General features: G+C 41.5%; 45 protein-coding genes (1 of these 45 only partly in view). 19 read left to right on the top strand and 26 right to left on the bottom strand.

Annotated features, from left to right (window positions below; genetic code table 11):
* Together N483_RS00665 and N483_RS00670 are read left to right on the top strand one after the other, a co-directional pair.
* Positions 1-490, top strand: partial view of a S8 family serine peptidase gene (locus N483_RS00665; protein ID WP_023398156.1) — the 3' portion only. It extends 1,319 nt beyond the left edge of the window; only the last 490 of its 1,809 coding nucleotides appear in the window; the start codon falls outside the window, past its left edge; the stop codon is at positions 488-490.
* A gap of 11 nt (positions 491-501) precedes the next feature.
* A complete protein-coding gene (locus N483_RS00670) occupies positions 502-939 on the top strand; it encodes a hypothetical protein (RefSeq protein WP_023398155.1) in 438 nt (145 codons plus the stop codon).
* Positions 940-1,005: 66 nt separating this feature from the next.
* Here the strand turns inward: N483_RS00670 and N483_RS00675 are convergent, their stop codons facing one another.
* Both N483_RS00675 and soxR read right to left on the bottom strand, forming a co-directional pair.
* Positions 1,006-2,790 carry a DUF885 domain-containing protein gene (locus N483_RS00675; protein WP_023398154.1) on the bottom strand — a complete coding sequence of 595 codons (1,785 nt, stop codon included), beginning with the start codon at positions 2,788-2,790 and terminating at the stop codon, positions 1,006-1,008.
* A gap of 16 nt (positions 2,791-2,806) precedes the next feature.
* Entirely contained in the window at positions 2,807-3,307 is a 501-nt protein-coding gene (soxR, locus tag N483_RS00680) for a redox-sensitive transcriptional activator SoxR (RefSeq protein WP_023398153.1), read from the bottom strand.
* Between the two features lie 92 nt (positions 3,308-3,399).
* On the opposite strand from soxR, the gene N483_RS00685 reads away from it, so the two are divergent.
* A complete protein-coding gene (locus tag N483_RS00685) occupies positions 3,400-3,855 on the top strand; it encodes a flavodoxin family protein (protein WP_036975187.1) in 456 nt (151 codons plus the stop codon).
* On the opposite strand, the gene N483_RS00690 is transcribed toward N483_RS00685, so the two are convergent.
* The gene (locus N483_RS00690) at positions 3,852-4,763 is read right to left on the bottom strand and encodes a helix-turn-helix domain-containing protein (RefSeq protein WP_023398151.1); all 912 of its coding nucleotides are present in this window, start codon (positions 4,761-4,763) and stop codon (positions 3,852-3,854) included. The two genes, N483_RS00685 and N483_RS00690, sit on opposite strands and share 4 nt — an antisense overlap.
* Positions 4,764-4,917: 154 nt before the next feature.
* On the opposite strand from N483_RS00690, the gene N483_RS00695 reads away from it, so the two are divergent.
* Positions 4,918-6,438, top strand: coding sequence for an aldehyde dehydrogenase family protein (locus N483_RS00695; RefSeq protein WP_023398150.1), 1,521 nt, complete (start codon positions 4,918-4,920; stop codon positions 6,436-6,438).
* On the opposite strand, the gene N483_RS00700 is transcribed toward N483_RS00695, so the two are convergent.
* Positions 6,435-7,316, bottom strand: coding sequence for a LysR family transcriptional regulator (locus tag N483_RS00700; protein ID WP_023398149.1), 882 nt, complete (start codon positions 7,314-7,316; stop codon positions 6,435-6,437). The genes N483_RS00695 and N483_RS00700 overlap by 4 nt on opposite strands.
* Positions 7,317-7,421: 105 nt before the next feature.
* Between N483_RS00700 and N483_RS00705 the strand changes: the two genes are divergently transcribed.
* The 4 genes from N483_RS00705 (at position 7,422) to N483_RS00720 (ending at position 11,111) form a co-directional block, all read left to right on the top strand.
* Positions 7,422-8,009, top strand: a complete 588-nt coding sequence (locus tag N483_RS00705) for a LysE family translocator (RefSeq protein WP_023398148.1) — start codon at positions 7,422-7,424, stop codon at positions 8,007-8,009.
* A gap of 482 nt (positions 8,010-8,491) precedes the next feature.
* Positions 8,492-9,397 (top strand): histone deacetylase, encoded by a 906-nt coding sequence (locus N483_RS00710; protein WP_023398147.1) that lies wholly within the window; start codon positions 8,492-8,494, stop codon positions 9,395-9,397.
* Positions 9,398-9,602: 205 nt separating this feature from the next.
* Positions 9,603-10,229, top strand: coding sequence for a hypothetical protein (locus N483_RS00715; RefSeq protein WP_023398146.1), 627 nt, complete (start codon positions 9,603-9,605; stop codon positions 10,227-10,229).
* A 354-nt stretch (positions 10,230-10,583) separates the two neighbouring features.
* Positions 10,584-11,111: a hypothetical protein gene (locus tag N483_RS00720; RefSeq protein ID WP_023398145.1), complete on the top strand. Its 528-nt coding sequence runs from the start codon at positions 10,584-10,586 to the stop codon at positions 11,109-11,111.
* A 360-nt stretch (positions 11,112-11,471) separates the two neighbouring features.
* On the opposite strand, the gene N483_RS00725 is transcribed toward N483_RS00720, so the two are convergent.
* From N483_RS00725 to N483_RS00735, 3 genes are all read right to left on the bottom strand, one after another.
* Entirely contained in the window at positions 11,472-12,824 is a 1,353-nt protein-coding gene (locus tag N483_RS00725; RefSeq protein ID WP_023398144.1) for a DUF1501 domain-containing protein, read from the bottom strand.
* Positions 12,825-12,835: 11 nt separating this feature from the next.
* Positions 12,836-14,947, bottom strand: coding sequence for a DUF1800 domain-containing protein (locus tag N483_RS00730; RefSeq protein WP_023398143.1), 2,112 nt, complete (start codon positions 14,945-14,947; stop codon positions 12,836-12,838).
* A 261-nt stretch (positions 14,948-15,208) separates the two neighbouring features.
* A complete protein-coding gene (locus N483_RS00735; RefSeq protein WP_269201319.1) occupies positions 15,209-16,444 on the bottom strand; it encodes a benzoate/H(+) symporter BenE family transporter in 1,236 nt (411 codons plus the stop codon).
* Between the two features lie 33 nt (positions 16,445-16,477).
* Here N483_RS00735 and N483_RS00740 point away from each other — a divergent pair, with 33 nt between their 5' ends.
* Entirely contained in the window at positions 16,478-17,017 is a 540-nt protein-coding gene (locus N483_RS00740; RefSeq protein ID WP_023398141.1) for a helix-turn-helix domain-containing protein, read from the top strand.
* A gap of 129 nt (positions 17,018-17,146) precedes the next feature.
* Here N483_RS00740 and N483_RS00745 read toward each other — a convergent pair whose 3' ends face one another.
* A complete protein-coding gene (locus tag N483_RS00745; RefSeq protein WP_023398140.1) occupies positions 17,147-18,061 on the bottom strand; it encodes a DMT family transporter in 915 nt (304 codons plus the stop codon).
* 162 nt (positions 18,062-18,223) lie between these two features.
* Here N483_RS00745 and N483_RS00750 point away from each other — a divergent pair, with 162 nt between their 5' ends.
* Both N483_RS00750 and N483_RS00755 read left to right on the top strand, forming a co-directional pair.
* Entirely contained in the window at positions 18,224-18,802 is a 579-nt protein-coding gene (locus N483_RS00750) for a hypothetical protein (protein WP_023398139.1), read from the top strand.
* Positions 18,803-18,932: 130 nt separating this feature from the next.
* On the top strand, positions 18,933-19,451 hold the full coding sequence (locus N483_RS00755) for a MerR family transcriptional regulator (RefSeq protein WP_023398138.1): 519 nt from the start codon (positions 18,933-18,935) through the stop codon (positions 19,449-19,451).
* A gap of 321 nt (positions 19,452-19,772) precedes the next feature.
* Here the strand turns inward: N483_RS00755 and N483_RS00760 are convergent, their stop codons facing one another.
* From N483_RS00760 to N483_RS00775, 4 genes are all read right to left on the bottom strand, one after another.
* Positions 19,773-20,282 (bottom strand): hypothetical protein, encoded by a 510-nt coding sequence (locus tag N483_RS00760; RefSeq protein WP_023398137.1) that lies wholly within the window; start codon positions 20,280-20,282, stop codon positions 19,773-19,775.
* A 208-nt stretch (positions 20,283-20,490) separates the two neighbouring features.
* A complete protein-coding gene (locus N483_RS00765; RefSeq protein WP_023398136.1) occupies positions 20,491-21,453 on the bottom strand; it encodes a hypothetical protein in 963 nt (320 codons plus the stop codon).
* 274 nt (positions 21,454-21,727) lie between these two features.
* A complete protein-coding gene (locus tag N483_RS00770) occupies positions 21,728-22,234 on the bottom strand; it encodes a YdcF family protein (RefSeq protein WP_023398135.1) in 507 nt (168 codons plus the stop codon).
* Positions 22,235-22,295: 61 nt separating this feature from the next.
* Positions 22,296-23,033 carry a serine aminopeptidase domain-containing protein gene (locus tag N483_RS00775; RefSeq protein ID WP_023398134.1) on the bottom strand — a complete coding sequence of 246 codons (738 nt, stop codon included), beginning with the start codon at positions 23,031-23,033 and terminating at the stop codon, positions 22,296-22,298.
* Between the two features lie 409 nt (positions 23,034-23,442).
* Between N483_RS00775 and N483_RS00780 the strand changes: the two genes are divergently transcribed.
* A complete protein-coding gene (locus tag N483_RS00780) occupies positions 23,443-25,107 on the top strand; it encodes an SUMF1/EgtB/PvdO family nonheme iron enzyme (RefSeq protein WP_023398133.1) in 1,665 nt (554 codons plus the stop codon).
* A 40-nt stretch (positions 25,108-25,147) separates the two neighbouring features.
* A complete protein-coding gene (locus tag N483_RS00785) occupies positions 25,148-25,327 on the top strand; it encodes a hypothetical protein (protein WP_023398132.1) in 180 nt (59 codons plus the stop codon).
* A gap of 281 nt (positions 25,328-25,608) precedes the next feature.
* Here N483_RS00785 and N483_RS00790 read toward each other — a convergent pair whose 3' ends face one another.
* Both N483_RS00790 and N483_RS00795 read right to left on the bottom strand, forming a co-directional pair.
* Positions 25,609-26,043, bottom strand: coding sequence for a GFA family protein (locus N483_RS00790; protein WP_023398131.1), 435 nt, complete (start codon positions 26,041-26,043; stop codon positions 25,609-25,611).
* Positions 26,044-26,093: 50 nt separating this feature from the next.
* Positions 26,094-26,582: an SRPBCC family protein gene (locus N483_RS00795; RefSeq protein ID WP_023398130.1), complete on the bottom strand. Its 489-nt coding sequence runs from the start codon at positions 26,580-26,582 to the stop codon at positions 26,094-26,096.
* A gap of 92 nt (positions 26,583-26,674) precedes the next feature.
* Here N483_RS00795 and N483_RS00800 point away from each other — a divergent pair, with 92 nt between their 5' ends.
* Positions 26,675-27,586: a LysR family transcriptional regulator gene (locus N483_RS00800; protein ID WP_052027344.1), complete on the top strand. Its 912-nt coding sequence runs from the start codon at positions 26,675-26,677 to the stop codon at positions 27,584-27,586.
* A 933-nt stretch (positions 27,587-28,519) separates the two neighbouring features.
* On the opposite strand, the gene N483_RS00805 is transcribed toward N483_RS00800, so the two are convergent.
* Positions 28,520-29,905: a S41 family peptidase gene (locus N483_RS00805; protein ID WP_023398127.1), complete on the bottom strand. Its 1,386-nt coding sequence runs from the start codon at positions 29,903-29,905 to the stop codon at positions 28,520-28,522.
* 117 nt (positions 29,906-30,022) lie between these two features.
* Here N483_RS00805 and N483_RS00810 point away from each other — a divergent pair, with 117 nt between their 5' ends.
* Complete coding sequence (locus N483_RS00810; RefSeq protein WP_023398126.1) at positions 30,023-30,904, top strand: LysR family transcriptional regulator; 882 nt, start codon at positions 30,023-30,025, stop codon at positions 30,902-30,904.
* Between the two features lie 579 nt (positions 30,905-31,483).
* On the opposite strand, the gene N483_RS00815 is transcribed toward N483_RS00810, so the two are convergent.
* Both N483_RS00815 and N483_RS00820 read right to left on the bottom strand, forming a co-directional pair.
* Positions 31,484-32,035 (bottom strand): GNAT family N-acetyltransferase, encoded by a 552-nt coding sequence (locus N483_RS00815; protein ID WP_023398125.1) that lies wholly within the window; start codon positions 32,033-32,035, stop codon positions 31,484-31,486.
* A gap of 504 nt (positions 32,036-32,539) precedes the next feature.
* A complete protein-coding gene (locus N483_RS00820; protein WP_023398123.1) occupies positions 32,540-34,408 on the bottom strand; it encodes a winged helix-turn-helix domain-containing protein in 1,869 nt (622 codons plus the stop codon).
* Positions 34,409-34,603: 195 nt separating this feature from the next.
* Between N483_RS00820 and N483_RS00825 the strand changes: the two genes are divergently transcribed.
* Positions 34,604-35,863, top strand: a complete 1,260-nt coding sequence (locus N483_RS00825; protein WP_023398122.1) for an adenylate/guanylate cyclase domain-containing protein — start codon at positions 34,604-34,606, stop codon at positions 35,861-35,863.
* 265 nt (positions 35,864-36,128) lie between these two features.
* Here the strand turns inward: N483_RS00825 and N483_RS00830 are convergent, their stop codons facing one another.
* The gene (locus tag N483_RS00830; protein WP_023398121.1) at positions 36,129-38,192 is read right to left on the bottom strand and encodes a S9 family peptidase; all 2,064 of its coding nucleotides are present in this window, start codon (positions 38,190-38,192) and stop codon (positions 36,129-36,131) included.
* A gap of 476 nt (positions 38,193-38,668) precedes the next feature.
* Positions 38,669-41,320: a TonB-dependent receptor gene (locus N483_RS00835; protein WP_023398120.1), complete on the bottom strand. Its 2,652-nt coding sequence runs from the start codon at positions 41,318-41,320 to the stop codon at positions 38,669-38,671.
* Positions 41,321-41,518: 198 nt separating this feature from the next.
* Between N483_RS00835 and N483_RS00840 the strand changes: the two genes are divergently transcribed.
* Both N483_RS00840 and N483_RS00845 read left to right on the top strand, forming a co-directional pair.
* On the top strand, positions 41,519-43,582 hold the full coding sequence (locus N483_RS00840; protein ID WP_023398119.1) for a winged helix-turn-helix domain-containing protein: 2,064 nt from the start codon (positions 41,519-41,521) through the stop codon (positions 43,580-43,582).
* 85 nt (positions 43,583-43,667) lie between these two features.
* Positions 43,668-44,252 carry a hypothetical protein gene (locus N483_RS00845; RefSeq protein ID WP_023398118.1) on the top strand — a complete coding sequence of 195 codons (585 nt, stop codon included), beginning with the start codon at positions 43,668-43,670 and terminating at the stop codon, positions 44,250-44,252.
* 144 nt (positions 44,253-44,396) lie between these two features.
* Here N483_RS00845 and N483_RS00850 read toward each other — a convergent pair whose 3' ends face one another.
* The 5 genes from N483_RS00850 to N483_RS00870 all read right to left on the bottom strand — a co-directional run bounded on the left by N483_RS00850 (position 44,397) and on the right by N483_RS00870 (position 53,061).
* On the bottom strand, positions 44,397-45,746 hold the full coding sequence (locus tag N483_RS00850; protein WP_036975176.1) for a TonB family protein: 1,350 nt from the start codon (positions 45,744-45,746) through the stop codon (positions 44,397-44,399).
* A 299-nt stretch (positions 45,747-46,045) separates the two neighbouring features.
* Positions 46,046-48,613, bottom strand: coding sequence for a TonB-dependent receptor (locus tag N483_RS00855; RefSeq protein WP_023398116.1), 2,568 nt, complete (start codon positions 48,611-48,613; stop codon positions 46,046-46,048).
* 680 nt (positions 48,614-49,293) lie between these two features.
* A complete protein-coding gene (locus N483_RS00860; protein ID WP_036975302.1) occupies positions 49,294-50,520 on the bottom strand; it encodes a threonine/serine ThrE exporter family protein in 1,227 nt (408 codons plus the stop codon).
* A 291-nt stretch (positions 50,521-50,811) separates the two neighbouring features.
* Positions 50,812-52,047, bottom strand: a complete 1,236-nt coding sequence (locus tag N483_RS00865) for a glycosyltransferase (RefSeq protein ID WP_023398114.1) — start codon at positions 52,045-52,047, stop codon at positions 50,812-50,814.
* On the bottom strand, positions 52,048-53,061 hold the full coding sequence (locus N483_RS00870; protein ID WP_023398113.1) for a LacI family DNA-binding transcriptional regulator: 1,014 nt from the start codon (positions 53,059-53,061) through the stop codon (positions 52,048-52,050).
* 375 nt (positions 53,062-53,436) lie between these two features.
* Here N483_RS00870 and N483_RS00875 point away from each other — a divergent pair, with 375 nt between their 5' ends.
* On the top strand, positions 53,437-55,761 hold the full coding sequence (locus N483_RS00875) for a prolyl oligopeptidase family serine peptidase (protein WP_155250723.1): 2,325 nt from the start codon (positions 53,437-53,439) through the stop codon (positions 55,759-55,761).
* A 37-nt stretch (positions 55,762-55,798) separates the two neighbouring features.
* Here the strand turns inward: N483_RS00875 and N483_RS00880 are convergent, their stop codons facing one another.
* Together N483_RS00880 and N483_RS00885 are read right to left on the bottom strand one after the other, a co-directional pair.
* Positions 55,799-56,650 carry an EamA family transporter gene (locus N483_RS00880; RefSeq protein ID WP_023398111.1) on the bottom strand — a complete coding sequence of 284 codons (852 nt, stop codon included), beginning with the start codon at positions 56,648-56,650 and terminating at the stop codon, positions 55,799-55,801.
* A gap of 188 nt (positions 56,651-56,838) precedes the next feature.
* A complete protein-coding gene (locus N483_RS00885; protein WP_023398110.1) occupies positions 56,839-57,624 on the bottom strand; it encodes a class I SAM-dependent methyltransferase in 786 nt (261 codons plus the stop codon).
* Positions 57,625-57,671 lie beyond the last annotated feature (47 nt).

Below are 57,671 nucleotides of genomic sequence, written 5' to 3' on the forward strand. Positions count from 1 at the left end.
GGTAAACCTCGCGCGTTTTTACGATAAAAACTTAGGTGAGTTTGTAAAAACTGACAGAGAGCTTGTCACGGCAGGAGTTGAAATTCCAGATGGCCGTTTGAGTGGTGTGCAAAGCAATTATCATTACGCGCAAGACCTAACAGTGGATGCTGTGCAGGTTCGCGTAAATATCGACCATACCAGTACTCGAGATTTAGCGATTGAGTTAATTTCTCCGTCCGGAACACGAAGTGTGATCATGACGCCAAGAACGGGTACGATATTGGGCAATGAAGGTATGCAAAATACTCAGATGTTAACGCATCACTTCTATGGTGAACAAGCCAAGGGCGAGTGGACATTACGAGTGATCGATACTGCATCTGAAGATGAAGCTTACATCTTTGATCCACGTGCCTCTGGTGAGCCAAATATCAATATGGTTCATCGCAATAATACTGAAAATGGCGTACTAAAGTCTTGGGATATTCGCTTTTTTGGACGTAAATAAGGAGAAGTATCATGAAATTTAAATTAATCCCTTTACTCGCTGTTGTTGGTAGTTTATACGCAGCACAAGCGAGCGCCCAACCTGCATATGAAGCGACGGCTGTAAGCAATTCGTCCGGTGTTAGCGTTAACGTGAATGGCAAAGATTATGTCCTAGCAGCATCAAAAAGTGACCAAGATATGGTGACTGGTGCTGCACTAATTGATGTTTCGACCGATGAGACAGTCACACTTACAGGTGAGCTGGTTGTTGAGCTTGAGTCTTTGATCAATGCCAAAGAGTTTGCCTCTGCAAACCGACTGAACCTGATTTACGTTCGAGGTAATCGCGCAATTTTCCAAGCTGCGCCCAATGCTGCGCTGTTGACGTTTAAAAGCGATGTTGAAAAATTAAGTGGCGTTGTAAACGTGCAATTAGGATTTCAAGTTGAAGGATTAGAAGCAGAGTAGGAAATTAAATAAAGCCACGTTTGTGGCTTTATTTTGATGCTGAATCCAAAGCCCCACATGGGGCTTTTATTTTTGCATAAGTTGATTAATGTACTTAACTGGTGCGCTACCGTAGCTTAAGAATTCTTCATGGAATGCTTTTAAATTAAAGTCCTTACCAAGTTTTTCTTTTTGCTGCTCACGCAAGTCATAAATCTCACGGTAACCACTGTAATAACTGGTTAACTGTACTTGACTTAATGTCGCTCTGCGCCATTTTCCTTCAGCCTCTGCACGTTCTTGGAATGCACCATTCATCAATAAATCTAGGCCTTCATCACGGCTGATCCCTTTGACCTGAATTGCATAGTCCAAAATGGTGTTACAGATAACACGCAAGTTCCATTTATAGTACATCAACCACATTTCAGGCTCGTGGTTGCCATAGCCTTCTTCTAACATCATGCGCTCAGTGTAAACCGCCCAACCTTCTATCATGGCGCCGTTTCTTAAGATAGTCTTAATCATTGATGGCGATTTGTTGGCGTAAACAAGCTGCGTGTAATGACCTGGTACAGCTTCATGGATGTTTAGAATTTGTAAGATCCAGTGGTTGTACTCTCGTAAAATTGAGCTCGCTTGCTCTTCTGTTCTCAGCTCTAGTGGCTCGACATTATAATAGGTATTTTCTTTAGCGTCGTATGGACCCGGCGCTGAAATTGACGCCATGGCAAAACCACGCATAAACTCCGGCGTTTCACGCACGACCAGTGGCTTTTCGGGATCTAAAGAGATGAGATCCTTTTCCATAACAAACTTTTCAAGTAATGGGATCTGGCGCTTAATCTCATCAACAAACTTCTCTTTTGGCACATGATTTACAGATAAGTGCTTAATGAGTTTTGCGATGGCTTGTGCATCATCTGTAGGACGCGCTGTGTTAGGGAAGTATTTTGGCCACAACTGGTTTGTTAATTTAACCATTTCTTTGGTAACACGTGCTTTATCTGCGAGTGCTTTTTCATACATGGTTTTTGCGGTGTAACCTGACTGAATATCAAAAGCAAACTTTTCTTCATATAACTCTTCACCAATTCGGAAGCTACGCGCATTGCCATTGGCAGTTAAGTCTTTTTCTAATTCGGTTAGAAAGCTAATGTAGCCGTTAATGGCTGTTTTTGCATTGACAAAGCGAGTCTTAAATAGTGCTTTTTCATCTGCTGTAAGGGCATCTGATGCATCTATTTTGTCAAGCAGGTCGTCCGTCAATACTGAGAATGCCCCTTGGTTTTGGGCAATCGCCAATTGAGTATATTCAAGGGTTGGAGTGTCGATGCTTTTTTGTGCAGCTTGATAAAATTCTGGTACATATTTTAAACGCTCTAAAACCGTTTTGTATTTTACTTCGTCTGACTTAAAGCGGCTGTTTAAGATGGTGGCAAAACCGTATGAAATATTGTAATTGGATGGGTTCCACTGCCAAGCTTTAAACTTTTCAATTTCCCAGATGTTTTTTTCAAGGCCGTTTTCAAGCAAATAATAATCTGTTTTTTGATTGTCACTCAAACTGTTTAAATCAAAGCTACGCAATTGATTTAGTTTCGTTCTTGAGAAGGCTAAATTGCTTGCGCGCGACTCGTCATTAGGTATGGTAATAATATCATCATATTTGCCGTAGCCCACATGTAAAGAAAACTCTGGGTATTGACGCCACATATCTTCAATGAATTGCTCTGAGAATGCAGTAAACTCTTGATTTTGAGTAGCTTCAGCGACAACTGGAGCGGTCGATTGAGAAGTTGAATTTGTTGTTGTACAGCCAGCTAGAGCCAAGGCAGCTGCAACAGCTATTGTGAGCGCTGTTTTTTTCATTCGCTTGTTCCTATTTTTAATTTTCCTTATCATAACAATTTTTTGCGGCTCTTGCTTGCTCTGGCTGTTCAAGCCATACAGCACCGTTACTTTCTTTTGCCACAATGTCATCAGGGTTGTACATAGGGCATGATTTCATAGATAAACAGCCACAACCTATACAGCCATCAACCATCTCTCTGACGCGCATCATATATGCGATTTTTTCATCTAGCTGTGCCTGCCAAAAGCGTGACATATTTGCCCAATCTTCTTTGGTTGGTGTCCTGCTCTGCGGCAATTGGCCTAAGGTTTCCTGAATCTCAGAAAGCGAAATGCCCATTTTTTGCCCTGCTTTAATAACGGCAATTCGGCGCAGTACATCTTTTTTATACCTGCGTTGGTTACCTGTGTTGCGCCAACTTCGGATTAACCCTTTTGTTTCATAAAAGTGCAAAGTAGATACTGCAACGTCCGCGCGTTTAGCCACCTGTCCAACACTTAATCGTGGCTCATCTCTGGGTGTAGAGTCCGACATCTTAGCCCCTTTTTAAAAGTTCAAATTAATGCTTTACCTAAACATAGGTTGAGGTTTTAGCCTAGCAGCAAATCAAATAAAGGAGAACAACATTGAACACAATTATCGTATATTCGAGCGCAAAAAAAATGGGCAACACGGGCGTAGCTGTGGAGGCAATGGCTAAAGAATACAACGCACAAACGCTATTTCTGGATGATTATGTTATCAATGATTATAGCTATGAGCACAAAAATAAAGATGATGATTTTAGAGCCTTATTTAGACATGTTCTCCAATTTGAACATGTGGTTTTTGCCTCGCCAGTATATTGGTATGCAGTCACACCCAGAATGAAGGCATTTATTGATAGGATCACTGAGTTTATGGATGACGAAGTACTTAAGCCAGAATTACGTGAGTTGAGAAGTAAACAGTTTTCAATACTGTCTACATCAATACACGAAACTGCACCGCTCGCATTTACGGATATGTTGAGAAAAACCTTTGAGTATTTGGGTATGCAGCTGCGAGGAATGCATCATCAGCAGTTCCCCTACGAAGACTAATTCGATTGTTGCTGTAAAAACAGCATTTGATACTGCTTAGGCGTTTTATTGAATGCTTTTTTAAAGCTTCGGCTCAATTGACTGGGGTGGCTAAATCCTAAGGCGAAGGCGACGGATGTTACGCTTTCACCCCGTTCCAATAAGGTGCGTGCGGACATCAGCTTTTGACCATGGAGCCAGTTTTGGGGAGTAGTACCAATGCGTTTTTTAAATTGATCAAAAAACTTACTGCGGCTCATGCAAGCGATTTTGCACAGTTTATCGATGTCGAGTTGTTCGGATAAGTTGTGTTTCATGTAGTCTATGGCTGCATGGATACCGGTTTTGAAATTGCACTGCGCCACTTGCTGAAAAAGGAGGTCTCGGCTCTGTTGCTGCAATAGGCGAGCGACCAGTTCATTCAAAGCCAAATCAATGTAGAAGTCACGTTGTGGGGCATTTTCACAAAATAGATGGGTTAAGCGGTTCAGTAGTTGCTGTGTTTGTGCATTATGCTCATTGTGCACCAGTTCTGGATGATAATTGTATAGTAGTTCTGGGCTATCGTTATGTTGATTCAATTGTTCTGCAACCGCAGCGATTTTATCCCTGCTGATGTCTATTGCTAAACAGGTTGTTGGACGGTCAATACAGGCTGTCGGGAAATCAATATAGACTGCTTGTTCTGGTGCCAGTACAAAGCTTTCATTGGGTAAAAATGCTTGGTGATAATCACAACTGTTGACGTGCATGACCTTTTTGCCGGTCAACATGCCACAAAAAAGTACATTGTTGGAGTAAAGCCGGATATGCTGTGCGTTCTCATATGTATCATAAATGCTAAGTTCAACATCATTGCTTGCAAAGTGTACGCGATTCTCAACCAGTGACGTGATTTTTTGCCTTTTTTTATTCAGTTGATCAAGCATTCTTTATTCCCTGTTTGGACTCCTACGCAAACATTTTATACGCAGAGTTAAGTTTTTAATCCGCCTTTTGATTAATGTCAACCAAATAACAATAAGTTTACCGCCAACAGTGCGCGTGAAATAAAACGACAATTTCAAGTTTGAAGAGGCATTTATGATTTATGCAAACCCAAATACATCAGATGCAATAGTGAATTTTAAGCCAGTGTATGACAACTTTATTGGTGGCAATTGGAGTAAACCAGTTGATGGGGTGTATTTTGACAATATTAGCCCTGTTAATGGCAAGGTCTTTTGCCAAGTCGCTAGATCTGGCGCGAAAGATATTGCGCTGGCACTCGATGCTGCGCACAGCGCCAAGGAAGCTTGGGGCTCAACATCAGTGACAAACCGCAGCAACATTTTGCTGAAAATAGCAGACAGAATTGAAGAAAACTTAGAATATTTAGCAGTGGCAGAAACGTGGGACAACGGTAAAGCGATTCGCGAAACCCTTGCCGCAGATGTGCCTTTAGCTGCTGATCACTTTCGCTATTTTGCTGGATGTATTCGGGCGCAAGAGGGGAGTATTGGCGAAATAGATGAACACACGGTCGCATATCATTTTCATGAGCCACTGGGTGTCGTTGGACAGATCATTCCGTGGAATTTCCCTCTGCTGATGGCTGCGTGGAAGCTTGCACCTGCACTTGCGGCGGGCAACTGTGTTGTACTTAAGCCGGCAGAGCAAACACCGGTTTCTATATTATTATTGATGGAGCTAATCGAAGATTTAATTCCGGCGGGTGTAGTTAATATAGTCAACGGGTTTGGTAAAGAAGCCGGTGAAGCACTGGCAACCAGTGATCGCATCGCAAAAATTGCGTTTACTGGCTCAACACCTGTGGGTTCACACATTTTGAAATGTGCAGCGGATAATATTATTCCATCCACTGTGGAGCTTGGCGGAAAGTCACCAAACATTTACTTTAGTGACGTCATGGAAAAAGACGATGAATTTTTAAGCAAGTGTGTTGAAGGTGCGGTGCTGGCCTATTTTAACCAAGGTGAAGTATGCACCTGTCCATCACGATTATTCGTTCAAGAAGATATCTATGATGAGTTTATAGCCAAAGTGATTGAGCGAACAAAGCAAATTAAACGCGGAAATCCTTTGGATACCGAGACCATGGTGGGCGCGCAGGCCTCACAGGCTCAATTTGATAAGATTTTAAGCTACATTGATATTGGTAAAAAGGAAGGTGCGGAAGTCCTACTCGGCGGAGAAGTTGAGCAGCTGAATTCGGAATATGAACAAGGTTATTATATTCAGCCAACCTTATTGAAAGGGCACAATCAAATGCGTGTTTTCCAAGAGGAGATATTTGGTCCAGTGATCTCATTGTGCACGTTTAAAGACGAAGCCGAAGCATTAGCGATGGCAAATAGCAGTGAGTTTGGTTTAGGTGCTGGGGTTTGGACACGCAACATGAATCGTGCGTATCAATTTGGCCGAAAAATAGAAGCGGGCCGCGTATGGACAAACTGTTATCACATGTATCCTGCCCATGCCGCTTTTGGTGGTTATAAGCGCTCAGGTATAGGGCGAGAAACACATAAAAAGGCGTTGGATCATTACCAACAAACTAAAAACCTACTAGTCAGCTATAGCGAAAGTCCACTTGGGTTCTTTTAAGTTATAGCCTTTGCAAGATGCGCGACCAGAGCCATGGTCGCGCTCTTTTTTGCAACATTGTTTGGCCAAATAGCATATACCGGTATCGGGGATACATGCCAATCGGGCAGCAACTCACTTAATTCTCCTTGCGCCAAGGCTGACTCGACCAGATAATCTGGGGGAGTTGCAATACCTAACCCATCTTTACACAGTTGCGTCATCCCCTCGACCGTATTAACGGATACTTGGAATTTAAATAGAACATCTTGGTGGCCCAATTGGTGATGGGTGAGTGTTCGTTTATTTGGCAGGCTGGCCAATTTTATCCAAGGCAGCCGTTCAAGGTCTTTTGGTTCATTGATTTGCATATCTGGCTTTATAAACCTAGGGGCGCAAGTCAATTTTCGATTAATGTGTCCAAGGCGCTTACTTTTGAGTTCGCTGCTGGGCAAGCTCCCCACCCGTATTGCGATATCAATGCCTTTCTCGATCAAGTTTTCGTATATATCACTGTAGTTAATGTGCACTTCAAGTGCGCTGTGTCGCTGACAAAAATCAGCCAGGGCACGGGTATACTGCGAGCGCACCAGTGCGGTTGGCAGGCTCACTGTTAAACGTCCACAGAGCGCGTTTGTTTGTGCGCTGATAGCTGATAAACCCTGTTCAACACTTTGCATCATATTGGTACTTACCGCCAATAATTGCTCTCCTTGCTCGGTTAAAGAAAGTTTTCGAGTTGAGCGATACAGTAAGGGCGTATCCAGCTTTTTTTCAAGCATGGTGACGTGGTAACTGACGACCGAAGGAGACAGGTTGAGTGCTCGCGCTGCGCCTCTAAATGAGCCCTGTTCCACAACAGTAGAGAAGATAGCGATGCTTTTTAAATCATCAATCATATTGAGTAAGTTTTTAGAACACTGATTTCTATTTATACCATCTAATAAAAGTTATAACAGGTATGTACACTCAAATTTTACATAAGAATGGAGTGTATTGTGTTGATGATCATGGCGATGGGCTTGTATGCGTTTTCTATGTCAATAACGCCTGGACCGGTTAATTTAATCATTTTTTCTGGGGGGCTAAATCGTGGCGTCAATGCCACATTGCCCTTTATTTTTGGCGCGACAATGGGATTTAGCGTTTTATTAGTTGCAACTGGCCTCGGGCTTGGCTGGGTGGTACAGCAACATACTTGGTTAGTCACTCTTTGTACGCTGATAGGCTGTGCTTTTATGTTGTATATTGCGTATGGGCTTTTTCAGGCTGATGGGCAAATAGGCGCGGCTAAAGGATCACAAGCAGGGCTCGGCGCTGGTTTTGCATTAATGTGGTTGAACCCCAAGGCATGGCTTGGTGCAATAGCTGGCAACAGTCTATTTATAGAACCTAATCAAACTGCCAAGTTATTTGTGTTTGTGACGGTATACGCTTTGGTGTGTTTTATCTGTTTAACGCTTTGGGCAGTGTTTGGCAAACAGGTTTCTAAGCACTTAGCTAACGCGCAAAGTTTACCTTGGCTCAATAAAATTGCCGCAGGGGTATTGGTTGGTATGTGCGTTTTAGTGTTGCTTGAATTGGTGAATTGAGATTGGCGCGTTTATTTTTATCTCAACTGGATGGTTATTGATGTTTATGCAGCTACATTGCGTAGTGAATAATCGAGATTGCAAAGGGTTACTAACATACCTTCAAGCAACTGATGTCCATAGGCCCAGTTGAACAGAAGTTTTTTCACAGTGAAGCACGCTACACAGCAGGATATCTAGTTGCGCCTAGAGTTTAACGCTCTAAGGCCCTTGTTAAGGCTATGGCTTGAACTTTTGCAAAGTACAAATACCAAATAAGATGAGGTTGATTGCATGATTAAGGGCCCCTGAAGTACTGAGATTCGAAGATTGATTTTGTGTTGTTGTGGCTCAGATTGGTCATCCTGCTTTTTGCCAATTTTATCGTTTACTTCATTTGTTCACTGCCAGATACTTCTTTTAATTAGCACATTTGGAAAAGTAGCTGCTGAGCCTAGGAGTTGTATGCAACAATATAGCTATGTCAGATATTGTTGTTGCTTATGTATAATCCTAATTTACCGCTAGTTTACCATCCAAACTATTCGTTTAGCTTTGATCCGAAACACCGCTTTGTTGTCAGTAAGTTTGCAAGATTAAAACAGTACTTGGAACAGCAAGGGGTCATTCAGACCAACCTACAACAAGGGCCGGTAGGGCATTACTCCGATTTAGAGCTCGTTCATTGCGAGCAATATGTACGTGATCTATATCACAACCAATTGTGCCCAAAAGCGATGAGAAGGATAGGGATCCCGTGGTCAAAAGAGCTGATGGCGCGAACTTTTACTGCCCCATTAGGAACTTATTTAACTGCAACGCTGGCACTAAAAAATGGTATTGCATGCCATTTGGCAGGTGGCACACACCATGCCCATTACGATTTTGGTTCAGGTTATTGCATGGTAAATGATCTTGCCTACACAGCACAGCGCCTAATAGACGAGCAGCAAGTGCACAACGTGTTAATTTTTGACTGTGATGTGCATCAAGGAGACGGAACAGCGGCGATGTTGGCACACAACCCATATGTGTTTACCTGTTCAATTCACTGCGACAAGAACTTTCCCTTTAGAAAGCAACAAAGTGATTTGGATATAGGGCTAGATCCAAATGTCAGCGACCGTGAATACTTGTCTATCGTTCAAGCAACAATAACTGACTTAATTGAACAGTTAAACCCCGACTTGGTGCTCTATGATGCGGGTGTGGATGTTTGGCAAGAGGATACATTAGGCAAGCTCGATATTAGTTGGCAAGGGCTTGAACAACGAGACCATATCGTTTTGACCACGTGTCAGCGCAAAGGTGTACCTGTTGCGACTGTGATCGGTGGTGGTTACGACAAAGATCACGAACGTTTGGCAAAGCGGCATGCCATCGTTATTGAGCAAGCAGCCAAAATTTAACCCAATTTGTTAAGCAAACCTGCATCTTACAAAGCACCACTTTGACTAATAAAATCAATATCTTGAAGCAAGATTTTACTATGTGAAATTTTGTTTTACCGAGTATTTACGATGTTTTTGTGGTCTCTTGGCCATGTTTTTTCCAGTATCAAGATGAGTCCGAGGTTGGGACAGTGTTTTTACCGAGACAATAAAGGAATAGATTATGGAAAAGCATTTATTGATGATGGGGTTCATGAGCGCGATTGTACTTGTTTCTGTGCAGGTTCATAGTCGTGAATTTGTGCAATGCGGTGGCAGTGGTCACCATGATAGTGGTCGCCACGAAGGTGGTCGCCACGAAGGTGGTCGCCAAGTAGAAAAGCAAGAGTGCAGTTGGACCGACTCACAGAGCAACAGACAAATCCCCCAATTTTCCGTTAAATTTGAGCATGATGGTACGTCTAGTACCGAAACTGTCTTTATCTGTCGAGACTTAGGACATGTTTTGGGGCGTTTAGTAAACGGTATATGTTATACGTCATGGTATGGTCGAGAGTTTGCAAATAAACGCTTTCAGGTTCTGACAATGGCGTCTCAAAACTACCGCTGGGAAGTGGCAACAGAGCGTATCGATCTCTACGGCGCGACCGAACAAACTGATAAATACTTAGTAAAAGGGTCGTATGAAAGTGGTTTCAATACTTATGTATGTGGTGTGACTGATGGTCATGGCGTACTCAGGGCGGGGAAATTACTGAATGGATATTGCTGGTATGGGGCTGGTGGTCGTGAGCGGAGTTACCCGCTTGCTAGCGGCCGTGTCCATGTGCTTTTTTATACCGAGAGTTGAGCAGGCCGATAAAAATTTTGAGCCGCAATGTACAGCCTTGGCTCTGCTAGATTGAATCACCCCCTTCAGTGCCAGCTTGTAGACTGGACTGGAATTTACAATGCCATATATAGATTAGGTAGTAAGTATCAGTTCCACCATCACTGCATGCAATTGTGTAGTCGTTACCAGCCTATGATTGGTAAACTTTCAATTCAGGCATACTTGGTTCGGAATTTGCCTAGATATTAAGGGGAGCACCGCTTTTGTACTGGTTGCCGGCATCACGATATAGACAAGTAGCAAAAGATTGCCATACACGGCAAATAGATTGATATATCTGCTAGGTATGTATGGACACAAGAGGGAATTTTTATGTATGTAAACAGCTATGTAGAAACGAGCTATGTAAACAGTGCGACTAACGGGGCAGAGGTTGCAGCAGAGCAAGCATCAAAACCGCAAATGCGAAGTCGTCAATCTACCCCAAGTATTGATAATCGAGAGCAATACGTTAAATATATAAATTCTGCCAGTGAGGAAAAGCTGGCTGGGTCAATTGATGCAATTAAACAATATGGGCCGCCAATTGCAATGTTTAGAATGAGTGATATTGAACAAGCGGCTAATTCAGGAGAAATGCATGATCGTATCGGCAGAGCGATAGCGCATTTTGATAAGGAAGCACAGAAATACCACAAACAGGAACTCGCAATCATCAATGATGGAGCCAAAACAGGGAAGTCTTCTAAGGAGATCTTAATGGAGATTGTCGAATTACGGGATCAACAATCAGAGCTTTTCAAGATGGGAACAAATTGGGGAAGTAAAGGGCTTGCCCATCCTGAAAACTATGACAAGCTGGTTGCTGCAACGCCTAGCTACGTTAATTACTATGCATAATAGCTTCAATGTTGTTCAGTTTAACGTCCAAATGAACAGCGCAACAATCAAGGTTTACTGGCAAGTAACTGTAACAGTTTACCCAAACACAGTTGGTTGTGCTTGTACTGCGAACTAAAAATAAGTACTGCAAAGATGTTGTTGATGACACATTGGTATCTGTTAAGTTTGCGCCTACTGACGTAAATGCTTCAATGCCGCCTTTCGACTTTAGAAGGTAATGGCTGGCTAAGCTTAAAAAATATTACGTCATCAATATTAAAAGTTTCTTCATTTGTTAATGCTGTAGTAGACGCCAAACCAATGGTCAGAGAAAGCAAACAAAGTTCCGCGTTAATATTTTAATAGTGGATAGCACCTTTATCTAAACAATTGCAGTGCCGAGGCGTCAAAGTTAGTTAAATTCGGAAATATGTCAGAAACTTCGATATCACTGAGTCCGAACCATTTGGCAATCGGTGCAAAGTACTGCTCATTAGAGAATTGTGGGATTAGCCGTCCTCCGCCTACATCAATTGCGCTTTCTAATTGCTGAGACAGCATTGTACCGTGCAGCTCCTTACCATTAACTGCCGCTCCCATTAACAGTTGGTTGCCAGCCCATCCATGATCTGTGCCGTCGCCATTGGATGTAAGCGTACGACCGAAATCTGACATGGTGAACGTTGTTACGCTCTCTTGCAGTGACAACTCTGCCAACGCGCTATGAAACTCGGACAACGCGGTTGCCAAAGTTGCAAAAAGGGCAGGTTGACGAATTAATTGGTCATCGTGGGTATCAAATCCGCCTAGAGAAACAAAAAATATTTGCCTCTTATTGCCCGTGTGGTTGCTGATACTCAGCGATTTAGCTACCGCTGCAAGCTGCTCTGATAAGGGGTTATCGCTAAATTGTGTGTTCAGAGTTGGCGCTTGTTCAAGGAGTGCATTCATGTTTTGGACATTGGAAATTGAACTAGAGAGCCTGCTTGCATACGCATCTTGGATTGGGTTAGTAGTAGTACTGAGCAATCTGTCGACAATACTTTTAACGTGGTCCACTTGGGGCTGATAGCCCTTTAAAGCATTAATTTTTGTAATGCCATTTTTGTTTAATGCATAGGGAGTTGTATTGGCACCAACTTGCCACGGATTGGCACCTGCAAGAGAAATATTGCTGGTAAAGCTCGCGTGCTGGTTTAAGCGCTCTAGAATTCGAGCGCCCCAACCTGTATTCAAAGAAACCTTTTCTTGACCATGCATCCAAGTGGCTTGTTGGTCATTGTGTGAGAATAAATGGCCGGGTAAGGGCACTGCTTTGTTTTTGTAATCAGCGAGTGAGGTCGGAGTGATAAGCGTGCCTACTCCGCCAACAAATCCCAATTGACCGGCATTAAATATTGGTTCTAATGCGCTCATACTCGGGTGTAGACCAACACCCCCCGAAAATTGCGTGGTGGTGTTTAATGTGATCGGCTCGGTGACCACTAAATTTTGTCGACTTAGTTCATAATCTACACGTTCAGAACCCGAGGTGGGAACGAGCATATTTAGTGAGTCACTACCGCCGTGCAAGAATATGCATACTAAAGCCTTATAGTCATTGATAGTACTTGAGGAGGCAGAACTGGCGAGTGCTTGCAATTGTAAACTGGTGAGTGCTGCAATGGAGGCTCCGCCTTTTAAACACAGTGACAAAAAAGCTCTTCTCGATTGCTCATTACTATATGGCATAGCGGCAACTCCTAGTTTTGATAATTGAAGTCAGGTGACAGTGATACCATGTAGAGTAGCTGAGCTACTCGATGAACAGCGTCTTTACGGGCAAAGTAGCTATCTAAATCAACCAGAGCAGAGCGTGTACTGTCTGACATGCTGCCTGCAAAATAAACAAGGTTGTAGTAGTCCAGTAATGCTTGTAGACCGTTGTTTGACAACATGGTGATGTCCGATTGCCCATACATATAAATGGTTTTGGGATTTAATGTGTTCTTTCGTTCTGCCATTCGCCATACAAGGTCGCCATAGTGGCCATTGGTCGTCGCAATCATGTTGGAATCAGTGGCTATCTGTAGCTCTGGTGCCACCAAGCCAAGCCCTTGTAACTCATTGGGTACATGATCTGGCCTGAAGAAATTAAATACGGAAGGCGAAAGTAGCGGGCCCTGGCCGTAGGTCGTTGATAAATTCCACGTGTAGTATCGATTTAATTCTGAGCGGGCGTTGAGGACGCGCCATAAATGCACTTTTGTGAGTATCGGCTCTTTTATTTTCCCGCTATGTACAAGCACTGAAGAGTATTTGCGTGCTTCGTCATCAAGTAAAATAGCCTTAATTACAGCAGCTAGGTCGCCTCTAATACCTTGTCCGTTATCATTGAATACCGATGCGACGCGCTCAACATAAGCAGGGGTAGGGTTGGACTTTACCAGCCTTTGTATCAATTGCTTGCTAATAAATGGCGCAACGTTTTGGTGTGAGAATAAGTTGTCTAATGCTTGCTGCATCGACTCTTCAGGCCCGGTGCCTGCCGGTATGATGTCGCCATTGAGCAATGCTTTTTCTTCCATTGAGTGGTAATCAGAAAAAGCGTGCATTGGTAAAGTATAATTTCGACTAGGTCTATCCCAGCGTGCTGAATATGCAAATGTCCAGCCCGTAAACACCTTTGCAAATCCTGCAATCTCTTGTTGTGAGTATGTTGGTATGGTGTTGTTATCATTCAGCTTCGCTGTTCCATCTAAATTCAGCTCATTTAGTCCGATTGTGAATAGTTGCATAACCTCGCGAGCGTAGTTCTCATCAGGTCTTATATTTCGCTCTGCATCCGCTTTTTCATTTCCGAGGTGGCTGAGGTATACGCCCATGACAGGAGATAAGGTTACCGACTCAAGCAGAGCTCTAAAATTGCCAAAAGCATGTTTTAAGAGGGTGTCATAATAGGCAACCATACCCTCAGGTTCACCTTTGAGTGACGTATTGGCATCTGAGACAACGAAAATCTCACTCAGCGCAAATGCTACCCGCTGCCTAAGCTGATCAGGCGCGCTTAAACTTGCCTTCCACCAGGCGTCAATGCGATTTATATGACTTGGATTTTCGCGGTCAGGATAATTTTCCAAAAAAGGCGTGTGGTAGGTGGGCTCAAGGAGTATTTGTTGGTCAAGCCACTCTTCTTCGCTTAACCCCGTCGCTGCTTGTATTTCTGTCAGTGTGGCACCAAGGGTCGCCTGCTGTAGTAAAGCTGAAGCTTGAAGCTCTGTCATTGCATTGACGGATTCAATGTCGGTTTCTACATATGTGCTCAAGCCAGCGTTATTGGTAACAGTTAATGAAAAAGTAAACAGATCTTTTTCGACTGAATGCGTGGTTGGTAAAATAACAGTCAAATTTTGAGAGTCGGTACCTATTAATGTGGCTTCGGGTCCGGCTACTTGCATCCAAGCGTAGGTTAAATTCTCTGTTGGGCTAGTCACAACACTATTAATAATGATTTCATTGCCTTTGCGCAGCACAGCACCGGGGGGCTTCAGGTCAACAATTGGTGCAGTACCAATGTTATCGGCAGCGCCTTCATTTTCTTCGTTGTTACCTTCAGATGAAGATTCATTACCGTCCGCATTACTTTGATGATCACTTTGCTCATTTGTATTGTCGGCTTGTGAACCCGAAGAGACATTGTCTTGCGTATTTGTATCACTGCTGCTTTCGGTACGGTCGCCGCTTGGAGAGGCTGCATTGGCATTTGAAGAGTTAGAGCTATCGGGCGCTGCGTTACTATTAGAGTTGGATTCGCCGCCTCCACCGCAGGCGGATAATAGCACGATGGCAGCAACAGAAAGGAAGCGCATCTTCATATCAAATTCCTCACAAAAGTCTCATCCTTTTATAGCATGGAGGAATATTTTTACAATGTTTTTTTATTAAATTAAAGTTTCTTTTTTAATGAAAAAGGATTGCATTTGCATTTATCTCAATGATTCAAAAAGAAAACCCAAAAGTGACTCAGGCAGGTTAATTATTGAGTCGTACAAGGTTATCTACATGGCACTGCTATTGCTGATTAACGTTTTATCCAATTTGAGTAGAAAGGGCTCACTTGAGGTTTTCATACCGTATTAAACTTTTTCAGACTCATTTGTTTTCAGTGTGAGCGAATATATCCAGCCAACAAAGAGCCCCAGTAGTGTTGAATTCAAGTTTAAAAAGCTCACGTCAGACAAGGTGACTAAAAAGGTGAGTAATGCAGGTTCCCGATACTGCTTAGATTGAAAGGCTGTTTGTAAACACATAAGTAAGGTGCCAAGTAAGGCAAATCCGGCAAGCATATGCGTAATTTCAGTGGGGAATGATAAAAAGATTGATACAACGGAAGTAGCTAGTACGCCAGCGCATAGATAAAAAACACCAGCCCACAGCACTGCTTTGTATCGTACATTTTTGTCTTTATCTATTTCCTCGTTCATACAAATAGCAGCAGAGATAGCCGCTAGATTTAAGCTAAATCCGCCAATGGGCGCAAAAAGCATATTGACTGCACCTGTACCAAATAAAATAGGTTTAACTGGAGATTGATAATCATAAGCTTTCATCATTGCGATCCCCGGCAGGTTTTGGGAGAGCATGGTAACTATATATAAGGGGATTGATATGTTTAATATAATCGAGAGATCTATATTTGGCGTGACCCAACTGGGGTGAGCAAAGGAGAAGGTAGTTGCAGAAAGTACGTTGTTATCAGAATGAAATACAATAACTAAGCCAATGATTAGTAAAACCAACATTGTGTATCTTGGGAGCAATCGCTGGCTGGCAATATAGGCCGAAAACATAAGTAAAAATAGCGCTGGAGTTGTTGTTACAGGTTCAAAAGCGCGAATGCAAAAGGGCAATAAAATAGCGCCTAACATCGCCGTTGCTAGTGGGGCTGGGATCCGCTGTAGTGCTTTTGACAATGGCGAGATAAGCCCAGTTAAAAATATGCATAAGCCAGTGAAGACAAAAGCGCCAATAAGGTATTGCAGCTCATAATTCGGCGCCGCGCTGACCAAAATGGCTGCACCGGGTGTAGACCAAGCGGTGAGAATGGGAGTTTTGTAGTACCATGAGTAGCCGATCGAGGTGGCTCCCATAGCGATCCCTAATGCCAGCAACCAACTTTCAATTTGGCTGGGTGATGCACCGGAAGCTGAGGCTGCCTGTAAAATGATCACAATTGAACTGGTATAACCGACCAATACGGCAGTGAAGCCAGCAACGATATGGTTTAGCGTAGAAGATTTTTGGTACATTCTCGCTCCATGAAGTAGAGTAAAATTAACGTGCGCTATAGCGCACGTTAGGTAATGTAGCACTGTGCGCTATAACGCACAATAGGGGTTTAGTTAATGAAAGAGTCGATGTTTAAGTCCGAGATCGCTAACCATTTGAAAGCAGAAAGAAAAAGAAAAAAGTTGAGCTTGGATGCCACCGCAAAATTAACTGGCGTCTCTAAAGCTATGTTAGGGCAAATAGAACGTGAAGAATCCAGTCCTACAATTGCGACGCTGTGGAAAATCGCCAGTGGACTAAATACTTCTTTTTCGGCATTTTTTGCAAATGAACCAGCTTTACAGTCAGGAGAGCGAGTATTTCCCGAAGACGCGCGAATGAAGGTAAACACGATATTTCCGTTTCAACAAGATACCAGTATAGAGGTGTTCGAAATTACTTTGCTCGATCATCACCAGCAAATGTCCAGTCCTCATGACATCGGGATTGTTGAGCATGTTCATGTAATTCGTGGCAAAATGAAAGTCTATTTTGATCAGCAGTGGCATGTGTTAGAAGCGGGCGAGCGTATACGCTTTTATAGCGATCAACCTCATGGCTATGAAGCGATATCAGAAACAGTCGTGTTTCATAACATCGTAAGTTATCCAAAATGAAGGTCTCATTTATATACTCTGAGACTCTACTCAATTTCAGATCTGACTGTCTTACGATAAGCGAGCTTGGCATCTTTTCAAAAATGTTGGCTTGCAAGCTCACTAAGATATTGAAGTGACGGAGTGGCGTTAGTTAGTTTTTCTTAGCAAGCTGAAGCAAATGCTAAATATCAACAAGACACACCCTGCTAAACCTGTAAAATTAGGTATTTCTTGAAATAAAAAGTAGCCAAACAGCAGCGAGTATAAAATATTGCTGTATTGGACATTGGCAATGACATTTGCATCGCCATATTTAAAAGCCGTTACTCCAATCCACTGTGCGAGTGAAGAAATTACACCAACGGTGACCAGCAAAGTAGCTTGCTCAAAAGTGGGTGTTACCCAATTTTTAACCGCAGGAATTATCGTAATAATCGCGATAAATACAGCTTGGTATACCAGTAAGTTGGTGCTGGACTCAACTTTGATAATCTTTTTGATACAAATTGAAGTGGTCGCAGCTCCTAACGCCCCAAATAACCCAAGTGCAAAATAGATACCTTTCGAACCATTGAAACTAGGTTGGATTATTAACATCACACCGATAAAACCGATAATGACAGTCGCCCAGCGATTTACCGTGATCTTCTCAGATAAGAATATGGGTGACAGCAAAGCGACAAACAACACACTTGTGAAACTAATCGCGATTGCACTTGCTAAAGGTAGTTCTCTAAGCGTGATAAAACTCAGATAGAGTGCGAAAAATGCCCCGATTATTCTTATTACGTGTAATTGGACATGCTTGGGTTTTCGCAGGGTATTCACATTGCGAAATATAGTGGGCAGGAGCAACATGATAAAAACGAGCTGCCGAAAAAGTAAAATTTCAAATTCACTTATCGATGTGCTCAAAGTACGCACTATGGTACTCACATATACAAATAGCCCACAAGATATGAGCGCTAACATCACGCCCTTAAAGTAGCCGGGCATTGTTTTCGTAAACAATTTTAACTGTTCGATGTTTTTATACGCTGCTTGTTTATACGCGTTCGACATAATCAACTCCTCTTAAAACATGACTAGCCTTGGCTATAAACCTTTAGTCAGGTCAAATTTGATGTTTTGAAAAAAGCGCTTGAAGGCAGTTGACCTGACCATAGCTTCATACCCTAGCTTGCAACTGGCGTCATTATTCAAATAAATAAAGAGGAACCAAACGTGAAAAAACATCTGTTTTCAACCGCAATGTGTTTAACAAGTTTATTGCTGGTTAATAGTGCACTGGCTAAGGATTACAGTGAAAAGCATAATGCGGATCAAGAATTTGAGTTTGTAAAAAAAGATGCTGTCACTATCGACAGGAGCAGTTCTTTTCGCTTAAACATGCCACCGAGTAAAGCATTGCCTTTATTTACAGCGCCCGGTGAAATTCTTTGGGCGCCGGGTTGGAAACCCAACATACTTAGCGGGGATGGCTTCGAAAAAGGCACTGTTTGGTTAACCAAACATGCAAACAATACGACTTATTGGCATGTTTCCGAATATGATACATCTAGCAATGTGGCGCTGTACACTATGGTTACACCGGGAGTTAGTATGGGGACTGTGGGTGTGGTGGTGTCCAATAGTGGTGACAATGGCTCTTTAGTTTCAGTGACGTATAATTTAACAGGTCTATCTGAGGCGGGTAATAAAAAACTACTCAAGCTGTACAGTAAAAAACATTATCCAAAAATGATTGCTCAATGGAAAGACTGGATTGAGGCCAATATCGATAAAATTCACCGCCATTATTAAGCGGATGGCAGGGACAAGGCACGAGACTCGTGCAGTCACGGCCTTGTCCCCAAATACAGCTTATTCAATCGGCATGATGTGATTGAGATGAGAAGTTTTTTACTTGGATTCGAGACTGCATGGGGTACATATGTATACGGTTAATCAACTGGGAAAAATGTATGACTTGTCACGGAGCACTTTGTTGTACTACGACAAGATAGGGCTGTTGAAGCCATCTGCAAGGTCGGAGGCCAATTATCGGCTGTATTCGAACAATGATCTTAAGAAAATGGAAAAAATTGCCACCTATAGAGAGGCGGGCCTGTCCCTAGAATCTATTGCTGACATTTTGAATTCTGATGATACCAATTCGACCACGATCCTTGAGCAACGATTGCACAATTTAAACAGTGAAATAAGTGAGTTGAGAAAGCAGCAACAGCTCGTTGTTGAGCTGCTGGGTAAAGACTCATTGGTCAGAACCACAAAAATTATGAACAAAGAACAGTGGGTAAATATACTGAGGTCGTCAGGGATGGATGAAGATGATATGCACCGCTGGCACAGAGAGTTTGAGCGCGATTTACCAGAAGTTCATCAGGATTTTCTAGAGTCATTGGGTTGCAGTCCTGAAGAAGTAAGTAGTATACGAAAATGGTCTCAGTAGCACGGCTACGAGAATGCAAAAGGTAATCACGGGCAACCAGAATGTGCAGTTAAACTTCTTAGTAAATACACAGTAGTCTGTACTTCCAAAACGCATAGCCTTTGCAATATCAAATGAGTCGCTAGCAATAAAATGCTTGAAATGGGATGGTGTACAAATTGTGTGGACACTGCTTGGTAAGAGAATATTTTTTGTAATTATTATTTTCTTACCAAGCAGCTCACACTTTAAAACCAAGTAACGGGCAAGTACTTGGTTTTATCATTACTGCCCGAGTAGGCGGACAGAATTGATGGGAGAAACTACTTCAACAGTGGGTTTTTACCATTTAAACAGTTTACATTTCTGAATTCGTTTACCGCCATAGTTAGCAACTAGATATGGGCCAACTTGTGCTTCACGAATGGTGTCAAATGTATAACTGATGATTTCAACGTCCAATGAGCCATCACTGTGCAATTCGTATTCAGCATTCAGTTTGGTAGACCCTATTTCAAATAAACTGACAAACTTATTTTCAAACAGGTATTGGTCGATAACAATGCCGTTGTTTTCATCAACAGCAAAATGCCCCTTGGCTTCATCCAATGTAACCAATGTATAATTGCGTGGGCGTGCATTGGCACCTTCACCGTAGGTTACTATCCAGTCTGCGCGATTGTCGACTGGGCTACCAACTTCAAGTGACATAGGAAACTCATACAAAGATCCTTTTCCTGGAGCAATTAATTCACATTGACCCTTAAAAAAGCCTTGCCATTGAGTTGGTGCAGCTTGGGCTGTGAGCGAAAGAGCCGAAAGGCTCATGCATAAAGCAAATACTTTTTTCATTTTTCCTTCCTTTTTGATGCCATTTTTGTGTGTGCTAATTTAAAAAACGTGGATTTTTTCAATAAATAACACAAGTACGAATTTTTTTATTAAATGGAAGAAAATTGACAGAATTGTCTACCGCTCATCAGAAAGAGGGTGTCGCAATTAAAGTGTTGTGGTTATGAAAAAGCCATACTCAGATCTGTTAAGTATGGCAAAGTCTTGATTAGTCTTGTTGTTTGAGCGCTTGCTCCTTCACAACTTTAAGCGATTGCTCTTCTGTTATGCTGTAGCTAAGCTCTTCTAGCCCATAGCCAGATTGTTCAGGCGAGTTATCCAAATTCGCGTTGCGTTGGTAATAGTAAATAGCCTCTTGGTCTGATTGCACAGCAGGATCAGTTACATTCAGCGTAAACGCACCAAAGTTATTGTTCTCATTGGTTTCATTTACTTTTCGCTCGACATCAGCCATTAACACGATGCGGTATGATCCCTTAGCTAAGTTGAGATTTCGCATTGGTAATAACACTTCATGCTGTGAACCAACATCATTAAGCACTTGAACGGCGCCAAAGTAAGCCAGTGCATTGTTATTCGCATCCGCTAAGAAAACGCCTACTTTTGGCAATACTGGCGAGTTCGGGCATCCGTCATTCTTGACTACAAATGTGACTTTAAGATTACCTGCATAACCGGTAGATATGTTTGCAGGAGTCATGGAGCCTGAATGGAATAGCCAGTCCGGTTTACCAACAGTACCAAATGACGCCGTGTTGTGGCTCACAGATACTGAGTTATTGAACCTTGCGACAACTTGAAAATCGGTCGGCAAGCACAAGCTGCTCAGATAGGCTTTGGTGGTAGGGTCGATATTAAATGGACTGACTTTAAAGGTATTTTGCGTGTTTATGGGCCTACAGCCATTGCTAGCACAGTTTAAATTAGGGGCTTCTCTACCAACGTAATAGCCTGTTGCACCACCGTCTTTAGTTAAGAAAAATTCTACTTGGCCACCGGGGTTAAATATCTGAGAACCAAATAAATAGTAGTTAATATTAAAGTTTGCCGAACCGGGGTTTGGGATCACCGTATTGCTGTCAAAACCGACATTGCCAATTGTGATATTTGCCAAGACAGATGCACTGAAAAGTGACGAGGTAAGTACTGCTAGACGTAATTTATTAGACATAATTTCCCTCCATTGTTGAAATGTCTAAAATTTGCACAGATAAATTGGCGATAAAGGTTATGTTAAAAGTATGTTTATTTAAAGTTTTATTTGTGTATTTTTGACTTGGCGCAAATAATTTAGTTTTTTCATATCAAATATTAAATCCATACAAATTAAGTGTTTTGTAGTTAGTATCTAATTACTAACAAAGATTGGTTTGATACTTGCGTGAAAGCCGGATTTACCGAAAGATAAATTTTTTAATATTTATGTCATAGTTGGAATTAAAGCTCTAATTAAAACAGGGGCTAGCCTTCAAAGTTTGGCTGTCTCGCTGCCTAGCAAACACTTCATGTTGCTGCAGTCGCAGCAGCTCCTTTTGGCTTGCAGGGCTGTTCGCTGGCAAATACGTTTTATCTATTGAAGGCATTACGAAATCGAAAATAAGTTTGACACGGGGTATGTGAAAATCGGAGCTAATTATTATGATTTTTGTGGCCTTGTGCATTGATAGCAGTGGATAAGTCAACGTTGCATCTTCAATAGTAAAACGACTGTGTGCATCCTCTAGGAATTGATTTTGCGCTACTCCATGGCGGATTAAATACTGGCGATTATATTTCGCATGTGAGGCTTTGGTTTGGTTGAAATTTTTACCAAAGCCTCCCGTACATATGATTTTACTAGTCTGATCAGAGTCCAATACATCGAGCGCGAGTTGACAACGTGCAATTGAAAGTGGGGATAATTGCCCATATTGGTCATTTTTATGCCCTAATACAATAATCACGCTGCTCATCAAATACCTCTTTTGTTATAAAAAACCTACGAATGCGCGCTTGGCAACCGATTAGTTAGATTTAAGGTGTTAGTTGCTGTGTAAACCAATGGCTCAGTGTGTATGCTAGGTTTTTATCCTGTTCTAACAGTGGATAACCGTGCCCTTTTCCTTTATATACTAAAAATCGACTATTGGCGTTTTTGGACTCAGTGAATAAAGTTTGTGCACTGGTGTAAGTCGTACCATCTTCTTCCGCTGCGATGATCACTGTTGGTTTATTTGATAAATCATCTACATATTTTTGAATATTACTATAGCTTTGTGCCGAAGAGAAAAAGCCGATCGCAGACACTGGGTTGTTCTGTGCCAGTGTAATGGCTTGAGAACCTCCGCAACTTGCTCCTATGACGCCTATTTTTCCATTTTCTCCGACTTTATTTCTAAGAAACTCGTAGGCTATTTCTACATCTTGAGGCCAGTGTCGAGTCATGTTTTTCCACGCTGAGGCTCTTTCTTGTTTCTTCATTTTGGCAATTTCGCTGACGTCAAATGCTGAGCTTTTACTCTCGCCATAGCCTCTAAAATCGATACTCAATGCGTGGCTACCTTGCTCTGAAAGTAGTTTTCCAATCTGGTTGTACATAGAGCGATTGAAATTACACTGGTGCAACATCAGTACTGCTGTGTTATTCGACTTTTCGGCACTAAAGTAGCTTGCCTTAAGCATAAAGCCATCGTTAGCTGGTAGATCGATATGAGAGTCGGCAACGCTGTTGAATGCCAAAAATAAGGCTGCAAGCTGTATTGTTGTTTTCATCACGGTTCCTTTGCTTTTTTGTTTAAAATGGCATCAATTTTTCCAACTACCAACTATCTTGCGGTGAACAAACAAGATGGTTAGACACATGTCTTGTAGAGCCGTAAAAAGTATGAGGTCAACGTCGTAAATCGCACTGCACTCAACTTGGCATCGTCAGGTTGAATATAGTTGCTTAAATAAAGAAGCCAGACCTACAAAATTAAAACCTGTTTGCAAAAAAATGACACTAATCACGCTGCTACCAAGCATCATGTTTCAATGATAAAAAATCGATTAAATTTATCTATCTATAATTATCAATGGTATAGCTCTATCAAAAGTCTATTTTAGCAATTAATAGATAAGCTTTAAGACCTATTAGCCCCACCTAGCACATATTCAAGTGGCAAATTAATTAGGAGCTATTATGAGATTACACCCTGTATTTATGAGCGCATTTTCTGTGCTGTCAGTTGCCACAATGTTTCCTGCTCAAAGCGGTCAAACTAAGTATATTGAGCCGCCAATGGCGAGCATTCCAAAAGGCACATTTGTGATGGGAAGTGAGCAGGGACGGGAGGATGAAAAACCGACTCGCAAAGTATCAGTGCCTGCTTTTCAAATGGCAAAATATGAAGTCACAGTTGCAGAGTATAGGAAGTTCATCGAAGCAACAGGATATGAATATACCCAAGGGTGTGCACACCGAATTGGTCGTCGTTGGTTCGGCAGCGGAGAGCGCGATGGTACTTGGGATGACAATATATACGTGTTAAGTGAATTTCACCCTGTGGTGTGTGTTTCGCGCAAGGATGCTGTGAATTATGCCAAATGGTTGTCAAAAGTGTCAGGTAAACACTATCGCTTGCCTACCGAAGCCGAGTGGGAATACGCCGCACGTGCAGGCACAACAACAAAATACTACTTTGGTGATGAGGGCAAAAGCCAAAACGCTTGCCGGTATTCTAATGTAGCAGATTTACATGCGTATTCGCTGACAGAGAAATTGTATAATGCTTCATATGGTGGCGGTTATACCGTTAATGATTGCAATGACAATGAGGTTCTCATTTCAACCGTTGGTTTATATGAACCAAACCGCTTTGGTGTATATGATATGATAGGCAATGTGGTTGAGCGCGTTGCTGATTGTTACAAAGACTCCTATCAAGGTGCACCTACCGATGGCAGTGCAGTAAAAGAAAATGGCTGTGAAGTGTATGTCGGACGTGGTGGAAGTTGGCATTGGGCTGCACATACCTCGAGTCAACGCATGTCCATGAATGAAGACTTCTTTGCGGCACTTGAAGGGTTTAGGCTAGTTAGAGACACAAAAGGAAAAGATATCCCAGCCAGTCAAGGGACGCCATGGTTTGTTAAAAAATTGAGTGCAGCTCAGCAAAAAGTAAAAGCCAAACATGTTCGTGAAAACCCTAAATACCCCACTAAACCAAAAAATTTAAAGGTTTCGAGTCATGACAATGGCAATAATAAAGTGACCTGGCAATCAGCTGGTAAAGGCCAAGTTACTGGCTATCAAGTATATCGACAAGATCCTTTGAAAAACGTCAGTACGCTACTGGCTAAAAACCACAAAACAGCGCACTTTATCGATAAAAAACCGTTGCAACACAATGCCAGATACCATGTCATTGCACTCAATGGTGATGCTAAAAGTTTGCCAAGTGCCAGTGCTGACAGTGGTTCAAAAACAGCCCATGTGATCCCATCACGTATTCAAGGTGAAGCATTTAACTTTGCGCCCGGTGTGGATGTGATCAACTCCGGTTTTGAACCAGAGTCTGACAAGATCATTAGCTCTATCGGCAAGAGTAAAGCGAGTTATTTCCTTGCAGCAAAAGAAGCTGGAAAGTACAAAATGGATATTCGTTTGTTCCACTCAGGTGCTGACCAACGTTACTGGATTAAAGTGAATGGCAATGTGATTACAACCCCTGCATTGTCTGGAGAGCGCGGTTGGAAAACAATACAAGGTATTGAGGTAAACTTAAGTAAAGGACGTCACACATTAACAGTGCAAGGAGAAGCCTCTTTATTCGCAGTAAACTGGTTTGATATTCAAAAAATGTAATACTGACCGGATGCAACATATTGACTGGGTAGGACTCGATATGGCTCTCAAACTATTGGGGTTGGGAGCCGAGCTGCAAGACGAAACCGATGTTATGACCTGCCGTCACTACATGCAAAACAGAGCTCGCACCCGATACCAGTGTGTTAACCGAGAAAAGTTCTCAAAATTGAGGTGGATTAACCCTTGTGAGCAGAACAAGAAAAAATCTAGCAGATAGCTATGAACGAAAAACGGACTTTAACATTTGATTATCAATGCCGTTTTTAATTACAAAGCAAGCGAATGTCCCCATCCTCAGAAAAAGAGCAAATCGCTCATTTTTGATTATGGGGAAATTCTAACGTGAAATGAAAGCCAGAAGTATTTATATTTCGATGGTTTAGGTGATAACCTTCTAAAAATCAAAGTGCTCAATTGACGTACTATCTAGGAAAAATCTTACTTAGCTTGTTTTTTCTTAAATCTTCTCGTTTTGTTTATGTAACTTAAATGAGCTATTTACTCTTGTTTAAGCACGACTTTTTTGTTGGGGTTTTCTGCAAAGACGTTAACACCTTCTGGAAATTGAAACCAAGGCAATGCTTTACTTCCCCATGCATGTAAAGGAGGCGTGATCCAGTTCGGGTCATCAAAACTACCGCCGGCAACCGCGATGCCGTTAGGCATAGCTTGGGCCGTCCACATTATTGTTGTCCCGCATTTTGTACAGAAGCGGTGAGTCACACTTCTTTCGCTATCTGCTATTCGCGTATATTCTTTGTATTCACCTTGTAATTTAAGGTTTTCTTTTGGAAAAAAGCAGCCCATACCAAAGGCAGAACCTGTACGTTTTTTGCAGGCAGTACAGTGGCAAATAGCTAAACCCATTGGGTCCCCTGAGACTTCATAATTAAATTCACCACAAGCGCACGATCCAGTTTTTACGGTAGTCATATATATCTCGTTTTTAGTTATTTACTTTAGATTAATGATGAAGTTATGGTTTATACAGGCTGCATAACGCCCGCTGATTCACAATGGGCTTTAAATGCCTTGTTCAAGTCTTTAAAGCTCTTGGTTAAACCAAGCTTAAGTAACGGATAAAGTAAGTAACCATGAGCTTTAAGTGTCGGCTTAGCTTGGAAAGAAAGTAACGTGCGATCAGTTGATACAGCGGTGAGGGTAAAGGTTACATCGTTACTGCGTACCGGAAATAGTTTTGGCGCATTTTTCACTTCCACTTTCATTGAGAGCGTGCCGTTGGCGCTGTCATAGTTTGTAATTATTTCCTCTGCTTTTAGGCCATTAGGTTTATCGCTTAATTCACAAACTCGACCAGCACAACTTGCACCTTCCAATTGGGTATGTGCTTTCAGTGCGTAAGATTTTTTAACAGCTGGAAACCATAATTGAATGCTCGTGAAATCCTCTGCCAGCAGCTTCCATACGGAGTCTTTATCTAAGTTTATTTCGATAGCGGTAGCTATATTCATGTTTTTGTCCCAAGTTCAAAGTTTCAATTTATTGACATGAAATGATTTTAAATGGACACTCAGCATTCCGATATAGCAAAAAAGAGACCTTTGTGGTGCATAAAAGTTCCATAGACTGGCAGGATGTTCAGTTTTTTGTTCATGTTGCAAGAGCAGGCAGTGCAAGAGCAACGGCTGAAGCACTGGGTGTTAGTCATACCACAGTTAAGCGTCGTATAGATAATTTGGAAAAACAGCTTGGTACGCGTTTATTTGAACGAAAGGTGACAGGCTTTAAGCTTACCAATGAAGGGAAAACAATGATGAGCCATGCCACCCAAGCTGAAGATGCCATTTTAAGTGCTGAGCGCCAGCTACAGGGCAAAGATCACGAATTAAGTGGTGAGATCCACTTAACTTTGCCAGATGTGTTAGCTCATGAGCTGCTTATGCCACATTTGCATCAGTTTACTGAGCAATATCCAGCGATAGATATTGAAGTACTTATTTCCAGCCAAGTACTTAACATCTCTTCAAGAGAATCAGATATTGCGGTGCGGATATTGGGATTTGGTAAACAACCACCAGAACCTTTGATTGGCAGGAAGTTAGCGACGATTAGTAGCTGCTTTTATGTCAGTGAAAACTACCTTGAAAATAGAGACTTAGAAGCAAAAGACACGGATGCCTGCTTTTTAGGGTGGGGTGAAACAGATACTAACCCAGAGTGGATAAAAATATCTCCATATCCCAATATAAAAAGGCGTTATAACTTTAATACCGCGGCGTTACAAGCCCAAGCACTAAAAGCAGGGTTAGGGATCGCTATGTTACCTTGTTTCTTTGCGGATAAACTTGAAGGAGTGATGCGCTTACCCGATTGTGAACCTATGTTAAATCATGAGGTCTGGTTACTGTCTCACCCGGATCATAGGGATGTAACACGGTTAAGGCGTTTTAGAGAGTTTTTAGTGGACTTGTTTGAGAGCAAAAAAAAGGCATTGTTAGGACAGCAACAAAGCTAGACGAAGCAGTAAGTCCAAATTTTCATATGTTGTTGCTCTCAAGTAATTTAACTTTGTCCATACAAAAGGTGAGCAATGTTGTGCAAAAACTCACAACGTGTGAGGAGCAGCGCCATAGGCTTGGTATTTTCTATTCCTTCGTTTACGGGTATAGCTCAGAGGTAACGTTGCTCGCACCTTTTTGCGCTGTGATTATAATCAACAGCTTAAAAAAAGCAGACTATCAGAATTAGTTGAACCTAACATGTCAGTTCGGGAACATACTTATCCAACCAAAAAAATTTATAAGTAATTGACTTTAAGTTGAAAGTTTAAATTTCGACAGTGTCGGTGCCAATAGTCAACTTCATTTATCGTTAAGAGTTGGCGTAGGGACTTCTATAATGGACGACATAAAAATACAGTGTGTTGCTCATGTATCAAGTTCGACTAATAGGGCTTAGTCAACCCCGATTTTCTGATACAGACCAGTAACAGACACCGATGATAGTCAGCATAGCTTCCATTTCAATGAGAAATCATGTTGTGGTAACTCCCGAGTAATTAAGCTACCTAAAACAGTACGGAAACAGCCAATCAAGTCCGGCTAGTGACAGTATTAAAGAAACCTGTAAAAATTATTGTGACCATTGTGAACGATAACGCCATGCCAGTAAACAATAAAAGTTGGTTAAAATACGAGGCAAAGGAGCATTGGCATCAATCATTTATCTGTCCTTTTGGAATATTAAAAGTTTCTCTTAATATGCATTGATTATACTGAAGAGATAATCACTCTAGGACAAGCTGATAAAACTAACTTCCACATCCATGTTTAATTTTAATATTAGTTAATTTCTAGCTTGTCCAAATGTCAAACTTCCGCAATGAAACCGAAATATAAAGCGAGAAAGGAGTAGTTAAACCGTTACTTAAGTAACAGTAGATTCAAGGTCAACTTTTAATACGTTGCTTCATAATTATTTCCTCTAACTCATAAATTGTATTTTCAGGCTCAGCTGAGTTTACAGGTAAAACTATATCAGGCTCTATCGGTTCATGACATTTCACTGCACCAGCTGAGCGAGTAAATATAGCTGTTGGTATGGTCACTTCCAGATTAGAGCCAGCTAATTTGAATGGTTGAATTCTACCCGTAGTACATGACCGTACTCCAGTTCGCTGACCTACAATTACTGCTTGTTCAGCATCTTGAAATGCGGTTAGAAACAAGATTGTCGATGAGTAACTCAATGGTCCCATTAATAAATAAGCTTTACCGGGAATTTTTTGATTTTCTTTCCCTGATACGGGTATAAGCGGTTTATACGGGCGTTCAACTATTGCGCCTAAGTCACCTTTTGCCGGCCCTAATTTCAAGTTACGCTCAGTGAGGCGAACTTTATATTTAGATATAAATGGAAATGGCTTTGAGGCGACATAAGGCGAAATACCTCTTTGCCAGTAATGATCCGTTCCACCAGGGTTAGTACGTACATCTATAATAACGTCTTGCACTTTTGCTTGCTTAAATAGCAGCCAAGTCTCTTCCATAAACTTAAAAAATGATTCTTCAAGGTAAGGAGGGTAATAGAATCTATCGATACGTAAATAGCCAATATTGTTATTTAAAACCTTTCGATTAAGAAAGTCATCGATGGTGAAGGTAGATTTATCACTCTCGCCAAAGACGCCATCAATCACAACCTCTCGCCGCTTAGAGTCACTGTATATTTCAAAGTGATAAGCTCCTGAATCTCCATACATTAGCCAGAACATCTTAGCAAACCTATCTGAAGCCAGAGCTTGACGGTGGATTAAAGAATCACCATGCATCCGGCTTAAAATTGTGTCAATCACATCACTTGCATCACTACCGTTTATCTTGGTTATTTCATCACCAAACATTATATCAAGTGACTCGTATTTGTTGGTATTGACGTAAAGCTTATTCGATTTACTGATCCGTATATCAATTGGAAAAAGTTGTCCCCCGTTTGCAATATGCTGGTTATAGTTTTTATTTAGTTTGGGATAAAAAATTGCCATATGACCATCAGAGAAAAATGGATTGAGTTGAGCCATATATTTCCATGCTTCCAATTGGCTAAGCGGTGTATTTAGCTCCTCTGACAATTTATTTATATGTAGCTTTGCTGCTTCTACATCCATCGTAAAGCTCGGATCAGGGTGTGTAGAATCCAGTAGCTCCTTGAGCTGTACAAAATCACTTTTGAGTGCCTCGACCGAAATTAATGTCGTTTTCGATTGATTAAGTTGTTGAGGTGATGAACAGGCCATTAATAGAGCTACACCTAATAAAACTAATGTTATTTTCATGTAATACCTTAATTATAATAAGTTTTATAGATAGACAGTTTCAATTTACAATCTTTATCCCATGAAATAAAATGATAAGAACTAACGTGCTCATGAATAAAAATAATAAGGAATGTTGTGAGTAAGCTACCACCATTAAAATCTATGCAAGCATTTGAAGCCACAGCACGGCATTTGAGCTTTAGCCTAGCTGCACAAGAACTATGTGTAAGCCAAAGTGCAATTAGTCATCAAATTAAATCATTAGAAGCATTTTTAAACAAAAAGCTATTTATAAGGAGCAACAATAAAATTTCTTTAACAGGAGATGGTGATATTTTTTTCTCAGTGATAAAAGATTGCTTTAAGCGAATGCAAACGGTAACTGATCACCTTATCCTCGAAAAGAATGTTAAGCTCAAAGTGATAGCACAAACCGCCGTCGCGGTAGAATGGTTAGCACCGAGAATACCAGAGTTTTATGAATTAAACCCCGACATTAGCATAGACCTTTCAATGACAGGAGAAGCAGAATTAGCAGAGCCGTCTGAGTACGATGTTTTAGTCGGTTCCTGGCCTGCCCCACCAAATTTTATTACTCAACAGATAAGAGAGGAAAACTGGTTTCCAGTTTGCGCGCCAGAAATATATAAGCAATTAGACTTAGATAGGCCTCAATCCTTGTTAGACTTCCCTCTCATAAGCTCTGAGAACGGACAGGATTGGCTAATTTGGATACAACAACAAAAACTAGAGACACCTAAAAACTTAACAATACAACACGTAAGCCATGGGTTGTTAGCTGCTAAAATAGCACAAGGGAACGGCGGTATAGCTATGAGTTGCGACTTTATTATTAATGATCTCATCAAACAAGGCCAGCTTATTGCGCTGGATACATTAAGCTTCCATTTGCCTTGGGGGGATTTTTTCATTCACTTTAGCGCAGGAAGTCATTACCGCGATAAAATTGAAATCTTTGTTGGTTGGCTAGTCGACCTATGTAACGAGGTAAAATAACATCCTCTTAGTAGTCTTACTAAAAACGCGCCTGTTTAGTTGACCAAGTATGTCTATCAACATATTTCAACTTTGGCCTTAGTGAGTGTTTTAATTGGCTGATATGCAATTCTTTCTATTGCCGGAATGTACAGGGAGACAATTGAAAAAAGAATAACGCAAATGGTTTAAGCGGACTAAGCGCCAAAAAATGTAAAACCAACTAATTAAACAGGGTAAGCCTTGTACTTATACTTAGTTGACCTGTGCATGGCATTGAAATAAACGATAAGTACGTGTGTTTTTTATCACAGTATATGAGTGTATTTTTAGGGGAGATTAGTTTGCTTGTTAGAAATGTTAAGGATGCTGAAGCCGTTCAATGGTGACTCATAACCTTGATAATGGCCAGCTTAATTGGAGTAATTATTACAAGCTACGCTGGATTAAATACGATTTTTGTTGGATATGGCTGGAGCGAGCCTACTTTCTTCACGGGATTAAGCCTCACGCTTACGAGTCGTTCAAATAACAGAATAAACGCATGTCCGTTATTCACTCATTAGTGCCGAATAAATAAATGAATTTAGAAGTGTCTCTTTAAATTTCTAGGATTTCAGGCTTCAGTATAGCGTACAGGAGATTCCCTAAAAAATGTTTGTACATCGCCTCTATCTCTTCTTTGCATATCGTCCCACCGCGTATCAGCATCTCTTGTCTTTCAGCAGGTTCTTTCACAATATATCCTGTAGAAGTGAATCCATTTTTTTCATAAAAAGCTTTACGTTTAATTCTCTGTTGAAAATTATCCGCTGAATTATCAAGCTCCTCAATATTCAAGATAACTCTTTGCCCGGAATATTCATCTTTCATCGAATCCATAACCTTGCTGCCGTAGCCATCAGAACGACGCTGCTCTGATATTGCAAAAAACTTTACAAATATAATGTTTTTATACGCTTTAACATAGATAAATCCCACCCAAATATCTTGGTCATATAGAGAATAAAACCCTGCTTTACCGTTTCTCAATCTATATTTAACAACCCATGAAGGCAGCCGTTGCACCTTTGGAAAAGCTTCAAAAAAAAGATCTATAACTTTTGCGTAGTTAGTATCATGTTTGGTAAGAGGTTTGAATTTGATGGTCATATTTAGTATCCGCAAATAGAGTGATATAGTTCGAAAATTAAGCGGTGGTCACTAATACGTAACGAAATATATCGCTACTCGCTTTTATTAACACTTTAACTGTTAAACTTGTGAGGATCTCACTAGCTCTGAAAACCAATCGAATGTTAAAGTTGTGGTGAAGGCTTTAATCCTATCAAGCACGGAAATAATAATATAAATGCAGCCCTAGTTTTTTTACTTTTCACATTTTTCCAATATAAGAACTTTGCTTTAAATTCATTCCTTATATCCTCAGCACTGTCTTTCATCATGAAGTCCTTATTCTTTTTCACGGGTTTGACTAGAACAAAATACTAGGCGAGTTGCAAACAGTATGTTGTAACAAAATTTGAGTTGGATAGCTCCGAATTGTTGGGTGAAAAATGATATCTGACAGTCTCTTGCTCTCTCAAAACGACCAGATGACACTCAAATCTACTCTTCTAATCACTAAGCTCATGTATAAACTTTTAATATATCAAGTTAGATCTTCTTCTTGTTCTGCTCATAAGGGTTAATCACCCCTAATTTTGAGAGCTTTTCTCGGTTAACGCGCTGCCATCTGGGGCGAGCTGTATTTTGGATGTAGTGACGGTAGATCATGGCATCGGTTTCATCTTGTAGCTCGGCTCCCAACTCCAATAGTTTGAGCGCCATATCTAGTCCTACCCAGTCAATATGTTGCATTCGGGCGGTATTAAAGCTTGTGCGTGCGTGTTGCTTAGCTAACTCGGGCTGCTCTAGTCGATGATAAATTTTGGCAAGTAAAAAGTGTTTCCTGGCGGGCTCAGTAATATTACTTGTTAAAGCCAAAGCTTGCTCAGACTGATCTTGACCTAGATATAAATTCGCGAGCTGTTCACTGACAGAGAAAAACACCCAGTAGTTTTCAGGTGTAACTGGTTGTTCTAGCACTTTTAAATAAAATCGTTGCTTTTCCTCAACGGTTTGCTCAAACAGCGCAAAGTGGTAAAAAATAAGCATATAGTGAGAACCGTCGAGTTGATGATCGGCAAGGAGTGTTTTGGCTTGAAACAAATAGTCGTACTTCTCTTTCTCACGCTTTAGTTTAAATGCATTTATCGATAGCAGAGTATAAGCCCTTATCTCTTGGACTGGTCGGTTAGCCAAGCGAGCTTGGCTGGCAGATTTATATAAATGCTTTTGAATTGTTGGGAAATCTTTGTGGTGTGCGGCAACATCTGCAAGTGACTTACTGATTTCGCTGTTGAGTGCATTAAAGTCGGCTTGGTCCATCAAGTTGCTGGCTTGCTCTAAGTGCTGTTGTGCGAGTTGAAACTGGTTTAATGCGATGAATAAACGCGCTTTTAACCATTGTGCATAGGCCATGTATATCGGGTGGTTTTGTTGCTCACTCAGGCTTATCATTTGCTCAATTCGAGCGCTGGCCACATTGTGGTTATATTCAGACAGCAAACGTTCTATCAGATGTTTTAAAACGTCTAAATCATTAGGGTCTTGGTTATTGAGCATTGCCAGCTCTGAGGTTGTAAAGGAGTCTATTTGCAGATAGAAATAGTCTGACTGTACAAGGCTATCTATTTTTCTTTTTAACTGCGCTTTAAGGTCATTGACTGTGGAGCCATACAGATACCCTTGCCAATGCCTTAAGTGGCCTTGAAGGCGGTATTCCAGTAAAAATACGTGTTCATCTTCAATACGTTGTTGATATACAAAACCACTCAAAATTAGCTTGTCCGAAGAGGGCACGAGTTTTTTGTATTCTATGTAAGGTGAATTGAATATCGCTTGTGCGGAGCTAGTATTACTAGGAGCAAGGGAATTGGTAGACAAGGTATTGTTTAGGGCTTGTGTTTCAGAGCTGAGGTGCCCCTCAAACCGCGGGGAAATAGGCACTAACAAAACTGATTGAGCTTTTTGGGGGACACTATGGTTTGTTGTGATGTTACTGCTAGGCCAATACCAAAACAAAGCACAAAGACTGATCGTTGCAAATGAAATTAGCGCTAGGATCAGAGGCAGGCTTGCTCTACCTGTATTCTTAAGTGGGTGTTCGTCCGATGGAGTGTCGCCAACTGGTGGTGTGCTTAGTACAAGCTGCCATTGATAGCCGCGTTTGGGAAAGGTTTTTATCGCTTCGTCTGAAATTAGCGCCCTTAGTTGGCTGATATTTTGGAATACGACTTGTTCAGATACCACGCGATCTTGCCAAACATGATCAAGTATGTCCTCTTTGCTAAGAACTTTATCTTTTGATTCGATTAATAGTGTTAACAGCTTACATTGTGTAGGGGTTAAAGGCACATTACTCTGATTTTTAAAGAGTAATCCTTGTTGAATATCGAATTTAAAGTCTAAAAAATACAGCATGGTTTGGGCAATCACTCCATTGTAGTGGCTGCAATAGTAGCGCAGAGGCTGTCATTTGTGAATGCTCTGAATTCCACTTAGTTTTTATCGCTTAATGTATTTGAAAGTGACCAAGCTACACTAAAGGAGTTAGGTGTAGCTGCGTATGATTTTTGTAGCGGTAAATAAAAGAGACTAAATGGTGGCAAGATATTTATGAAATGGTTAAAGGATATAGATGAGTCTTTTGATGTGTTACTCACAGACTGTTATCAGCAAAGAGAGATGGAAATGGAATTCCACATCAACCAAATTCGATTTGTGGGGCTGATGTCACTATTTATTCTAGAGCTTTTGATAGGCTTGCTAAATAGAGGGATAGATTGGACGCTTATCATTGTAGACGTTGGCACTATGGCGTTGACTGCAATTTGGTGTTTGTGCGTGGCACGCTTTGCTAAAAGTGAGGGGTATAAGCCTTGGTTAAAGTATGTATCAATTCTATTCGACTATCTCATTATCTTGGCAATCACACTGGAAATGGAGTTTTTGTCTGAGATTGGGCACTTTTTACATGATATGCACAATACTGAATTTGAATTAATGCTCATTAGCGCATTGATTTTGTTTAATGTGATGAGTGCGTTTAGGCAGGGCAAACTCATTATTTACTATTCAACGTTATGTTGTTTGGCAACAGGAACCATTATTTTAGAACACAGTGGCACTGCCCGGGCGATTGAAATGCATGAACAGATTATCATATTGTTCTCGGGTCTACTGGCGTGGTCAATTTCAAGTTACATCACAAACACCTATACCCGTCTACGCCACAGAGAAAGGTTACTTAGGTATTTACCAAAAAAGCTAGTGAGTGCGGTTGAAACGGGCAAAGTCGATATCGAGCCCGGTGGCGAACGGCGCAATGTCACCGTACTTATGGCTGATATAAGACGTTTTACAAGCTTGTGTGAGTCGCATGAGCCCGAAGTCATAACCGGTTTATTAAATCGCTATTTTTCAGCCATGAGTGTTATCGTTTTTAAATATGATGGCATGGTTGATAAATTTATTGGTGACGCAATTATGGCAATTTTTGGCACTCCCCAAGATGAAGGTAACAGTGCCAGAAATGCGATAGATGCGGCAAAAGAGATGTTGCAGGCGCTAGAAGCACTAAACAAAGAGTTTGTCGACGAAGGATTGCCGAGTTTAGAAATTGGCATTGGTGTTCACAGTGGCGAAGCTATTGCCGGCAATGTTGGCAGTGTCAGTTGTATGGATTACACCGTCATTGGAGACACAGTTAATGTTGCTGCTAGAATTGAGAGCAAAACCAAAGATTTAAAAAAACCGTTGCTTATCAGTAAAGTGAGTGTTGTTCAATCAGAACACATTGACTTACAAAAAGCCGCTGAAGTTACCTTGAAAGGGCGTATTGAGCCGATAGAGGTGTTTTTTGATCCGTCAATTTAAATGTTTATTTTTCGTTTATACATTGAAAATATTTTGGTTTTATTTTGAGCGCTTTTGATTTATTATGGGGACAGCTCAAAAATAAGCTTGCCAAAATTATTGTTCTTTTTGGGAAGGTATTAAACTTTCTCATGCTTTGAAGCGCATGGAAGGGGTCATTGAGAATTCAAAGGAGTAATGAATTTTTGGTAAGCATATTTTTGAGTGGCAAAAAGAAAAGAGCAAAACGACTTTACATCGCTTTACTCTTTTGACATGGAATTACTTATTTATTCGCTTCTTTCGTCGCTTTAAGTTTAGCTGCATGATCTATTTTATAGTCAGGCATAGCTTTGTTTCCGTGGATAAGGTAGTTATCCATCCAACGCATTAGACGAATGCTGTAATCATATTGTGCTGCCACTTTGCGATTGCCGTGACCTTCTCCCGGGTAATAAATCAGGCGAACATCTTTACCTTGTACTTTCATATATCTGTACAATTCCATTGATTGTGCAGGGTGTACACGTGGATCATCTTTACCATGCATAATCAACAGTGGTGTTTTTGACTGACCGGCCCAGTATATAGGGCTTCGTTCCAGATACCATTGCCACTTCTGCCAAGGATAAGAGCGCGCGTGTACCAAAAACATTTCATTTGAAATATCAGTTGTGCCAAATTTTGATAATTGGTTTGTGACACCAACAAACATAACACTTGCCGCGAAATGTTCAGTAAGTTTTGTCGCGCCCCAAGCAGACGCATAACCACCGTAAGAGCCGCCAGTTATACCTACGCGTTTTGTATCAACTAAACCAATGTCGACAAGGTATTTTTTCATATCGACTAGGTCGTCAAACTCTTTGCCTGCGTAGTCACCTTGGCCTAACTTTGAGTAGTCAACGCCTTTGCCCGTAGAGCCACGGTAATTTGGATAAAATATAGCATAGCCGCGTGCTGCGCCCATTTGGCCAGGGTCTGAATAGCTCGTTAACCAGCCATTTTTATCGTGAGACTCTGGACCGCCGTGCACAGACATTATAAGTGGGTAGCGTTGGCCTTCTTGATAATCCAGTGGGTAGATAAGTACACCGCCAATTTCAACACCATCTCGCGCTTTGAAAGTCAGTGCTTCTTGTTTTGCAAAACGTTTGTTATCTAACCATGCGTTTGAATTAGACAAACGAGTAGGGCGTTTTTTGCGCAGCATAAACACTTCGCTCGGGTGTTTTGCAGTGTGGGCTGTTAGTGCAATTGTTTTGTCTGAGTCAGAAACAGACAATCGACCGGCAATAAATCGGCCTTCTTTGACTAATTTTTTATATTTTTGCGAACCAACTTTAATTTGACCAACAAAGCTTTCGGCACCTACATGCCCTACGAAGTTCAGTGTATTTTTGCGATTAGACCACTCAAAGTCGCCAATATGGCCCATGAAATTAGGGATCCACTCTTCAACTTTGCCTGTTTCTGCATTTGCTAAGAATAAGCGACCTTTTGCAGGATCGTGTTTGTCTTCAGCGCCTAAAATAGCAATATACTTACCATCGTGTGAAAACTCGGCTTCACCTAACTTACCTTCAGTTTTAAACGATGTGGTTATTTGCCTTGTTTTGGCATCCATAACATGCCATTGAGACTTCATGTATTGGTCATCTATGAGTGCTGTAGGCTGCGTTTTTACAAGCAGTTTGCTCGCATCATCGGACCAATTAACATCGCTTACATACCCTTCTACGGCGACCACATCAGGCGTGATAGGCTTTTGGCTTGGTTCTAGGTTAATGATGTGAAGCTGTTTGTTCTTTAGGCCCAGTTCATATACTTCGGCCATAAAACCAAGTTTTTTCAGCTCTTTTTCAGAGCTATCTTTTGCTGGCATGGCAAGGACTGCAACTTGTTTCCCGTTAGGGCTAAGCTGATATTTTGATATGGACGTGTCTTTTAAAGCAAATACCTTTTGTGCCTCACCGCCGTTAAAGGCAATGCGATACAAAGTTTTAAACTTATCTGTTTTTTTCTTCGTTAAGAAATAAATAAATTGACCATCAGCTGACCAAGAGATGCTGCTGATATTCACTTTGCCGGTAATAAACGGACGCTCGACGCCATTGTCATCAACAAGGTGAAGCTCAGCAAAGTTTTTTCCATTTTTGTCAACGTACAGTTCACGCGGCACTGAGCGGGTGAATGCTACTGACTCACCATCAGGGCTTACCGCTGAACTGATGACTTTTTGAATTTTTGGAATATCTTCTAGGGTGATTGTATCTGACTGAGCTATTGCCAAAGCACTTGTGCTGACGAGGCCAACAGCAAGAGCAATAGTCGATTTTATCAATTTCATTATACTAGCCTTGAAAAAGAGTGTGAGAAAGACGTGAAACGTCGAGCTATAAAAAATTTACGCCATTTTACGTTCGGCCTTACAGAAAACCACTGTTTGCGACTAATCGTCCTAGGTATGCGACTAACAGCTTAATTGCATAAATAAGCATAATTGATGAGTGATTAAAAATGAACATTTTTACCGCGACATCATTGCTATTTTAACTCACGGTTTTGTGTGCTCTCCTGAGAAACGAATTATTTATTACCGCTAAATTTGTAGAGTTGTTTTTACTTTCAATGCATTAGCCGTTTAAACGCTTTTTGATAGCAGTAAATAACGTAAAAACTAGGCTGAACTTAGCACGCTGAGAAAGAGGCTGATTGCTAGCTGTTTTGATAGAAGAGCGGCCTACACTAGGATTAATGTTAAACCCTAGTGCAGAATATGACGTACGGAGTATGCGGTTGGATTTTGCTAGGTTTTTGCTAAATCTAGTGTGTATTGAAACGATACCTTGCACCAAAATAAAAGCGGCGACCGTTTTGATAAATGGCTGTTGGTGCATATTCATTTCTGTCGTATGTGTAAATAAGCTCATTATTGATATTCAGAAACTCAAAGATAAGATCCAAATCATCATTCAGTGACAGCGTCACATTACCATCTAGTTGACCATAGTCATCCATTTTCGTTTCACCAATGCCTGTTGCAAACTTGGTACGGTAGTTATACGCAAGCCTCATACTGATAAAGCTATTTTCGTAATAGGCAGTTAAGTTTGCACTGTGTCTTGAAGTACCTGGGATCCAATCCGATTGTCCTGAAAGTTGTGATGTACGATCGCCGTCAACAAAGGTGTAGTTGGCAATGACGCCAAACCCGTATGCTATGGCCTGTTGATAGCTGAGCTCAAGGCCTCGGATCACACCTCCCGCACCATTGATAGGCCTGTCTATCGACATTAAAATGCCTTCATGAGATTCGAGTTGGCGATTGAACTCGATGAACGACTCAACATCTTTGCTGAATAGGGCGATAGACGCGAGCGCTGAATCAGCAAAATACCACTCAAATCCAAAATCAAACTGGGTGGCTCTGTATGGATCAAGGTCTGGATTTCCACCTTGCCCTTGGGCTTGTGTCACGTTGTAGTTGGTTGAAGGCATCAAATGATGGAATTGAGCACGTGACATAACTCTCGCGACTGCGAATCGAGAAATGAGTTGATCGGTCAAATCAAATTGAATATTGAGGCTAGGTAAAATATCGGTGTAATTTTTTGATTTAGTCTGCCAAGTATAATTAGCTTGATCACTGGGTAAGGTTGCAATGCGTTCATATGCGCTGGATTTTTGCCAAGTTGATACAACTCGCACGCCTAAGTTCGCTTGGTATGTATCGCCTGCAAGTTCAAGCATAGCGTAGCCTGCGAGCGTTTCTTCTTCAATTGAAAAGCGGCTGGTCTTTTCTTCTGATTGAACAAAGTTTAGTTTCGAAAAGTCGTCTGCTAATGTTTTGATATCGGCAAAACTGTACTCTTTTAATGTGTGTTGATCTCCGACGCCATCTAAATAACCACTAACAAATTGTGCAGGATAGTCCGCAAGAGTCGTATTTAATTGTCCAGCCAACCCATCCAGACCTCCATGCTGTGAGCGCATGCGAATAAAATCTCGTTTATGGCGTTTATATTTTCCTCCAAAACGGAAAGTTTGAAGGTGTTGATAAGAGAGATCGCGAGAGAAGTCTTTTTGCAGAAAGTAACCAACATCGTTACCGTCTTGACTGTCATTGCGTGCTTCACTGATAAACCATTGGTTAGGGTTGAGTGGTGAAGTGTTATAACTGGTTTTAATATTTTTTACTTGTCTCGTGTCAAAGCTATAGTGGGTATTGGTTGCAAATTGTGCGGTATTATCTTCGCTTGTACCACCGTCACCGTGCGTATACCCAGCTTGGTACTGTGCATGCCACCAAGGACCAACGTATGAAAGGTCAAAATGAACACTTTGTGTTTGGATCTGTGCTTCTCTCCAAATGGCTTCCATACTGGTATTAAATGGCTGTGCCGTGGCTGGTGTTAAACTTCCATAGGCTAGAGTCTGGTCGATTATCTGATAGTCACTAAGTTGACTACCTGCATCTAAAGCTTTGCCCGGTTGCCAAAGGAAATTCTGGTTTGAATTATCGGCACTGAGCTGCGAATGTAGAAGGTGGGTTCTTAAAGTCCAGTGCTCATCGATATGGTAGGTTGCACTGGAGGTAAAGCTTGTAAGTGCCCTATCTTGTTGAAATACCGCAGAGCCACCGCCGCCGGGAGACCATATTTTTTGAAGGTCGCCAGTTTGAGCTTTTGCTGGGGTTAACTGCCCCGCATCATTAATTTTATAATCGCGCTCATGCCATCCCCAGGATTCTAGACCATCTCTGCGTAAGCTACGTTGCTGGTGGTTAACGGAAAACAACAAAGCGAAATTTTGTGATGGATTTATCCAGCTATAAACAGCTGATAGTTGGGGGTCATATTGCTGCGACAAGTCGTTATATTGCAATTGAGAGGTGAGGGACAGAGTACCTGGTTCAGAATAAAATGGATCGAGAGTTTTGATGTTAATAGCACCACCTAATGAGCCTTCATCTTGGTTGGCTTTAGGTGTTTTATACACTTCTAAACTCGATACGATGTCCGCTGGTAGTAAGGTAAAGTTGAATCCTCTACTTGGTAAAGAAGAAATCCACCAATCAGCAGATGCTAAGTATTGACCATTGAGGTAGGTGCGGTTTTGCTCAGGTGTGGTGCCTCTAACGCCGACTCGCTCGCCTTCGCCTTGAACCCGCGATAGTGAAATCCCGGTGATCCGTTGAAGTGCTTCTGCAACATTTTTATCAGGGAATTTACCGATTTCTTGCGTGCTTATACTGTCTGATGTTTGTTGACTAAAACGCTTTACATTGAGAGACTTGACAACGCTGTCATGGAAGGCCCTGATTTCAATATGTATTAGGTCGTCACTCGCACTCGACTTTTTCGTTGGGTCCTGGCTGGACTTGTCTTGATGATTTTGTGTTTGCTGGCTGAAACAAACAGAACATATAAATAGCATTAGGAGGTGAAACAGGTAAATAAAGCGTTTCATAATCATTGTTTCCAACTCCTATTTTTATTTAACGTACGGGAAACTTTGCTTTTATATTTCTATTTAAGTGCAACAGAAAGTGCTGTAAAGTTGCTTTTAGGTAAAATAAATTTGTCCCCCATCATAACATAGTGTGATCATAATGGAATAGTCCGCGATGTGTTGAACTGTATGGTTAAGGCCTGTTTTAGATTGGATCAATAAATGCGGTTTGAACGCTTTTTGTTAAATGATGTTTTAATTGATACTCAAAAAATGAGTGCCAGAGTCGAAGGGAATTGGTTTCCCTTAGAGCATAAGCAATTGGCACTAATAAAGTTATTGATTGACAGAGCGCCGAACCCAGTTAGCAGAGATGACATTATTAACCAGCTTTGGCCAAATTTAATTGTTAGTGATAACTCAGTAAGCCAGCTTGTAGCCCAAATTCGCAAGACCCTAAACGATACGTCTAAAGAACCTAAATTCATTAAAACTGTGCCAAGAGTTGGCTATCAGTGCATTGCTGATGTTGCAAATGCGCCAACAATGATTCAGCACGCGAAAACACCACAAAAAAATGTGCCTTTAAACTGGCTAACTGCTGGGCTATTAATTGGGGGGCTTTGCTCATTTTTAGTTTTATTCGATTTCAGTGTATTTAAACCTATTACACAAGTTAAATATGTATCACGTTTAACGTCATCTCCTGGTGCTGAGGTTTATTTGAACTTTTCACCCAATGGCCGCTTTCTTGCCTATAGCCAGATTGTAACAGGGGAAAGTCAGTATGACTTAGTGGTCTATGACCTTCAGACCAACACCTCACACACAATCAAATCTTCGGGGTATAGTGAGCAAGCACCAAGTTGGTCGATGGACGGGAACTGGCTACTTTATTATCGATATAGTCCATTTAGCTGTGAAATAAGAGCTATTTCAGTGCACAACACCATAGAACTTTGGCGCTTAAATAAAGATGTATTTATCTTGGATTGTGACAGTGCGCAAATACCTGGCAACGTGACTTGGAACTCATCAGGACAGCTTTTTGTTAGAGAGATGAATGCGGGTAACAAGGAGCTAGTTAAATATCAAATAGAAGCGACAGAAGATAGGCAGATCAACTTGTCTGGGCGAGCAGTGGTAACGCGTGCTGAAGACTACCATATGCGCGGTAACCGAGTTATTTATCAGCAGGCGCAACAATGGTACCAAGGTCTATTGAATGATGATGGAAAGGTTGCGAAGACGACGAAAATAGACATACAAGGGAAGCCGTATTTTGGCCTGAGTGACAGTGATATTTTGAGTGTGGGCAAAGAGCTAAAGTTACACTCAGCGAGCAATGAAGAGGTCTCTTTGTATAAACCATTTGGTGAGGTGTCAGAAATATCGCTGGATCGAAATAAGGGGCTTATTGCACATACTGAAGGCATTGCCGAAGTGAACTTATATGCGTATAACCTGCAAGGTGATAGCTTTGAACCTATTTCTTCTAATTCACGGATAGACACCCATGCCAGTATTTCTGCAGATGGTATGCAATTGGCTTATGTTTCAGCTGCTTCACACGCCGATCCTCATATTGAAAATGTAGAAATATGGTCAAAGCACCAGTTTAAATCTAGTCCAAGCCTTTTGACTAAATTACCAATACAAGATACACCGAAACTGCTGGTTTTTGCGCCCAATGGTGAATACTTGGCTGTTTTAAGCCAGTCTAATACACTATTTATAATCAGTACCTTTTCTAAAACTCCGCGCTCTGTCGTAAAGGAAAACCAGTCTTTAAAAAATATTTATTGGTCCGATGACAGTAAAGCACTCTTTTTCGAGACATCAGAATCAAACCAACCCCAGTTATGGCGTCATGATATCGCCAATGCCAGTAATGCATTGCTGCCTGAAAATGCACAGCAGTATGTACCACTTGTAAAGAAAAACATTAGCTTTCAATCATATATTGAGGATGTTAAAGGGTATTTATTTGAAGCGTTGGAAGGGGAAATTCCGCTACAGCAGCTCTCTCATTCGTTGCAGCTATACCGCCCTGCGGTTCATGAAAATGGAATTTATTATGTTATTAGGCAAGGTCATCAGTTGTCATTGTTTAATTTTAACAGCCAATTGCAAAAAAATGAGTTTATCGCTGATATAGGCTTACACCTGTATGATGTAAATGCTGACTTAGGCCTTAGTACGACGGCAAGTGGTACGCAGATCATTCTAAACCGTGTCGAAAACCTTGAAATGGATATTGTCCTGCACGAGTTTATCTTAGAGTAAAGTTTGCTTTAATGTTTTATTTGTTGCAATTAGGTAGATAAAAGTGCAGTGTGTAGTTGTGGTTTCAACTAAAGGCGGTATTTTTATGAAGGGATTGAAGCGCATTTGCAGTATATTGACGACCATTTTTATTAGTGGTTGTGCCTCTCAAAATATTGATGATGTTTATGTAGAAAATGTAAAACCGAGCAAAGGCGTTGTTTGGGGTACTATGTCCTACAGTGGCGCATATGCGGATTATCAACTTCATTTTCAAAATATGGATACTGAAGAGTCGACCTTTATTTCCTTGAGCTCTAATGTCAATGAACATGGTGTGTTTGCAATAAGCCTCCCTGAAGGCGCATACAGAATCGTCGGGTGGCAGGTGAGTGCACCATATAGTTCAACTTATAAAAAAGGTAAAACGCAACAAAGGTTTGTGAGCTCTAAGCAAAAACTAACCTATATTGGAAGAGTTCACTTTGAACAAAAAGCGCAAAAAACTGGTGAAAACCCAGTGATCTTTGCAACACTGGCTGAGCATTTTAAACTTGATGCTGCATTATTTTCGAACTCTTATACCCTCTTTGATCAACAAGATCGCGTATTTAAGGCGCGTATGCAATACGGAGAGATTTGTGCTGGTTGCACAGAAAGAACAATCGTCACAGCCGCTCAGTCTCGTTAATAAATGACTAAATATAAATGGCTTTACATATTTAAATGTTATGACGTGAAAGTTGAGTAGTTGGTCATAGTTGGACGAAGTCACGGGGGCTTTCCGTAGTAGCCATGAACTGGGTTTTAGAGAAGTGATATTCTACTTTTCAATTTAACGTAGTGTTTCGAGAAACTCTTCAATTAATGCGGTGTTCCATTGACGCTTCAGGGCTTGTTTTTGCGCATTTTTTGCTAATTTTAAAGCTTCATTTTTGTCATTAGAGCTAGTTAGTTTGGCTTTTAATAAAAGTAACTCTGGGTCACTTTTATCTAGCTCGAGGCCTTTATTCAGCCAAAAAGTAACGTCGTCACTACCCATGGTGTGATTATATAAATGCAAGCTAAGTGCTTTAGCAGCGCGCTTGTCTCCCTCAACAGATTTAGTGAACCACTTAGTGGCCTCACTCGGCGCGTAAATTTGGCTGTTTTTGTCACTATACAGCGTTGCGAGTTTGTATTGAGCTGGCGCGAACTTGTTTGCACTTCTTTTCAGCCAATTTAAAGCCACACTAAATTGATTTTTATTAGTGCTGGTCAACAGCTCCATTGCAAGTTTGTATTGGGCTATCGGTAGGTCGTTTTTGGCCGCAGCAAGTAACATAGTCAGATAGGCGCTGTCATCTCGCCAATGATACTTAAGTAGCTGGCTAGCGTTATATTTGTCAGAGCTCAACCAGTTTGCAATGTAGTATTGAACTTGTGCATTACCTTGTTCAGCAGCGTCAATATGACGCTTTATTTCAACCTGATAATCTTGCTGCTGAAATGCGAGTGTCCGCTTATACTCTTTTCCTTTAAAGGTGGTGAAATGATAGATCAACGAATGATTTTTTTTTGCCTGACCGGGCTTGTAACGCCAAACGCTTACCGCATTGATTAAGGCCGAAGCAAAGATATTCTTAGGGTAGTCATCAATTACGACGAGGTTTTTGACCACACCAGATGTGTCTATATCAAACTCTAACCAAACCCAGCCTTCAAGGCCTTGCCTTGCTGCTTGCTCCGGATACTCTGGTAGCTTTTCATAAACTCGCGACAATGTACCGCTGGGCGCTATTGTATGGTCTAAGTTTGGGTAATAACTTTGGCTCACATACTGATAGCCAAAGCGTTCTTTTTTATCGTTTAGTACTTGTGCTAAAACTTGTTGGTTAGCATATTGAGAAGAAATTAGCTGGGCTGTTTTAAGAGATTCTGAAATACCGTACTCAGCAGCGAGTGAAAACCACGCGTGGGCTGATGAAAGGTTTTTTTCAGTTCCTTGGCCATGTAATGACATTACGGCCAAATTATAAATGGCATCGCCGTTACCTAGTTGGGCCAGTTGATAAAACTCGTTATAGGCTTTGACGTATTTTTGCTGCTGGTAATACTGCGTGGCAGTATATAAATCAGCCTGGCTTGTTGGTGACAACAAGACCAAAATCAATACCAAGAGTTTAATAGGCCTAAAATGGTTCATGCTGACTAAAATGGCACCCTTTGCTAACTACCTAACTTGCGTTAAGTGTAATTTTACTTATTCACTATGCTAATTTATGTACCTAAATGACCGATTCTACAGCTTTTAAAAACAATTACCATATTCTCAAAGTATAAGGTGTTTAAAAAGAAAAGCTGAAGGTCTACAAGCGTAGACTTCAGCTCAAAATCTCCTGGGCAGGGAGGGGCCTTCCATCGCCTAATGCCGCTGTGTTAGCAGCGAACTTATAAATAACCTCCCGGTGTTTAAAGCTTTTTCACAGGGAGGTTTTTCTAGTGTTAGAAGTTAAAGCGAACACCGGCAACAAAGCGTCGGCCATCGGCATAGACACCGGTAAGGGCTTGCTCAACACCTTCTTCTTGATAGCTAAATGTATGCTCGTCTGTGAGGTTTATTGCCTCGAGTACAACTGCTAAGTTTTCATTAATGTTGTAAGTAATATTGGCGTCTACTTGTCCATAGGCATCAATATAGCCAGGCCAGTCATTACCTGAGTCATAACCAGAGCGGTGATTGTAAGAAATGCGACCGCTTAGGCTTTCGTTTTCGTAGTATGCGCTTAAGTTGATGGTGTGCTCAGAGTTACCTGGGATAGTAACGTCGTTACCATCTTTGTCTTTCGCTTCGCCATCTACGTAGGTGTAATTGGCTGAAACACCAAAACCTTCTAGTAATTCTTGTTGGTAGCCAAACTCAAGACCTTGGATCCGACCCGCGCGACCATTTGACGGACGACTAATTCGGATCAAAGTGTTTTCATGAGTCTCAAAAGCGGGTGTACTATCAAGGAATGATTGGATATCTTTGTAAAAGAAGACGGCTGAGAATATACCCGCTTCATTGAAATACCACTCAATACCTGTATCAAACTGGGTTGCACGGAATGGGTCGATATCTGGATTACCACCAGTACCCGTTTGGGTCTCCACGTTGTATGAAGTTGAAGCAGTCATACTTGCGTAGTCAGGTCTAGACATTACTCTTGCTGCACTGAATCGCATTAGTAGATCGTCATTTAAATCGATTGCTAAGTTGATGCTAGGCAAAACGTCAAAGTAATCTTTATCTTGGGTTGTCCACAGCTCAGCACCAGATGCACCAGCAAATGCTGACGACTCTTGTTTAGTATGTACAAGCCTTACACCTAAGTTACCACGCATGCCATCAGCATCTATCGTTGTTTTAACATAACCTGCCAAAATCTTTTCTTTGATGTCGAACGTACTGGCCTTTAAAACTTCATAAGGCCAGTTCAGTGCGTCACCATCTTGGCGTACCTTATCTGAATCTGTAATAGCATATGCTCGTAAAGTGCCTGATGAGCCTAATCCAGAAAGATAATCACTTGGCATACTCAGCGAATAGTCTGCTAGACTCCAATTCAAATCAGTACGGTTTTGAGTTGTGTGTTTGGTATTAAAGCGACTGTGGTCACGATATTTTACGCCCATTTTGATTTCGCTAAAAACAGCAACGTCGATAGGGCGTTTAAAATCTGCTTGGAAGTAGGTTTCATCGTCTTTTGCGTCGTTACTGTCGTATCGCAAAAAGCCAAGGTTCCATTTCGAGCCATCTTTTGGGTCTGCGCCGTAAGATGTTTTAACGTCTTCAACTTGTGAAGTGTCATAAGAATGTACATAGTTTCCAACCCAACCGACCGAACGGTCCGCCTGCGAACCACCAGTGCCTTCAGTGTAACCAAGCTGGTATGTAGAGTGCCAAAGCTCGCCTTCATGTTCGACTTTTAAGTCATAGGCTTTTGTTTTAAGTTGCGAGTTTCTGACTTTGGTTTCATTTAGAATGTTGGTGCCATCAGGAGAGAGCCCCATAGTGCCACCAACAACCATTCTACCTACTTTATCATGATCGATTATGGTGATATCAGTATATTGAGAGCCGCCACGTTCTGGTAACCACAGGAAGTTTTGGTTTTCATTATCAGCATCAAGCGTAGAATCTAGTAAATTAAATGAGATATCGGTCGCATCGCTAGGGCGATATTGAAGTGCTAATGTGACGCCTGTTCTGACTCGCTCTTGTGAGAACATTGCTGAACCACCACCGCCAGGACTGTACACATCTTCGTGAACTGTTCCGTCAGCCATCGTAATGGTTCTATCAGCCCAACTCCACGCCTCAATACCATCTCGACGAAGGTTTCTTTCTTGTCGAATTACAGAAACAAGTGCGCCAAAAGTTTCATCATCATTTTTAAAGTTGTACATGATTGACGCTTGAGGATCAGTTTCACCGGACACTTCACTATATTGTGCGAGTAATGATCCTGCGATTTTGTTTGCATCTAAATCCAGCGGTTTTCTTGTTTTAACAACGATAGTTCCACCGATTGAACCTTCGTCTATATCAGCTTCCGGTGATTTATAGACTTCAAGGCCTGCGACGATTTCAGAGGGAAGCATGGTGTAGTTGAAACCGCGGCTGGCTGCTGAGTTTGTCCACCAGTCAGCTGAACCGACTGCTTGGCCGTTGAGTAATGTACGGTTTTGGCTTTCGCTGGTACCTCGAATGCTAACGCGTTCACCCTCACCGAAGTTACGAGTTAAAGACACACCTGTGATACGTTGCAATGACTCGGCAACATTTTGGTCTGGAAATTTACCTATGTCTTCAGCTGTGACAGCGTCAACGATTGCATCTGCATAACGCTTTGTATTAAGCGACTTTACAACGCTACCACGTATGCCACGAACTTGAATCACTTCCACTTCTTTCTGATTTGAAACAGCGCTGTCATTTTCAGCAAATGCAAACGGCGAAATATATAAAGTTGACCCCATCAATGCTGAGCTTATTGCCAGCGACAACTTATTCTTATTGTTAAACATGATACCAATCCCCTTGGATGAAATTTGAACGTAATCACTCGAATGTAATCTTGTGCAATTAAGATTTAACAACAAGAGCAGTTGTTAAATCTTGAATGAATATTAATAGTTGTGAAATGTGATTTTTTATAAATTTTGGTGGCTTAACCTCATGATTTTTATCAAGATAAAAAATTATTGGTTTTATTTTGAGCTTTATAAATAAATTTACTTGTCTATGTGGTAATGAAATTATATTTACATTCACAACTAATGATATTTAAGATTTGATAAATGTAGTGGTTAAAGAACAAAAACCCAACGGCGAATACCCAGATACTGCGTCTTGGTTATGGTAACTTTGAAATAGATAATTTAAATAGGGCAATGTTAGCCATAATGTGAAGTTGGTGTAGAACGAGGAGTCAATGTAAAGTCGTTTTAGAGAAAGCCTGAAGTCAGCGCCACAGAGGCCGGGTAGATTACCTAAGCTGGTGATGGATTGCCTTCAAGGGGAGTCATACAAGCGTATGGCTCACTCAATTACGTTGTTATTTACAAGCCTTATTAGGTGGAAGGGTTTACGTTGGCCAATATCAGGTTGTAACAAGAGACATAAATATTAAGGTTACCTAGGCTGGTGGCGGTTTGCCATTCAGGGGAGCCATACGACCGTATGGCTCAATTAATTACGTTATTATTTACAAGCTCTTTTTAGGTGGAAGCGTTACGTTAGCGAATATCAGACCTGCAACAAGGGACATAAATATTAAGAAGGTTTGTTGTCCGATATGATCAGCCATTACAAAACTCTGTCCTTCGATCAGTGAATTAAGCCCGATATATGTTTTTGAACCCGGAACGAGCACAATTAGCCCTTTCATAGTCACAATTGATGCAGGTGCGTTTTCTACTCTGTTGAAGATGTTACTGAATATACCTACGGCAAAAGCCCCCGCAAATGTCCCAAGCGCATAATCAAAATAAATGGCTGCGCTAACTGAGACTGCATAGGCTATAAAGCCAGATGTAATGCACCAAGGAATATGCTTTAACTTAGTTTTGAAAATGACAACTAAGCTCATACACAGTAAAAATACTGCTAGCCATGCGGTCCATTTAGGCAATGCTTCAGGTTGCACAAAGTCGACTTGACCAAAGACATAGAATCCGATGCTGATACCTAAAAATGCACCAAAATATAACTTGAAGAGCAGCATAAAGGCATCCATAACGCGCGCAGTGCCAGAAACTAAATGTCTTGCAGAGAGTTCAGCAAACCCCAGAGCGAGAGCCAGACCTGGAATAAACACTATGATGGCCGACAGCACGACTAAGCGGATGTTCAACTGAGGATCAAAGTAAGCAGAAACTGCACAAGCCACAAATGCTGCCGCGATAGCAACCATGGGTTCTAACATGTGGGTAACGCGCTTTGAGTGTTCAGACCAAAGAATAAAGAGATAAACCAAGATTGAAATAATGCCTGACCAAATCACATCACTCCAACTTGTTCCCATTAGCATGGCAAATGCGCCACCAGAAATCGCAAAGGCCACAGCCATTTGCCAGCGCGAATAGGGTGAGTCGGCATTTTGGATTTGATCTAAGCTTTCATCAGCTTGGGTTACACTTAGCTCACCAGCAAGCATTTTGTTCACGACGTCATCAGTGTTGGCCAAAGAACCCAAATCGTGATCGCCAGGCTCAACACGCGCTACATGGGTGTATTCTTCTTCATGTCCATCGGTCCATATAACAAAAGTGACTGATGTAGGCGACATAACAAAAGATGATTTTAATCCAAGGTGTGTGGCCACTTCCATTAAATGTGCTTCTAATCGAAAGGCAGGGGTTCCATATTGATGAAGCATTTTGCCAAGTTTAACGATAAACTTGCGCTTTTGGGTAAACGTAGCTGAATTCAACTGTGCAATACCTAATAGTTGCGTGATTAAGGGCGAGCCCAGATATTTAAGTACGGCGTACTTAAATCCCAAATAACAAAAACATAGTACCTTATGGTATCGCAAAATTATGTTGCAAATTTGGAGCGCCTTTGGCGTACTTTTTCGTTCGAAAAAAGGCATAAAAGCATGTTGCAACATGGTTCGCGGCGCAATTAGTTCAAGATAAAAACAGAGGTTTTGACTCGTTGTTTATTTCTACAAAACTAATAATAAGTTACGCCGCGCATTCTAACCAGTTTTGTCTGATTTTCAACGCATTTTGTTTGCATTTTTTTCTTCAATCCATTGGGACATATATTGGGTACTACGGAGTGTATGGTGTTTGAGCATCTGTCCATAAAAGTTTTGCGTACGATGCTGAGTCAAATTACTCTGAATAGTAGATATTTTGCATTCAAGTCGTCTATACAAAGCGCTTTTATCATACCTATCAGACAAAATATTCAAGCCGTTTGATTGTGCCTGTTTAAAGTAAGACTCATTGCTATAGAGCTCGACCGCTTCGTCGATAAACTCTTTTTCATTTGCCGCAATAGCACCATGCCACGGCAAAGCGCCGTGCATACCTTCAGCGCCGACAGGGGTTGTTACACATGGCGTCTGAGTTAACATCGCTTCCAAAAACTTACCCTTTATACCTGCTCCAAACCTAAGAGGTGATAAACAAACACGGCTATGTTTCATCACGTCAATTGCGTCGTCTGCCCAGCCTTTAATAAGAAAGCCAGTTTTCGGGTTGTGAAGGGCAGTTGCTTTTTTGGGCGGGTATGAACCATAAATGTGCAGTTCAGCATCCGGAAGCCGCTTTTTGATTGTTGGCCACAACTTCTGTAAATAAAGGACAGAATCCCAGTTTGGCGCGTGACGAAAGTTACCTATGGTCATAAAGTGCTTTCGCTCATCAAAGCTTGGAAGCTGTGACGGAATTTGTGTTAAGTCGACTAAAAAAGGTAAGTGCAACAACAGCCGAGGACTGACGTTAAATGTATTTGTCAGTAACTCCAGTTCATAATCAGAAATGATCAAAGATAAATCACACCGTAATATTGCCGCTATCTCTCGTTTGGCAAGTTCGCTATCTAACAATTGGTCGCGATGAAAATCAACGCCGGCTTTGACTGCACTGTGACGAGCCCCTCTCAAACATTGTAAGTCTTCCGTATCTAAAATCTTGAGTGCATTGGGCGCAAATTTATCTACCCGCCAGCCAAACTGCTCTTCCATCATAAAACGATCAAACAGGACGATATCAGGCGACATCGCTTCGATATACTGATCAAACGAGCTACAGTTGAGTGCTATTGGCTTGCTTGTAATGCCATAACTTGATAAGTCGACCATATGGTCTGTTTGTTGCGCCGGACTTGCAAATTCTACCTGCCAGCCATGTGCTTTAAAAAATTGCAATAAAGACAGCATGTGCACGCCAGCTGCCGATGAATTAGGCTCTGGCCATACATAGCCGATAACTAAAACTTTGGTCATTTAAGAAGATGATTCTCGTATTTGTAAAGATATATCTACCAGTGTTCTCACCGGTGGTTGAGATTTGTTAAGGATTTCACTAAGTGCCTGACAAGTCCGCTTACCAATGTCGTTTGCATCAATACGAACCGATGACAGTGCGGGGCGCATTAAGCGCGAATCAGCAAGGTCATCAAATCCAATCACTTTGATATCTTTGCCAGGTACTAGATTGTGTTCGCGCATTGCTTCCATTGCGCCATAGGCAATGACATCACTGAAGCACACAATTGCTTGGATATCTGGAGCGATACTGAAAAGTTGATGGAATGCATCTCTGCCGCCTTGGCGGTTCGTTGGTGCCATTATTTCATGGGATTGAATTTGATCAACGTGGGCAGATATTGCTGAGCGAAACCCACTCAATCGTTCATGGTAGTCGGATATTTCATCAGTACCGCCTAAAAAAGCAATTGATGACAGCCCTTTTTGCAATAAATGCTCTGTTGCTAAGTGTGTGCCTTTTTGGTTGTCAGGCAAAATGCAGGGGGCTTCAGCAAACTGGATTTCTCGCATGATGTTGATGACAGGAAACCCGGTTGAAACCAGTTGGTTCACCCATTCTTTGGTTGTGCCTGGTGCAGGAACCATGACAAACGCAGAGACATTGTACTCTTTGAGGGTATTAACAACTTGTTGTTGACGGGTAAAATCCTCCCCGGTATTTACTAGCATCGGCACCATACCTAGCGCATAAATGTGCTTTTCTAAGCCCACCGCCAATTGCGCTGAATAGGGGTTGGTTAAATCATTGATAACGACCGCGACGAGGTTGGATTTTTTACTGCGCAGTGCAGCCGCATCTCTATTATATACATAGCCAAGCTTTTCAATGGCTTTGAGAACTTTTTCTTTACTTTTGTCACTTACTTTGTCGGAGTGAGTTAATACAAGGGAAACTGTAGATTTGGAAACTTGCGCTTCTTTGGCAACATCAAAAATTGTTATTTTTTCTGGTTTTTTGTCGTTGTTCATAAGTGCCTGATCGCATAGGTTGTGCTGATGACGGTTGCATAGTTTAAACCTATCAACTTCGACTCTGCAACTTACAATTCAATTGATGCTGTTCTGTATAAAACAATAGTCTAAAAAACAGCTTTTTAAATGCAATATGTCTCTAAATTACTGCACTTGGTGAAAAATAAGGATATCATGTCCCGTTGTGGCTAATAGACTAGGACTATAGAAGTGATAATTATCAGGGCTTTAATACTATTTGTATGCGCATGTGTGTTGAGCAATGGAGTTTATGCTAATCCATCAAGCTATAAACAACCTTCGGCTGAAATTGCGGAGCTTATACAACATCACAGTGTCCCAAAAGCTCTTGTAAACGCCAAAGGCAGCTGGATGGCATTACTTACGCCCCTAGAAGCCGATAATACTGGTAAATCACTAGGTCAACAGCGTCCACCGCTGAGCATACTTGGTGTTCAGATAAACCCTGAAACCAGCTTGCGTCCAGAAGCCGAGCGTTATGCTGGTGTTTCATTTAAGCATATTGACACCGGCGCTCTAATCAAGGTGAACAATATCCCCGAAGGTCACATTATTCAGCCTACTTGGAGTGCAAATGGACGCTATCTTGCGTTTATTTTAGAGACTCAAACAGGGGGATACTTATGGGTGTATGATATTAAACAACGCCAACCTAAGAGCTTGTCCAATTTTCCACTCAATGGCTTTACAATGGCAAAACCTTTCGAGTGGCTGGCCGATAGTTCAGGCCTCATTGCCAATATTAGAGTGAATCATAGCCGTCAAAGCGTTACTCGTAGCGCAGAGCAATCAAATGCGAATGGTCCATTGGTTGTTAATTCAACTGCACAAATAAAACCGTCTGATGCTTTTGATGCGCCAAAACATGCACAGTTTACACAGTTAGCATTAGGGCAACTATATAAAGTACCGCTAAAAGGGAGAGAAGTTCCAATCGGACAACCTGCTTATTTTAGCAGCTTTAAAGCGTCGCCTGACTCGACCAACTTGTTGGTTGCTATGATGGATATACAAAACTTGTCGCAGATGACGGAAGAAGACTTTGATAAACAGCACTATAGTGTTTGGCAGATCTGGGGAATGAGAGGTGCGCCGCTTTACGAAGTTTACCGACCGCAGGTTACTGTTTCCGAACAAGATAGTCTTACTCAACCATTTACAGATGCAACCGTTAAACGAGTATTCCAGTGGCGTGCTGATAAAGGCGCAACCTTGATATGGGCCCAGTCGGATTTAGACAGCGACAGCGAAAGTTTGTACAGTATTTCAGCGCCGTTTAGACGTAATCCTCGCCACTACGCTGACATTGAGGGGCGGCTATCGGAGATAATGTGGGGTGACAATCAGCTTGGGTTAATGGTCATTGATGCCGGAAATAATGAAAAAGACTACTATGCATTTTCGCCATTAACGCCAGACCGTGCTCAAGTTAAGTTGAACTTATTTGAGGGCCTTTCTAAAGGTGAAAGCCGCGAATTGGTAACGACCAAAAATGATATTGGCGCTTCGGTAATTAAGGTTGCTGGAGGTCGCTACATATTTATCACTGGTACAAAAAAACAAGGTGAGGCAGATATACCTTATCTTGCAAGATTCGATGCGCGAGGTAACCTAATGACGCCTATTTGGGAGTCAAAATCTCCATATTTCGAGCGAGTTGTGGCTGTGCTTTCAGATGATGGTATGCAATTCGTCACGCGTAAAGAGTCCAAAGACAATCCAACAAACTACTTCTCTCGTAATTTGACGTTTGATGTTGTCGAGCAACTTACTAAGTACCCACACCCATATCCAAGTATGCAAGGGATCCGCAAAGAGGAAATGCGTTTCAGTGTTGGTGCCGGTGGTGTAATTAAAGGAGACTTTTATTTACCTAAAAGCTTTGATCCTAGCATGGGTCGAGTACCAGTTGTGGTATGGCTTAATGACACAAATGAGCAAAATAATAAGCAAGTCATCTCGTCGCCTTACCTATTCCCTGATCTAGATGCCAAGAGTGGCGTGCCATTTGTTCATGAGGGGTATGCTGTGCTCAATATCAAAAATATGCCTATGCTGAGTGCGCAAAATCAAGGAGAGCAGTTTGACCAACAGCTGAGGGCCAGTGCAAAGGCAATAGTTGATACTTTGGTCTCTCAAGGTATTGCGGACAAAGAAAAAATAGCCATAGGCGGCCATGGTTTTGCAGCCACAAGCGTACTTAAACTGTTAACTCAAACAGACTACTTTGTCACCGGGATCGCGCGAAGTGGTACTTATAACTTGACGCTATCTCCGTTTGTTTTTGGTGCTGGCGAGCAAAGTTTGTGGGTTGAATCTAGCAAGTATTTAGCTAATTCTCCCTTATTCTCTGCGCAAAATATTCGCAGTTCGGTGTTGTTGATCCATGGCTATCAAGATAGGAAGGAAGGCAGCTACCCGGTCCAATCGGAAAGAATGTTTAGTGCGCTAAACGATTTAGGCAAGACCGCCAAGCTTGTTTTGTTACCAAATAGTGGTCATGAATATCAGGATGAAAAAGATTTACTGCATATGCTATATGAGCAACAGCAGTGGCTGAAACTTCATTTTGCCACGCTACCTGAGATCGAACCCTCGAGCTCAGCACCTGAAAATTTGCACTTTGAGCTGGAAGTTGAGGTAGAGGAGTCTGATTTACCGTCACCGTGGGGTTAGAAGGACCCGCTCCTGAAGCAGGCCCTTAGTTGGTTTTTTAGGATTCTTTGGTGGCTATTGAGCTGCCTAGCGATGCGGTGATCACTAAAATAATGGCGATCCATTGTGAAAATGTAAGCAGCTCACCTAAAATCAGCAATCCAGCTAGAGCTGCGACCGCAGGTTCTAAGCTCATCATAATACTAAAGCCCTGCGCAGGCATATTGCGCAGTGCCACCATTTCCAGACTGTATGGTAGTGCACTCGATAATAACCCAATAGCAATGCCGAGTGGGATAAGGGACCAGTCAAGTAGTGCACTGCCCTGTGAAATGACGCCGTAGGGGACTATCGCGAAAGCTGCGACACTCATGCCCAAAGTGACTGCTATGCCTCCTGAGCTTTGTCCACCGGTTTTTTTACCAAATATAATGTATCCGGCCCAGAAAGCACCCGCTACCAGAGCCAGTATCACACCAATAGGATCCAGTCCATCCACTTCACTCATATTTGGAAGCAGCATTATGATCCCGGCAATGGCGAGTAGCACCCAGAGGTAATCACGCTTGCGTTTGGACGAAAATAATGCGACTGCCAGTGGCCCGGTAAATTCCAATGCGACACCAATGCCCAACGGAATACGTTCAATGGCATAGTAAAATGTCAAATTCATGATCCCCAATGAGAGGCCATAAAGAATAACCGGTCGCCAATTGGCGGGGAGTTTTCTCCAAGGTCTAAAAATGAGGCACAATATCAAGGCAGAAAACCCCAAGCGGTAGGCTGTCGTTCCTTCGGGGCCAACATATGGAAATAATTGCTTTGCGATTGATGCGCCAGACTGAATAGTCACCATAGCTAAAAGAAGACATGCAATTGCGTATAAAAATCGTTTGTCTAGAATTTGCATAACGAAGCCCGCTAATTCAAAGAGGGCGCAAGTCTAAGGTTTTCTTTAAGGATACACAATCACTTTGTATACATTATTCCATTATTGTTTATTTCGCAGTTTTTGTTGTTTCAAAAGTGTTTTATTTGTAACTAAAACACTTTAAAAATGGAGGTTGTATTTTTTCTATTTGTTATATATTTGCAGGGTCAATCGGCTGCTTGACTTAAGTATGCTTGCCAAGCCTGTTCATGTTTAGACATCTGTTTATGCTTTTTTGAATTTAAATGCGCTTGTTTGTCTTGCTCTGTTAGAAATGGACCAACACGGCACATGGCACAGTGAGACTCAGATAAATAGCTGGGTTTGGTAAGTGGTAGTGATGGTGCGGGCTTGGGTGACCAAAAGTAACTGATCCCTCGGGTATCTTTTACGTGTTTGTCTCTGTCGACATTGCGTATTTTATACTCAGGAAACCGCGTTATATCAAAATCACTTTGTCCTAGGTAGTTTAGATTAAGTGATTGATGTAAGGTTTGTTCGAGGTTCCATTCGCAATATGGCTTAACATCTTTTGACGTTATGATACTGAGCATTGGCCCTTGTTTATCTAAAGCAATTGACTGTGAATAAGTCAAAAAATACCTCAGTAGGCGTCTATTTAATGTATTTATGCTCAGTGAGTTCTGTTTAAACTCGTCATGTGAAGCAAAAGCAGGAATAAGCGGAAACTGAAAAATCACAGCGTCGAATGTCTGCCCATTCAAGCGAGACCAAGATGCTTTGTCAGTGGCATCAAACTCAGTCAACACAGGTGTATTGGACGCTATCAACTTGTCTAAAGCATGATTTTGATACTTCTCTCGCAAAATAGCTTCGCTGTCGTAAATACTGGCGATAATTTGCTGAGGTTGAAGGTGCTTTTTGATGGAGTAGGAGAAGCTTAAATCGCCATCTCCCACTGTTAGTATTCGCCACTTTGGGTCTAATTGCATGATAAACACTGACTAATTAAAAGTGGCGAATTATATCAAGATTTAAC

Origin of the sequence: Pseudoalteromonas luteoviolacea NCIMB 1944 (assembly GCF_001625565.1) — a bacterium.
Lineage (GTDB): Bacteria > Pseudomonadota > Gammaproteobacteria > Enterobacterales > Alteromonadaceae > Pseudoalteromonas > Pseudoalteromonas luteoviolacea_F.

Bases quoted from the DNA above. Each gene is read 5' to 3' on its own strand.
- N483_RS00670 (WP_023398155.1), top strand. From the start codon at position 502: ATGAAATTTAAATTAATCCCTTTACTCGCTGTTGTTGGTAGTTTATAC.
- N483_RS00675 (WP_023398154.1), bottom strand. From the start codon at position 2,790: ATGAAAAAAACAGCGCTCACAATAGCTGTTGCAGCTGCCTTGGCTCTA.
- soxR (WP_023398153.1), bottom strand. From the start codon at position 3,307: ATGTCGGACTCTACACCCAGAGATGAGCCACGATTAAGTGTTGGACAG.
- N483_RS00690 (WP_023398151.1), bottom strand. From the start codon at position 4,763: ATGCTTGATCAACTGAATAAAAAAAGGCAAAAAATCACGTCACTGGTT.
- N483_RS00695 (WP_023398150.1), top strand. From the start codon at position 4,918: ATGATTTATGCAAACCCAAATACATCAGATGCAATAGTGAATTTTAAG.
- N483_RS00700 (WP_023398149.1), bottom strand. From the start codon at position 7,316: ATGATTGATGATTTAAAAAGCATCGCTATCTTCTCTACTGTTGTGGAA.
- N483_RS00705 (WP_023398148.1), top strand. From the start codon at position 7,422: ATGATCATGGCGATGGGCTTGTATGCGTTTTCTATGTCAATAACGCCT.
- N483_RS00710 (WP_023398147.1), top strand. From the start codon at position 8,492: ATGTATAATCCTAATTTACCGCTAGTTTACCATCCAAACTATTCGTTT.
- N483_RS00715 (WP_023398146.1), top strand. From the start codon at position 9,603: ATGGAAAAGCATTTATTGATGATGGGGTTCATGAGCGCGATTGTACTT.
- N483_RS00720 (WP_023398145.1), top strand. From the start codon at position 10,584: ATGTATGTAAACAGCTATGTAGAAACGAGCTATGTAAACAGTGCGACT.
- N483_RS00725 (WP_023398144.1), bottom strand. From the start codon at position 12,824: ATGCCATATAGTAATGAGCAATCGAGAAGAGCTTTTTTGTCACTGTGT.
- N483_RS00730 (WP_023398143.1), bottom strand. From the start codon at position 14,947: ATGAAGATGCGCTTCCTTTCTGTTGCTGCCATCGTGCTATTATCCGCC.
- N483_RS00740 (WP_023398141.1), top strand. From the start codon at position 16,478: ATGAAAGAGTCGATGTTTAAGTCCGAGATCGCTAACCATTTGAAAGCA.
- N483_RS00745 (WP_023398140.1), bottom strand. From the start codon at position 18,061: ATGTCGAACGCGTATAAACAAGCAGCGTATAAAAACATCGAACAGTTA.
- N483_RS00755 (WP_023398138.1), top strand. From the start codon at position 18,933: ATGTATACGGTTAATCAACTGGGAAAAATGTATGACTTGTCACGGAGC.
- N483_RS00760 (WP_023398137.1), bottom strand. From the start codon at position 20,282: ATGAAAAAAGTATTTGCTTTATGCATGAGCCTTTCGGCTCTTTCGCTC.
- N483_RS00765 (WP_023398136.1), bottom strand. From the start codon at position 21,453: ATGTCTAATAAATTACGTCTAGCAGTACTTACCTCGTCACTTTTCAGT.
- N483_RS00770 (WP_023398135.1), bottom strand. From the start codon at position 22,234: ATGAGCAGCGTGATTATTGTATTAGGGCATAAAAATGACCAATATGGG.
- N483_RS00775 (WP_023398134.1), bottom strand. From the start codon at position 23,033: ATGAAAACAACAATACAGCTTGCAGCCTTATTTTTGGCATTCAACAGC.
- N483_RS00780 (WP_023398133.1), top strand. From the start codon at position 23,443: ATGAGATTACACCCTGTATTTATGAGCGCATTTTCTGTGCTGTCAGTT.
- N483_RS00785 (WP_023398132.1), top strand. From the start codon at position 25,148: ATGGCTCTCAAACTATTGGGGTTGGGAGCCGAGCTGCAAGACGAAACC.
- N483_RS00790 (WP_023398131.1), bottom strand. From the start codon at position 26,043: ATGACTACCGTAAAAACTGGATCGTGCGCTTGTGGTGAATTTAATTAT.
- N483_RS00795 (WP_023398130.1), bottom strand. From the start codon at position 26,582: ATGAATATAGCTACCGCTATCGAAATAAACTTAGATAAAGACTCCGTA.
- N483_RS00805 (WP_023398127.1), bottom strand. From the start codon at position 29,905: ATGAAAATAACATTAGTTTTATTAGGTGTAGCTCTATTAATGGCCTGT.
- N483_RS00815 (WP_023398125.1), bottom strand. From the start codon at position 32,035: ATGACCATCAAATTCAAACCTCTTACCAAACATGATACTAACTACGCA.
- N483_RS00820 (WP_023398123.1), bottom strand. From the start codon at position 34,408: ATGCTGTATTTTTTAGACTTTAAATTCGATATTCAACAAGGATTACTC.
- N483_RS00825 (WP_023398122.1), top strand. From the start codon at position 34,604: ATGAAATGGTTAAAGGATATAGATGAGTCTTTTGATGTGTTACTCACA.
- N483_RS00830 (WP_023398121.1), bottom strand. From the start codon at position 38,192: ATGAAATTGATAAAATCGACTATTGCTCTTGCTGTTGGCCTCGTCAGC.
- N483_RS00835 (WP_023398120.1), bottom strand. From the start codon at position 41,320: ATGATTATGAAACGCTTTATTTACCTGTTTCACCTCCTAATGCTATTT.
- N483_RS00840 (WP_023398119.1), top strand. From the start codon at position 41,519: ATGCGGTTTGAACGCTTTTTGTTAAATGATGTTTTAATTGATACTCAA.
- N483_RS00845 (WP_023398118.1), top strand. From the start codon at position 43,668: ATGAAGGGATTGAAGCGCATTTGCAGTATATTGACGACCATTTTTATT.
- N483_RS00850 (WP_036975176.1), bottom strand. From the start codon at position 45,746: ATGAACCATTTTAGGCCTATTAAACTCTTGGTATTGATTTTGGTCTTG.
- N483_RS00855 (WP_023398116.1), bottom strand. From the start codon at position 48,613: ATGTTTAACAATAAGAATAAGTTGTCGCTGGCAATAAGCTCAGCATTG.
- N483_RS00865 (WP_023398114.1), bottom strand. From the start codon at position 52,047: ATGACCAAAGTTTTAGTTATCGGCTATGTATGGCCAGAGCCTAATTCA.
- N483_RS00870 (WP_023398113.1), bottom strand. From the start codon at position 53,061: ATGAACAACGACAAAAAACCAGAAAAAATAACAATTTTTGATGTTGCC.
- N483_RS00875 (WP_155250723.1), top strand. From the start codon at position 53,437: ATGGCATTACTTACGCCCCTAGAAGCCGATAATACTGGTAAATCACTA.
- N483_RS00880 (WP_023398111.1), bottom strand. From the start codon at position 56,650: ATGCAAATTCTAGACAAACGATTTTTATACGCAATTGCATGTCTTCTT.
- N483_RS00885 (WP_023398110.1), bottom strand. From the start codon at position 57,624: ATGCAATTAGACCCAAAGTGGCGAATACTAACAGTGGGAGATGGCGAT.